General features: G+C 63.6%; 64 protein-coding genes. 17 read left to right on the top strand and 47 right to left on the bottom strand.

Features of this window, described 5'->3' with window-relative positions:
- The coding region (locus tag V2J18_RS00015) for a tape measure protein (RefSeq protein ID WP_336130471.1) at positions 1–492 on the bottom strand (492 nt) is incomplete at its 3' end.
- A 3-nt stretch (positions 493–495) separates the two neighbouring features.
- The gene (locus V2J18_RS00020) at positions 496–750 is read right to left on the bottom strand and encodes a hypothetical protein (protein WP_336130472.1); all 255 of its coding nucleotides are present in this window, start codon (positions 748–750) and stop codon (positions 496–498) included.
- Between V2J18_RS00020 and V2J18_RS00025 the strand changes: the two genes are divergently transcribed.
- Complete coding sequence (locus V2J18_RS00025) at positions 740–916, top strand: hypothetical protein (protein WP_336130473.1); 177 nt, start codon at positions 740–742, stop codon at positions 914–916. The genes V2J18_RS00020 and V2J18_RS00025 overlap by 11 nt on opposite strands.
- Positions 917–948: 32 nt before the next feature.
- Here V2J18_RS00025 and V2J18_RS00030 read toward each other — a convergent pair whose 3' ends face one another.
- The 19 genes from V2J18_RS00030 to V2J18_RS00120 all read right to left on the bottom strand — a co-directional run bounded on the left by V2J18_RS00030 (position 949) and on the right by V2J18_RS00120 (position 13,259).
- The gene (locus tag V2J18_RS00030; protein ID WP_336130474.1) at positions 949–1,425 is read right to left on the bottom strand and encodes a glycoside hydrolase family 24 protein; all 477 of its coding nucleotides are present in this window, start codon (positions 1,423–1,425) and stop codon (positions 949–951) included.
- Positions 1,406–1,627 (bottom strand): DUF7940 domain-containing protein, encoded by a 222-nt coding sequence (locus tag V2J18_RS00035; protein WP_336130475.1) that lies wholly within the window; start codon positions 1,625–1,627, stop codon positions 1,406–1,408. The genes V2J18_RS00030 and V2J18_RS00035 overlap by 20 nt, the downstream gene beginning before the upstream one ends.
- Positions 1,624–1,752, bottom strand: coding sequence for a hypothetical protein (locus V2J18_RS00040; RefSeq protein WP_336130476.1), 129 nt, complete (start codon positions 1,750–1,752; stop codon positions 1,624–1,626). The genes V2J18_RS00035 and V2J18_RS00040 overlap by 4 nt, the downstream gene beginning before the upstream one ends.
- Before the next feature lie 56 nt (positions 1,753–1,808).
- On the bottom strand, positions 1,809–2,240 hold the full coding sequence (locus tag V2J18_RS00045) for a DUF6631 family protein (RefSeq protein WP_336130477.1): 432 nt from the start codon (positions 2,238–2,240) through the stop codon (positions 1,809–1,811).
- A complete protein-coding gene (locus tag V2J18_RS00050) occupies positions 2,240–2,998 on the bottom strand; it encodes a phage tail tube protein (RefSeq protein ID WP_336130478.1) in 759 nt (252 codons plus the stop codon). Before V2J18_RS00050 ends, V2J18_RS00045 begins: the two co-directional genes overlap by 1 nt.
- A 54-nt stretch (positions 2,999–3,052) precedes the next feature.
- On the bottom strand, positions 3,053–3,610 hold the full coding sequence (locus tag V2J18_RS00055) for a hypothetical protein (RefSeq protein ID WP_336130479.1): 558 nt from the start codon (positions 3,608–3,610) through the stop codon (positions 3,053–3,055).
- A complete protein-coding gene (locus V2J18_RS00060) occupies positions 3,610–4,038 on the bottom strand; it encodes a hypothetical protein (protein WP_336130480.1) in 429 nt (142 codons plus the stop codon). Before V2J18_RS00060 ends, V2J18_RS00055 begins: the two co-directional genes overlap by 1 nt.
- A complete protein-coding gene (locus V2J18_RS00065) occupies positions 4,031–4,321 on the bottom strand; it encodes a head-tail joining protein (RefSeq protein ID WP_336130481.1) in 291 nt (96 codons plus the stop codon). The genes V2J18_RS00060 and V2J18_RS00065 overlap by 8 nt, the downstream gene beginning before the upstream one ends.
- 4 nt (positions 4,322–4,325) lie before the next feature.
- Entirely contained in the window at positions 4,326–5,333 is a 1,008-nt protein-coding gene (locus V2J18_RS00070) for a major capsid protein (RefSeq protein WP_336130482.1), read from the bottom strand.
- A gap of 3 nt (positions 5,334–5,336) precedes the next feature.
- On the bottom strand, positions 5,337–5,729 hold the full coding sequence (locus tag V2J18_RS00075) for a head decoration protein (protein WP_336130483.1): 393 nt from the start codon (positions 5,727–5,729) through the stop codon (positions 5,337–5,339).
- A 1-nt stretch (position 5,730) separates the two neighbouring features.
- Positions 5,731–6,909, bottom strand: coding sequence for a S49 family peptidase (locus V2J18_RS00080; RefSeq protein ID WP_336130484.1), 1,179 nt, complete (start codon positions 6,907–6,909; stop codon positions 5,731–5,733).
- A complete protein-coding gene (locus V2J18_RS00085) occupies positions 6,906–8,396 on the bottom strand; it encodes a phage portal protein (protein ID WP_336130485.1) in 1,491 nt (496 codons plus the stop codon). The genes V2J18_RS00080 and V2J18_RS00085 overlap by 4 nt, the downstream gene beginning before the upstream one ends.
- 2 nt (positions 8,397–8,398) lie before the next feature.
- The gene (locus tag V2J18_RS00090; RefSeq protein ID WP_336130486.1) at positions 8,399–8,617 is read right to left on the bottom strand and encodes a phage head-tail joining protein; all 219 of its coding nucleotides are present in this window, start codon (positions 8,615–8,617) and stop codon (positions 8,399–8,401) included.
- Complete coding sequence (locus V2J18_RS00095) at positions 8,614–10,551, bottom strand: phage terminase large subunit family protein (RefSeq protein ID WP_336130487.1); 1,938 nt, start codon at positions 10,549–10,551, stop codon at positions 8,614–8,616. The genes V2J18_RS00090 and V2J18_RS00095 overlap by 4 nt, the downstream gene beginning before the upstream one ends.
- Before the next feature lie 3 nt (positions 10,552–10,554).
- The gene (locus V2J18_RS00100) at positions 10,555–11,097 is read right to left on the bottom strand and encodes an elements of external origin (RefSeq protein WP_336130488.1); all 543 of its coding nucleotides are present in this window, start codon (positions 11,095–11,097) and stop codon (positions 10,555–10,557) included.
- Positions 11,098–11,216: 119 nt separating this feature from the next.
- Entirely contained in the window at positions 11,217–11,747 is a 531-nt protein-coding gene (locus V2J18_RS00105; RefSeq protein WP_336130489.1) for a hypothetical protein, read from the bottom strand.
- A 131-nt stretch (positions 11,748–11,878) separates the two neighbouring features.
- Positions 11,879–12,385, bottom strand: coding sequence for a hypothetical protein (locus tag V2J18_RS00110; protein WP_336130490.1), 507 nt, complete (start codon positions 12,383–12,385; stop codon positions 11,879–11,881).
- A gap of 184 nt (positions 12,386–12,569) precedes the next feature.
- Positions 12,570–12,860, bottom strand: a complete 291-nt coding sequence (locus V2J18_RS00115) for a hypothetical protein (RefSeq protein WP_336130492.1) — start codon at positions 12,858–12,860, stop codon at positions 12,570–12,572.
- 141 nt (positions 12,861–13,001) lie between these two features.
- Positions 13,002–13,259, bottom strand: coding sequence for a hypothetical protein (locus V2J18_RS00120; protein WP_336130493.1), 258 nt, complete (start codon positions 13,257–13,259; stop codon positions 13,002–13,004).
- A gap of 236 nt (positions 13,260–13,495) precedes the next feature.
- On the opposite strand from V2J18_RS00120, the gene V2J18_RS00125 reads away from it, so the two are divergent.
- From V2J18_RS00125 to V2J18_RS00140, 4 genes are all read left to right on the top strand, one after another.
- Entirely contained in the window at positions 13,496–13,882 is a 387-nt protein-coding gene (locus V2J18_RS00125) for a DUF6900 domain-containing protein (protein WP_336130495.1), read from the top strand.
- A gap of 174 nt (positions 13,883–14,056) precedes the next feature.
- Positions 14,057–14,293, top strand: coding sequence for a hypothetical protein (locus V2J18_RS00130; RefSeq protein ID WP_336130496.1), 237 nt, complete (start codon positions 14,057–14,059; stop codon positions 14,291–14,293).
- A gap of 177 nt (positions 14,294–14,470) precedes the next feature.
- Positions 14,471–15,076 carry a DUF3489 domain-containing protein gene (locus tag V2J18_RS00135; protein ID WP_336130497.1) on the top strand — a complete coding sequence of 202 codons (606 nt, stop codon included), beginning with the start codon at positions 14,471–14,473 and terminating at the stop codon, positions 15,074–15,076.
- A gap of 141 nt (positions 15,077–15,217) precedes the next feature.
- Positions 15,218–15,499, top strand: a complete 282-nt coding sequence (locus V2J18_RS00140; protein WP_336130498.1) for a hypothetical protein — start codon at positions 15,218–15,220, stop codon at positions 15,497–15,499.
- Positions 15,500–15,530: 31 nt separating this feature from the next.
- Here the strand turns inward: V2J18_RS00140 and V2J18_RS00145 are convergent, their stop codons facing one another.
- The 12 genes from V2J18_RS00145 to V2J18_RS00200 form a co-directional block, all read right to left on the bottom strand.
- Positions 15,531–16,568 carry a DNA cytosine methyltransferase gene (locus V2J18_RS00145; protein WP_425605916.1) on the bottom strand — a complete coding sequence of 346 codons (1,038 nt, stop codon included), beginning with the start codon at positions 16,566–16,568 and terminating at the stop codon, positions 15,531–15,533.
- A complete protein-coding gene (locus V2J18_RS00150) occupies positions 16,565–17,815 on the bottom strand; it encodes a site-specific DNA-methyltransferase (protein WP_336130500.1) in 1,251 nt (416 codons plus the stop codon). Before V2J18_RS00150 ends, V2J18_RS00145 begins: the two co-directional genes overlap by 4 nt.
- Positions 17,816–18,210: 395 nt before the next feature.
- Positions 18,211–18,660, bottom strand: coding sequence for a DUF6362 family protein (locus tag V2J18_RS00155; RefSeq protein WP_336130501.1), 450 nt, complete (start codon positions 18,658–18,660; stop codon positions 18,211–18,213).
- Positions 18,657–19,211, bottom strand: coding sequence for a crossover junction endodeoxyribonuclease RuvC (locus V2J18_RS00160; protein ID WP_336130502.1), 555 nt, complete (start codon positions 19,209–19,211; stop codon positions 18,657–18,659). The genes V2J18_RS00155 and V2J18_RS00160 overlap by 4 nt, the downstream gene beginning before the upstream one ends.
- Positions 19,212–19,335: 124 nt before the next feature.
- Entirely contained in the window at positions 19,336–21,624 is a 2,289-nt protein-coding gene (locus tag V2J18_RS00165; RefSeq protein WP_336130503.1) for a phage/plasmid primase, P4 family, read from the bottom strand.
- Between the two features lie 88 nt (positions 21,625–21,712).
- A complete protein-coding gene (locus V2J18_RS00170; protein WP_336130504.1) occupies positions 21,713–22,462 on the bottom strand; it encodes a PD-(D/E)XK nuclease family protein in 750 nt (249 codons plus the stop codon).
- Positions 22,463–22,468: 6 nt separating this feature from the next.
- Positions 22,469–22,789: a DUF6511 domain-containing protein gene (locus tag V2J18_RS00175; protein WP_336130505.1), complete on the bottom strand. Its 321-nt coding sequence runs from the start codon at positions 22,787–22,789 to the stop codon at positions 22,469–22,471.
- A 107-nt stretch (positions 22,790–22,896) separates the two neighbouring features.
- Positions 22,897–23,094: a hypothetical protein gene (locus V2J18_RS00180; RefSeq protein WP_336130506.1), complete on the bottom strand. Its 198-nt coding sequence runs from the start codon at positions 23,092–23,094 to the stop codon at positions 22,897–22,899.
- A 15-nt stretch (positions 23,095–23,109) separates the two neighbouring features.
- On the bottom strand, positions 23,110–23,721 hold the full coding sequence (locus V2J18_RS00185; protein WP_336130507.1) for a hypothetical protein: 612 nt from the start codon (positions 23,719–23,721) through the stop codon (positions 23,110–23,112).
- Between the two features lie 15 nt (positions 23,722–23,736).
- Positions 23,737–24,564: an ATP-binding protein gene (locus tag V2J18_RS00190; protein ID WP_336130508.1), complete on the bottom strand. Its 828-nt coding sequence runs from the start codon at positions 24,562–24,564 to the stop codon at positions 23,737–23,739.
- Positions 24,565–24,643: 79 nt separating this feature from the next.
- On the bottom strand, positions 24,644–25,114 hold the full coding sequence (locus V2J18_RS00195) for a hypothetical protein (RefSeq protein ID WP_336130509.1): 471 nt from the start codon (positions 25,112–25,114) through the stop codon (positions 24,644–24,646).
- Positions 25,111–25,317, bottom strand: coding sequence for a helix-turn-helix domain-containing protein (locus V2J18_RS00200; RefSeq protein ID WP_336130510.1), 207 nt, complete (start codon positions 25,315–25,317; stop codon positions 25,111–25,113). Before V2J18_RS00200 ends, V2J18_RS00195 begins: the two co-directional genes overlap by 4 nt.
- Positions 25,318–25,873: 556 nt before the next feature.
- Here V2J18_RS00200 and V2J18_RS00205 point away from each other — a divergent pair.
- Both V2J18_RS00205 and V2J18_RS00210 read left to right on the top strand, forming a co-directional pair.
- Positions 25,874–26,806 (top strand): hypothetical protein, encoded by a 933-nt coding sequence (locus V2J18_RS00205; RefSeq protein WP_336130511.1) that lies wholly within the window; start codon positions 25,874–25,876, stop codon positions 26,804–26,806.
- Between the two features lie 78 nt (positions 26,807–26,884).
- The gene (locus V2J18_RS00210; RefSeq protein WP_336130512.1) at positions 26,885–27,313 is read left to right on the top strand and encodes a helix-turn-helix domain-containing protein; all 429 of its coding nucleotides are present in this window, start codon (positions 26,885–26,887) and stop codon (positions 27,311–27,313) included.
- A 43-nt stretch (positions 27,314–27,356) separates the two neighbouring features.
- Here the strand turns inward: V2J18_RS00210 and V2J18_RS00215 are convergent, their stop codons facing one another.
- The gene (locus tag V2J18_RS00215) at positions 27,357–27,902 is read right to left on the bottom strand and encodes a YfbU family protein (protein ID WP_336130513.1); all 546 of its coding nucleotides are present in this window, start codon (positions 27,900–27,902) and stop codon (positions 27,357–27,359) included.
- A gap of 1,062 nt (positions 27,903–28,964) precedes the next feature.
- On the opposite strand from V2J18_RS00215, the gene V2J18_RS00220 reads away from it, so the two are divergent.
- From V2J18_RS00220 to V2J18_RS00230, 3 genes are read left to right on the top strand one after another with little or no spacing between them, the layout of a single operon-like run.
- The gene (locus V2J18_RS00220) at positions 28,965–29,396 is read left to right on the top strand and encodes a DUF2924 domain-containing protein (protein ID WP_336133024.1); all 432 of its coding nucleotides are present in this window, start codon (positions 28,965–28,967) and stop codon (positions 29,394–29,396) included.
- Positions 29,389–30,741: a recombinase family protein gene (locus V2J18_RS00225; RefSeq protein ID WP_336130514.1), complete on the top strand. Its 1,353-nt coding sequence runs from the start codon at positions 29,389–29,391 to the stop codon at positions 30,739–30,741. Before V2J18_RS00220 ends, V2J18_RS00225 begins: the two co-directional genes overlap by 8 nt.
- The gene (locus V2J18_RS00230) at positions 30,738–31,160 is read left to right on the top strand and encodes a LacI family transcriptional regulator (RefSeq protein ID WP_336130516.1); all 423 of its coding nucleotides are present in this window, start codon (positions 30,738–30,740) and stop codon (positions 31,158–31,160) included. Before V2J18_RS00225 ends, V2J18_RS00230 begins: the two co-directional genes overlap by 4 nt.
- Positions 31,161–31,268: 108 nt before the next feature.
- On the opposite strand, the gene V2J18_RS00235 is transcribed toward V2J18_RS00230, so the two are convergent.
- The 3 genes from V2J18_RS00235 to V2J18_RS00245 form a co-directional block, all read right to left on the bottom strand.
- Entirely contained in the window at positions 31,269–31,550 is a 282-nt protein-coding gene (locus V2J18_RS00235) for a hypothetical protein (protein WP_336130518.1), read from the bottom strand.
- Positions 31,551–31,688: 138 nt separating this feature from the next.
- Positions 31,689–31,976: a hypothetical protein gene (locus V2J18_RS00240; RefSeq protein WP_336130519.1), complete on the bottom strand. Its 288-nt coding sequence runs from the start codon at positions 31,974–31,976 to the stop codon at positions 31,689–31,691.
- A gap of 144 nt (positions 31,977–32,120) precedes the next feature.
- Positions 32,121–32,480, bottom strand: coding sequence for a hypothetical protein (locus V2J18_RS00245; protein ID WP_336130520.1), 360 nt, complete (start codon positions 32,478–32,480; stop codon positions 32,121–32,123).
- 525 nt (positions 32,481–33,005) lie between these two features.
- Here V2J18_RS00245 and V2J18_RS00250 point away from each other — a divergent pair.
- Positions 33,006–33,245: a hypothetical protein gene (locus V2J18_RS00250; RefSeq protein ID WP_336130521.1), complete on the top strand. Its 240-nt coding sequence runs from the start codon at positions 33,006–33,008 to the stop codon at positions 33,243–33,245.
- Here the strand turns inward: V2J18_RS00250 and V2J18_RS00255 are convergent, their stop codons facing one another.
- The 4 genes from V2J18_RS00255 to V2J18_RS00270 all read right to left on the bottom strand — a co-directional run bounded on the left by V2J18_RS00255 (position 33,246) and on the right by V2J18_RS00270 (position 37,952).
- On the bottom strand, positions 33,246–34,256 hold the full coding sequence (locus tag V2J18_RS00255; protein ID WP_336130522.1) for an SOS response-associated peptidase family protein: 1,011 nt from the start codon (positions 34,254–34,256) through the stop codon (positions 33,246–33,248). It abuts the gene before it with no gap.
- A gap of 229 nt (positions 34,257–34,485) precedes the next feature.
- Positions 34,486–35,202 carry a low temperature requirement protein A gene (locus V2J18_RS00260; protein ID WP_336130523.1) on the bottom strand — a complete coding sequence of 239 codons (717 nt, stop codon included), beginning with the start codon at positions 35,200–35,202 and terminating at the stop codon, positions 34,486–34,488.
- An 87-nt stretch (positions 35,203–35,289) separates the two neighbouring features.
- Positions 35,290–36,702, bottom strand: coding sequence for an aldehyde dehydrogenase family protein (locus V2J18_RS00265; protein WP_336130524.1), 1,413 nt, complete (start codon positions 36,700–36,702; stop codon positions 35,290–35,292).
- A gap of 218 nt (positions 36,703–36,920) precedes the next feature.
- Positions 36,921–37,952, bottom strand: coding sequence for an alcohol dehydrogenase catalytic domain-containing protein (locus V2J18_RS00270; RefSeq protein WP_336130525.1), 1,032 nt, complete (start codon positions 37,950–37,952; stop codon positions 36,921–36,923).
- A gap of 150 nt (positions 37,953–38,102) precedes the next feature.
- Here V2J18_RS00270 and V2J18_RS00275 point away from each other — a divergent pair, with 150 nt between their 5' ends.
- From V2J18_RS00275 to V2J18_RS00285, 3 genes are all read left to right on the top strand, one after another.
- On the top strand, positions 38,103–39,020 hold the full coding sequence (locus V2J18_RS00275; protein ID WP_336130526.1) for a LysR family transcriptional regulator: 918 nt from the start codon (positions 38,103–38,105) through the stop codon (positions 39,018–39,020).
- A 266-nt stretch (positions 39,021–39,286) separates the two neighbouring features.
- Positions 39,287–40,063, top strand: a complete 777-nt coding sequence (locus V2J18_RS00280) for an SDR family oxidoreductase (RefSeq protein ID WP_336130527.1) — start codon at positions 39,287–39,289, stop codon at positions 40,061–40,063.
- 60 nt (positions 40,064–40,123) lie between these two features.
- A complete protein-coding gene (locus V2J18_RS00285; protein ID WP_336130528.1) occupies positions 40,124–40,429 on the top strand; it encodes a DUF1330 domain-containing protein in 306 nt (101 codons plus the stop codon).
- Positions 40,430–40,919: 490 nt separating this feature from the next.
- On the opposite strand, the gene V2J18_RS00290 is transcribed toward V2J18_RS00285, so the two are convergent.
- From V2J18_RS00290 to V2J18_RS00305, 4 genes are all read right to left on the bottom strand, one after another.
- Positions 40,920–41,369, bottom strand: coding sequence for a hypothetical protein (locus V2J18_RS00290; protein ID WP_336130529.1), 450 nt, complete (start codon positions 41,367–41,369; stop codon positions 40,920–40,922).
- A gap of 230 nt (positions 41,370–41,599) precedes the next feature.
- The gene (locus V2J18_RS00295) at positions 41,600–42,439 is read right to left on the bottom strand and encodes an RES family NAD+ phosphorylase (protein ID WP_336130530.1); all 840 of its coding nucleotides are present in this window, start codon (positions 42,437–42,439) and stop codon (positions 41,600–41,602) included.
- Positions 42,440–42,573: 134 nt separating this feature from the next.
- Complete coding sequence (locus V2J18_RS00300; RefSeq protein WP_336130531.1) at positions 42,574–47,637, bottom strand: ATP-binding protein; 5,064 nt, start codon at positions 47,635–47,637, stop codon at positions 42,574–42,576.
- 543 nt (positions 47,638–48,180) lie between these two features.
- Positions 48,181–48,891: a hypothetical protein gene (locus tag V2J18_RS00305; protein WP_336130532.1), complete on the bottom strand. Its 711-nt coding sequence runs from the start codon at positions 48,889–48,891 to the stop codon at positions 48,181–48,183.
- A gap of 706 nt (positions 48,892–49,597) precedes the next feature.
- On the opposite strand from V2J18_RS00305, the gene V2J18_RS00310 reads away from it, so the two are divergent.
- The 3 genes from V2J18_RS00310 to V2J18_RS00320 all read left to right on the top strand — a co-directional run bounded on the left by V2J18_RS00310 (position 49,598) and on the right by V2J18_RS00320 (position 51,877).
- On the top strand, positions 49,598–50,272 hold the full coding sequence (locus V2J18_RS00310; protein ID WP_336130533.1) for a tetratricopeptide repeat protein: 675 nt from the start codon (positions 49,598–49,600) through the stop codon (positions 50,270–50,272).
- A gap of 553 nt (positions 50,273–50,825) precedes the next feature.
- The gene (locus V2J18_RS00315; RefSeq protein ID WP_336130534.1) at positions 50,826–51,113 is read left to right on the top strand and encodes a hypothetical protein; all 288 of its coding nucleotides are present in this window, start codon (positions 50,826–50,828) and stop codon (positions 51,111–51,113) included.
- A 32-nt stretch (positions 51,114–51,145) separates the two neighbouring features.
- The gene (locus tag V2J18_RS00320) at positions 51,146–51,877 is read left to right on the top strand and encodes a 6TM ABC transporter family protein (protein ID WP_336130535.1); all 732 of its coding nucleotides are present in this window, start codon (positions 51,146–51,148) and stop codon (positions 51,875–51,877) included.
- 223 nt (positions 51,878–52,100) lie between these two features.
- Here V2J18_RS00320 and V2J18_RS00325 read toward each other — a convergent pair whose 3' ends face one another.
- Positions 52,101–53,150 (bottom strand): ImmA/IrrE family metallo-endopeptidase, encoded by a 1,050-nt coding sequence (locus V2J18_RS00325; RefSeq protein ID WP_336130536.1) that lies wholly within the window; start codon positions 53,148–53,150, stop codon positions 52,101–52,103.
- The gene (locus tag V2J18_RS00330) at positions 53,147–53,806 is read right to left on the bottom strand and encodes a hypothetical protein (protein WP_336130537.1); all 660 of its coding nucleotides are present in this window, start codon (positions 53,804–53,806) and stop codon (positions 53,147–53,149) included. Before V2J18_RS00330 ends, V2J18_RS00325 begins: the two co-directional genes overlap by 4 nt.
- Between the last annotated feature and the right edge of the window lie 858 nt (positions 53,807–54,664).

The raw sequence follows: 54,664 nt of genomic DNA on the forward strand, positions 1-54,664 counted from the left end.
ACGGCCAGTGCCTTGTTGATCGTTTCGGTCAGTCCCAGGACCTTCCCGCTGCGAGCCGCCCTGATCCTTCAATGCGCTGGTCAGGCGCCCGAACAGCGTGGCAGTCGAATCCAGTTGGGTCGACGTACGCTGCGCGATCGCAAAGACCGCCGCTTCGGCTTGATTAAAGCCGGCCTGCGAGGTGGTCGCCAGCTTGATCTTGGCCGACAGATTGGCATAGCTGTCGGCCGCTCGGACCAGACGGCCGACCGCGTCGCCCACGCCCTGGAGCCCGACAAATGCGAAGAGCTGGGTCTTGGCTTGCGCCAGTTGCGTGCTGATCGACGCGACGCTGGCGCGGATGTGGTCGAACTGCCGATGGCTGCGGCTTGCGGCTCGCTCGGCTTCGGTGGCGAACCCGCGCACCTGTCGGCTGGACTGCTGAAGCGCAGCATTGAGCGTCGCCGCATTGCCCTTGAGCAACAGCGTGATTGTGGTATCGCGATTGGCCATGACTCAGGGGCGCGTCGGGTCCGCCGGTGGGTTCGGCTGCCAGCCGCACAGACGGCGGCCGGCTTCGTTATGCGCCAGGATCTGTCGAGCGGTCAGATCCGTCAGCTGATCCTGACGGGACACCCGAATCGGCCGCGTCCAGGCGCGGCCGGTCGTCACCTCCGTCACGCGACCAGTCGTCGTACAAGCGGTCAGCAGCGGAATCAGGCACAGCCACCGCCAGCGGCGCCGGGCTGCCGGACGGCAGTTGAAGAACATCGGTCTCTACCTCGGTGCGTACTTCGTAGTCGCGACGCTCGCGTTCTGCGGTCACCGCACGGCGTTCGGCGTCGGCCGCCCGCCGCTCGGTGTGTTCGCGCGCCCGACGCGTGCCCTGGATGCGCCCCCAGCCGAACGCTGCCAGGACGGCGACGAACGCGGCTAGCACCGCGGAGCCCCATGCTTGGAGTCGGGCGATCACGCGAGCTGGCCTCCGGCCTTCTGATAGACCGCCAGCAACGTCTCCAGCGGCAGTTCGCGCTGGCCGTAGCCGGCGTCCGGCAACGAGGCCCAGGTCTTGCGCGACTTGCGGATGGCCGAGCTGATCCAGCCCTTCTTGATGTCGGCCAGCGCGCCGGTCTCGCGCAGCAGTTCGATCGCGGCGCGGTCCTGCGACGCCGGACCGAAGTCCGGCAGCTTCAGCCGGAGACGCAGGCTATTCCAAGTCTTCCATAGGAACTGATAGCGCCCCGCGGCGGTGGAGTTGATCCGATACTTCGGCAGCCACACCATCTTTCGTGGATGGTCGCTATAGGACGTGAAGCGCCCGCCGCCGACCATGACGTCGTAGCCGTGGTGGTCGCTGAACCGCTCCACGCCTTCGGCATGGGCGATCATGTCCAGAAAGGCCAGGACGTTCTGGCCGCCGGCCTGCTCAGCGGAGAGTCGTGCCATCGGCCCCTCGCTGCTGAAACAGCCGGCCGATCAGGCCGAGCAGGAGGATGCCCGCGGTCACGGTGGCCGCGATCCGGTCGGGCACGTGCGTGCGCAAATCCTCGGGCAGATTCAGCCAGACACCCTGCAAAGCGATGGCGCAGGTCATCGCCTGCACGCTGACGAAACGCCAGGCTTGGCGCCAGTTGTCGATCAGTTTCATGGGAGTTCCCGAAGGGAGGTTACGAAAGCGGTGACGTCCTTGCCGCCAGCGAAGCCGGCGTTGACGTCTTCGATGCGGTCGGCGCGCAGCGCGCGTTCGCGCTGGAGCGTGACGCGGTAGAACATGGCGAGCTGGCGCGCGGTCGCGCGCTCGATCCACGGCCAGTCGTGGCCGTGGGCGATCAGGGTGGCGAGGACGCTGGGCCAGTCGCTGTCGGCGCCGCGCGGCGCAGCTCCAGCGCCGCCAGTACGCGCTGCAGAAAAAAATCGGCGTTGACCGCCCAGAACGTCAGCAACAGCAGGTCGCCGTGGGCGCCGGAGAGGGCTTGGACCCAGTCGGCCGGCTGGTCGCAGGCCTGAGCGAGCAGTGCGATGGTGGCCGCGGGGTGTTGGGCGCAGACCCGGTGCAGGCGACCCAGATCGATGCTGCTGTCGTCGGTTTGCTCGACGAGGTCGGCGACGAGCGCCGCGATGGCGTCGTGCAGCTTCAGGCTTTCGAAGAAGCCGATCTCGCGCACGGTGACGGTGCGATCGCCGAGCGGTAGCGTCCGATTCGGTTGCAACACGACCAGTTCATCGGCAGCGGGCTGGGGGCGTCGAACTTTTCGCGCCATTACACCCTCGCCAGTTCGATGCGGCCGAAGCCGCCCAGGTCCGGGTCCAGCGCGCGCGACTCATCGAACAGGGCCGCACCCGACAGCTGCAGGCTGCCCCACTCCTCTGAGATCAGCGCCAGCTGCTCGATGGGATTGAAGGTCAGGCGGTACAGCGTCACCTTGGCGCGCTGACCGGTGACGGTGTTGATTCCGTCCAGAATCAGCATCCGCTCCGGCGGCGGGGTGTTGAACAGGGCGATGTTGACCGTCTCGCCGTGCTTGTAACTGGCCTTGAACGGCTGGGTCAGGCCGTCGACCTTGCGCAAGCCGATCACACCGCCGGACGCCGACTCCGTCCACCAATTCGCCGCTGGCACCGTGACCGGCGGATTGGCGCTGTCAGTGATCGCGACGTCGCTCACCCAGCCTCGGTCCAGCGCGACCAGGTCGTTGGCTTTTAGGCCTGGCGGCAGCAGTTCGTTGTTGACCGATCCCGCCGGCAGGGTCGCCGGAATCGAGTACAGGCCCTCGGCCAGGTTTTCCGGGGTCGCCTCGTCCAGGGTCAGGTTGACGTTGGCGGTCTTCGACTGGACGAGGCGGCCGTACAGCAGGCGATTGCCGCTGAACGATTCGAACTTGTCCGAGTTTTGGACTTCCAGCGCGAGTTCCAGCTGGGGCGCGTTGCCGACCCAGCGCAGCGGACCGGGCTTGCCGGTGGACTGGCGCTGGGCGAGGTAGACCTTGCCCTGGAACGAAAAAAGGTTCGGCGCGGCCATCGGGTCGCGTGCTCCTATAGATTAGGTGTGGGGCCGCCGATGGGCGGCCGAGACTCAGCGGCGCAGCGAGCGCAGCAGTTGCCGATCCAGATCGGCGGTGATGACGTCGAGACCGGCTTGGGCCATGCGCGCAGGGCGGTCGCCCTTGCGCAGCATCTGGGCCAGCGACGGGCCGAACAGCGGTTCGATCGGGTAACGCGGCACCCGCCGCGACCCGCCGCTGCCGATCAGGGGCTCGCGCTCCCAGGCCTTGTCGATGCCCTGACCGCGCCGCGCACGGACGAAGCCGTGGGGTTCGTGGCCTGGCCGGTTGCGGAAGATTCGGTACCGAAGACCGGACGGTGTCCCGCGCCCGGCGAAGTTCAGCAGACCGATGCCGTGCACCCGGCCCACCAGCGCAATGCCGTCCCGGGTGATGCGCACGCTCAGCCCGTCGCGTATCCGGGTCGCCGACAGCGCGTATTCGGTCTGGATGTCGCGGCGCGCCAGGACCGGCCAGCGGCGCCGGAGCGTACCGAGCGCGCGGCGCTGGGCGACCAGCACCTTGCCCGGCAGATCGCTGAGGCGCTGGGCGGCCTCCAGGGCGCCATCGGCGTCGATGGAAATCCGCATCAGCGCCGGTACCGCACGGTCAGGGTGACCTGCACGGCCACCACCGCCAGCCCTTCGGGCCGGTCGAGGAACACGATGTCCTCGACCTGCAACGGCAGGGCCTGGGGCAGCGGAATCCAGGCGTCGAGCGCGTCCTCGACGTCGGCGGCGATGGCATGGGCCCGGGCATGGGCGTCGTTGAGATGGGCCGGCAAGGTCGCTTCGACGATGGCCTGGAGCAGCCGATGCTGGCCATGTGGTTTCTGGGTGTCGCGGTGCACGCCCAGCGCGGCCAGGGTGAGTCCCGGTACGTCGGGTTCGGCATGTTGGGCCGGCTCCAGAGCCACAGCGGTGCCGATGTCGGTCCGATAGCCGCCATCGGTGCGGATATCGGCCAGGCGCGCAGCGATCCGCTCCAGCAGCACCCAGGTCGGCGTCGGCTCAGCCATGCAGGACGGCCTCATTGACCCGACCGTCGTCCCGGACAAGGGCCTCGACGGATTGGGTCCGGCCGTCCAGGCTCACTTCGTCGCCGCGGCGAAACACCCACTCGGCATTGCGAGCCAGCACGTGGCGGGCCCGCCCGACAACCTGCTGGAACTCCCCCAATCGCTCGACGCCGTCGCGCACGACAAGGCGGATCGACACCGAGGGGTTAGGGCGGCGCTGAATCTGCGCGACGACGCCGAGCGCGTCGAACACGACGGCATCCGCCGTCGAGAAGGCATCCACGGCATTACGCCTTCAGCTTCGGCAGCAGCGCGGGTCGATGACACATGGGCAACGGATTGGACTGGGTGTGCAGGTCGGTGCCGCGGTCGAACTTGCGCGGCGCCTGCTTGCTGTAGAGCAGTTGGCCGAGGGTGTTGACCGTCTCGTTGAAATCGGCTGGGGCGACGTAGGTGGCGAAGGTGTCAAGGGTACCCAGCGGAAAAGCATGGCCCTCGCCTTCGGCGATGAAGCGGCGGGGCTCGCCGTCCGGACCGCTGGCTTCGCCGGTGTACTCCTCGAAGCGTACGCCTGCCAGTCGGAAATCGGCGCGCATGTCGTCTCGCATCGCAGCGCCTTCCTGCCAGCGTTCGTAGGCCTTTTCCACCTTGGGATGGCTGGTCAGCGCGTCGAAGAACTCGCTGGATACCAGAACGTGAATACCGCTCATCCGTTCACCCTGGAGCGACTGGCTCATGTAGCGCTTGAGCTCCAGACACTTCTTGCGAACATCGGTTTCCTTGTTGCTCAGTTGGAAATCGAACGTCTTCGGAGTGATCTTGAAGATCTCGAACAGGTTCGCCAGTTCACTTCCATCGGCGTCCAGGATCACGCCCTTGAGCGCGCCCATGCGCAGATGCTCCAAGGTAATGGCGTGCTTGTTGCGCATCGTCTGCAGGTGGTCGGCCATAACCCCTGCGACTGTTTCCAGATCGGTCTCGGTGCCGAATGCGCGAACGCCGACGACCTCTTCCGGCAGCACTACGTCGTCGTGGGGGATGTGCGGCACGTTGAACGCCCGCAGGGTTCGTTTGCCGCGCTTGCCCACCGAGCCAGGTGAACCCACCGGTTGCGTCTGCAGCAACGACAGCACACCGTTGCGCTCCTCGATCGTGACCTGGCGCGTGCGCACCGGCTTGATCGGAAACAGGTTCAACTCGTCCAGCCGGCCGTACTGGTTCGGCAGGAGATTGATTGCCGCGGTCAGGGCGCTGACCGAGAACGCGGGGTTGTGGAACGGGTTGTTCATCGACATGGATCAGGTTCCTTGACGCACGAGCACGCCGGCAACGCGCAGTTGCTGGAGGCAAGCCGAGCGCTGTTCGGGGGTAATGGCTTTCGGCCAGACCAGAGCGTGGTCGGCCACGGTCGCGTGACGCGCGACGATCAGGCCGTCCGGGCTCGGCGCGTCGGCGGTGAGGATCGGCACAATCACGACGCCGACCGCCTGCTCGCGGCCATCGGTGGCGGCCGGGTCGAGCGCCGCCACTTCGCCGGTCGCGGTGATGCGTCCGACCACATGACCCAGTTGCAACGCTTGCTGCGCCGCCACGGTCACGCGATCGCGCGAGTACAGGTTGTCGGCTTCGAACTTGAGCAGGTCGCCCAGGTTGTTGGGCTCTGACTGCGGCGGGTAGACGGTGATGCCCATCTCAGCGCTCCCTCTTACAGCGCGCGGCCCGTGCCTCGACGGCGTGGATCAGCGGGTTGTCGTCCAGCGACGTTGTGGCCGCCACGGACGCAGCAGTCGGGGACAGGTGGCTGGTGATCTCAGCCGTCTCGGCGCGCAGACCGAGCAGCTTCCGACGCACGTCAACGGTACTCAGGCCTTCGCCCAGGAACTCCGCGGTCAGGTCGGGGCGCCCGGCGAGCGCGCACAGCTCGGCGATCGCCAGGGCATCGCCGTGCGCTTGCGCGCGCGCGGCGTCAATGTCGACGGCAGGCGCCGTCGATTCGGGGGTGGACATCGTGGGGAACTCCAAGGAAGAGGGACGCGCGACCGCGTCCAGTTCGGTGTGCATCTGCAGCACGGCGTCGCCGAGCGTGCCGAGCCGGTCGGCCAGTCCCGCGTCGATCGCGTTCTGGCCGAAGAACAAGCCGGCCTCGGTCTGGCGGATGGCATCGGCGGGCAGGCCGCGGTGATGAGCGACCGTCTGCACGAACAGTTCGTACAGGCGGTTCACTTCGGCCTGGATCGAGGCTCGGGCTTCGGGCGTCAGCGGCTCATGGGGGTTGCCGTCGTTCTTGCGCGCACCGGCCAGGATCGGGGTGTAGCTCAGACCTTGATGGGCGTCGCGCTGGGATTGGTCGACATGGAGCGCGATCACGCCGATCGAGCCGATGCCGGCCGTGCGGGACACGAACACCTGCTCGGCCGCGCTCGCCAACGCATACGCCGCCGAAAACGCGGCATCGTTGGCGACTGCCCAGATCGGCTTTTGGTCGCGGCCGGCGCGAATGCGGTCGGCCAGGTCGAACACGCCCGCGGCTTCGCCGCCGGCGCTATCGACATCTAGCACAATGCCGCGCACAGACCGATCCGCCAGCGCGGCGTCCAGGCGTGCCGCGATGTTCTCGTAGCTGAGCAGGCCGGACATCGCGTCCAGTCCGCCGGTCCGTTGCACCAGCGTGCCGTGTATCGGCAGAACCGCGATGCCTTGCGCCTCGCCAACGCGCGACGGCGCGGGCTGGGGCGGCCCCAACTGCGGGGGCGGCCCCGTCTGCAGTTCGAACTTGGGCGCGAGTACGTTCAGGATTACGTCCAGCTTGGCGCGCTGGATCAGCAGCGGCGTGTTGAACACGCGCGCCGCCAGGTAGGGCAGTCCGGTCATGCGGGAAGGTCGGTCTCAGGCGGCGGCTCGGCCGGCACGGATTGGAAGGCGCCGTTGCGGGCGACGCGGCGCGGATCGGTGTCGAACACCAGGCCGAGGTCGTCGGCGCGCGCCGCGTCAGCCGCAATCTCTCGATCGATGGTCTCGGCGTCGTAGCCGGAACTGGCGATGGCTTCCGCGCGCGAGAGCAGGCCCGCCCGGATCGCCAGAATCATCGCGTTGAACTCCTTCTCCGGGTCCACCCAGTTCCAGCCCTGCGGCACCCATTTGCAGGCGCGGTACTGGCGCTTGCGGCGGCGATAGCCGGGCAGTTCGACGGCGCCGGCCAGGACGGCGGCGTCCACGAACGCGTTCCAGACGGGCCGGCACAGCTGGAACACCAGCACCGTGTGCTGGACCTGCTCGCAGCGGCGCCGGAACTCCAGCAGCCCGGCGCGGATGGACGAGTAGTTGACCCCGGTCAGGTCGCCGGTCAGCTGCTCATAGGTGATGCCCATCGCCGCGGCGACGGCGCGGAATTGCGAGCGCAGGAACGCCTCGTAACTCGCGCCCACGTCGGCCGGCTGGGCGAAGGCGACGTTCTCTCCCGGCTCCAGGATCTGCAAGCTGCCTGGTTCCAGCCCCAGCGGCGCGTTGCCGTGCTCGTCCGCCGGGGCATCACCCGGCAGCGGATCGTCGGGGCCGCCGCGGGTAATGAAGCCGGCGAACATCGCCGCGGTCTTCTTGCGAACCAGCTCGGCATCGTCGTACTGATCCAGCTCGTTCAGCTTGACCAGCGCGCGCGCCAGCCACGGCTCCCCGCGGATCTGTCCGGGACGCAGGGGGCGGAAGACGTGCAGGATTTCGGAGGCGCGGATCCTCACTGTGTCCATCCCGCCCTGGCGGGTCATCGGCGCCATAGCGCCGTCCTGCGGATGCGACAGGTAGAGGTGGTACGCCACCCGCCGGCCGAGCCGGTCGAACTCGATGCCGGCGCGAATGACGTTGCCGTTCGGCTCCTCCCGGTTCAGATGCAGCGGCAGGTGCTCGGGCTCCAGCACCTGCAGTTGCAGCGGCACCGCGAGCCCATCCTCTGGCCGGCGCGGGCGCAGGCGCACCAGGCACTCGCCCCCCTCCACCAGTGCGCGGCAGGCCAGCGCTTGCAACCCGTACAGATCGGTCAGGCCGGCCGCGTCGGCTTCGTCCACGAAGTCCCACCAAAGCGTGTGCAGCGCTTCGCGTTGGGCGGTGTCGGCGATCAGCGACTGCGGCTTGATCCCGGTGCCGACCGCGTTGGCGACGAACGCCTCCACCGCGGCGTTGGCCCAGGCATTGCGCCGCACCAGATCGCGCGAGCGCACCCGCAGCGCATCCCCGGTCGCGACCAGCACTGCGACGGCGCCGGGATTACCGGGCTGCCAGGCCGTCGAGCGCCGGCCGTGGCCGGCGACCTCGTGTATGGGCGTTCCGCCGAACATCGCGGCGCGCAGCCGTCCCCACCAGCCCATGATCAGAAGCCCTTGGCGGTGGTGGTCAGCAAGCGGCGTACCCGGCGAGGTCGGCCCTCGGTGCCGGCGAGCGCGGCCTCGATCTCGCGAATCGCGGCCAGTAGCTCGTTGACGGAGCGGTACTCGACCAGACGGTCGCCGAAACTGACGCGGCGCTCGCCGCGCGCGAGTGCGTTGCGCAAGGCCTGCAACTGTTCGTGGGTATACGGAAGATCGCTCATCGCATGAAACGGCTCGAAATTACCCGGCGCCGTGGGCGCGGGCCAGAAGCAGAAAGGCCGCCCGAGGGGGCGGCCGTGGGAATGGGTAGCGCAGTTGGAGCGGGCGATGCGGTCGGTGGGGCCAGGCCCAGCGTCCGCTCCATCTCCCGCCAGTGGCGTTCTTCGAAGCGGTCGACGCCGGTCTGCATCGCGCCGGCGCGCGCCATGACGTAGCAGTCGAGGGCTTCGTTGCGGTCGCGGCGCTTTTCCCACACCCGCTGCGGATAGCCGTGCCGGTCGCGCCGGGTGATCAGGTGCTCGGCAGTCAGCTGCTGGAGGAACTCGCCATCGACCTTGGGCAGATGGACATAGCCGGCCGGAAACACCGGCTGCCCGTCCGGGCCGATCTCGATCGACAGCCGCAGGGCGTTGTACAGCTCCAGCTTGGCGATCCCGCCCGCGACGGCAAACAGCTTCAGGCCGCGGCGCAGACGCTTGCCCGGTACGCTGACATCGACCGCGGTCGGGATGCCGATCAACGCGGCGCCGCTGCCGACGCCCTTCATTGGCAGCAGGCGCGGGTCGGCGACGTCCCGGGCGAAGGCGTACGCCTCTTGCGTCGCGTAGCCGGTGTCCAAGCCGAGCCGGGTCAGCGGCAGCAGGGCGCCGGAGGCATGGGTCCACTGCTCACGCAGCAGCCCGGCCAGCTCGGTCCAGACCGCGGCGCGCGCCGTGTCGCCCATCAACACCCGGTGCTCGACCAGCCAGGTCTCACGCTCGCGGCCGAATGCCCAGACCGAGACCTCGATCCGGTCCTTCTGCACGTCGGCGCCGCCGGCCAGCAACAGGCCACCGGCCGGCACCGTGCCGACCCGGTAGTCCTCGCGGCGCTCCAGCAGACGCTCCCAATCGGGGGCCTCGCCCTCCTCTTCCCAGGTCTCGCCGAGCTCGGTGTTCTTGAACGCCTTGAGCGCTGTCGCCGAGCCCTGCGCGGCCTCCCAGGCGGCGGCGATGTCCGCCCAGCTACGCCAGCCGACCGGCGAGTACAGCGACGACAAGTGGTAGCCCGCGGTCTTGCCACGGTTCTGCGGCGCAGTGGCGATCCATCGACCGGCGGCCAACATCGCGGTCTTGTGATGCTCGCCGATCGGCTGCTCGCAGGTTTCGCAGATGTACCGGGCCGACCGCGGGTCGCCCCAGGTCCAGCGCAATTGTTCGAACCGCAGCCACTGTTCGTGCGCACAGTGTGGACACGGGACAAAGTACCGGCGCTGGTCGGAGGCCAGGTACTCGCGCTCGATGGTCGAGGCGCCGGCAATCGTCGGTGTCGACACCAGCAGGATCTTGCGGCGGGTGAAGGTGCGGGTGCGGGCTTCGGCCAGCGCCACCGCGTCGCCTTCGCCCTCCACGTCGCGCGGGTAGCCGTCCACCTCGTCCAGAAACAGGTAGCGGACCGGCATCGAGCGCAGGCCGACCGCGCTGTTGGCGCCGGTCAGGACCAGAACCCCGCCGCGGAACTCCTTGGCGAGGATGGTGTTGCCCGAATCGCGTGCGCGCGAGGGCGCGATGCGCTCCCGCAGCGACGGCGATTCCTCGATCAGCGGATCGACGCGCTGCTTGGAGTTGCGCTTGGCCATCTCGACCGTGGGCGCCACGGCCATCATCGGCCCCGGCGCGCACGCGATCACATAGCCGATCCAGTTGTTCCCGCACTCCGTGCCGCCGACTTGCGCGCCCTTCATGAATACGACGCGCTCGATCGCCGAGGCCGGCGACAGGTCGTTCATGATGTCGCGCAGGTAAGGCGTGCGCGCGGTGCGCCATCGCCCGGGCTCCGACGACGAGGTGCTCGACAGCACCCGGTCCTGGTCCGCCCAGTCCGACACGTCCAAGAACGGATCGGGCGCTAGCCCGTCGCGCCAGGCGCGGGCGACCTCATCGAAGCCGTCGTACAACGATCACTCCAGGCGGGCGACGAAGTCGCCGAGTTCGGCCAAGTGCTGGCGCACCTCGCGCTCCAGCGACACGTGCATCGCATGAGGATCGATGCCGAGCTCGGCGGCCAGCATCGAACTGATGCGCGCCGGCCAGTTCAACCAGGCGTCGCGCTCGGCACGAGCCAGGGCGAAGACCTGGCCGATGGCCTGCTGCCGGTCGATCAGTTCGCCGCGCAGCTGCGCGATGCGCAGCTTGTGGTGCTGGGCCTTGAGGACTTCGTTGGCAGTCCGCGCCTGTGCGTAGCTGTTGCCGGTGGGAGCGCCAGACGGTGCAGCAATGGTCTCCTCGCCACGGGCCGCTGCGCGCGCCCGCGCCGGTCGGGGGGCCGCGCGTGATTCAGCCAGCTCGGCCTTGGTCGTGTTCGCGTCCCACTCGGCATCGGCGCAGGCGGCGTCGATGGTGCCGTCCGGCAACGCCGAGATGCGCCCGGTGGCGATGGCTTTGCGGACGGCGGTGTCCGAGACGCCGCGATGGCGCCCGTAGGCGCGAATGCTGATTCCCACAGGCGGTCAATCGCAGGTTCGGGCCTCCGCGACCGCCGGCCATCGGCGCAGATTGGGGTGAATGGAAGAGGGAACACCCCAGCCCCCATTGAGGGATTGGGGTGCGCGCTCTCAGGGTATTAGTTGCGCGGCGCGCACATCGCGGCCGTGATGGCTTGCTCCAGATGCCGAATGGCCGAGCGGAGGCTGGGCTGGTACTTGGCGTCCGCCACGTCCCACACCTGCATCAACCGAGCCTGTTGTACCGCTCGATTGAGTTGATGCACCGGCAATCCTACGAATTCTGGCTCCAGAGCTTCGATGTAGCGCACGATTTCATCGTGCAACCAGCGCAACGTCATCTCATCCGCGCAGATCTCACTGGGAACCCAGCGCTTCGCGGACCAACTGCCGGTCTGATCGATGGCGCGCTCGACCGGCGCCAGTTCCCTACGGCACTCGGCCACCAGCCGTCCAATGTTCGTCGGGTCGAGGCGGCGCGTACGAACTGTGTCCGTGCGTTCGGCGAGGATGCAGGCCAAGCCGTAGCAGGCGAACAAGGTCAAGCTCGATTCGGGTTGTGAGAATGTGTGTCCGGACCGCAGTATCCGTTCCAAATAGTCGCTGAGGCTTCGCAGCTCAGCGTCCGCAATGAAGATCTCCTGATTCATGGTTCGCTCCTCTCACACCGCGTCGTTGCGGCAGCGGCATGAACGCTTCAGTTGCGGCGGAAGCCAAGCAGAACTTGCGGAACACGATGACGACGGACAGGTGCCCGACAGCTTCGCCGGGCGCCCGTTACCTACTCTGGGAACTGACCCAGCGCCTCTTCCAGCCCACCGACCGCCAAGCTGATTGCGTGCTGGAAATCGGCGTCGCAGGATCGCAGCACGTGCAGCCGTTCGACCGAGACGAGCGCCTTCTCGACCCATTGGCGCGGCGTCAGCGGCGACCGGCATTCCAGGTAGTCCTCGATCTGCTGCGCCGTGGCCGCCAGGAGGGCGGCGACCGCTTCGTTTCGGCGCTTGGGGCGTTGCTTGAGGCGATTGGCGCCGCTGAGGACGCGCAAACTCCACCGCCCCATTTCCTCGTTCACCACGGCCACCCGCGCGTGCAGTTCGATGCCGTCGATACGCCGTGCCCGGTCGATCCGCGTCCAGGGCTCCAAGAACCGGGTCAAGGCGGCGCATCCATCCACCGAGCACGTGCCGTACTCCCAGACCGGCTCCAAATCCGTCGGCGCGGTCAGCAGCCATCGAATCTGGCTCCCCAACGCACGCAAAGTGAAGAGATCTTGCTCGATATCCATTGTTGCTGTTCCTAGGTCACCGCCCAGCGCGGCGATCGCATGAACGCTTCAATCCCCTGCGATTCCAAGCGTGAAAGCGAGGTAATAGGTCCCGGTAGACAGGCGACGGACAGCTTGCGGCGCGCGGCAGAAGAGGGAAAACCCCAGCGCCCGGTCGGGCGCTGGGGTTGACGCTCTCGTGCTGTCAGCCAGCGGCGTTGTTCAGTTCATCAAGTACCGGTGCAAGGTCCATGTCCGGCTCAAATTCCAATTCGCCACGCTCGGCCAATAGCTGGACGATGTTGACGCAGCTGGCTACCAATTGCTTCGCAGCGCTCAGTTCGTCATCGCTAAGCTTCTCGGGGTCACCATCCGTCAAATCTTCCAGCACGTGTTCGCAAACGCTCAAAGCAATGGCCGTGTTCTGGAATCGGCAGTAAGACATGTTCGACATGGCTTCGCTCTCAAGTTCGCCGCGACGTTGCGGCGTGGGCATGAACGCTTCCTTCGAGCGGAATCGCAAGTGAATATCGCGGTCCATGGTAGGGCAGACAGCACAGGGACAGCGTCGGCCTAGAATTGAAGAGGGAACGCCCCAGCGCCCGGCAGGCGCTGGGGACTTCGCTCTTCGTCTGGCTCAGGCGTCGGCCAGGCCGTTGAGGTATTCGACCGTCATGTTCACATCGATGTTGAGTTCAAACTCCCTATCGTTGGCTTCGAACAACGCCTGGATCAGGCGCAGGGACTCGGTGGCCAACGCTTTGGCCGCCTCCAGCTCCTCGGGGCCAAGGCGCGGGGCCATCTGCACCGCCATGTCCGCGAGGCGATTGGCGCATGCTTCTTGCAGCGCATGAGCGGTGCGAAACAGGTGGGTCTGTGCAATTTCAATCTTCATGCTGAGGTTCCTGGCACTCGCCGCTCCGTTGCGGCGTCGACATGAACGCTTCATTCGGCGGCAAAGCCAAGCGAATCCGTAGCGGCGTAGACAGGAAACGGACATCCTTCGAACGAACCTGTCAGACACCTGTACACGCTGGAGAACGCGCGCTCTCTATCCCGAGAATGCGCTTGCTATGTGGGGCGAATGAAGCGTTCATGCGTCCACCCAACGCATGGCCAAGGAGGCCGCACATGGACGACGCATTGCTCACCGAGATTGCGACGCAGAACTTCCGCCTATCCACGCTCGAAACTCGCCACAGCGACGAGCTGGATTTCCATAGCGTTGCCGTCTGGAGTATCCGGGCGGCGCTACGGTCTGCCTATCTGGCCGGCTACGCCGCCTCGATGCGTGCCGTGCGAGGCAAGGAGACCCCGCTGCCGACCGAGCACCACACCATGATTCACGGTGTCTGGTTGGGTCAGGGCGAGGCGGCCGATGTCTCCGATGACCGGCGGGCCGAAACGATCGAGACGCTGCACATCCACGAGGTGGAACTGCTCGCATCCCGCGACACGGAGCGCCTCGCCTGCGATGTGCTCATCCCTGCGGCGATTCGCCAGCGCCGCATCGGCTAGCCGCACGCTGCGCCAGCGCCCCCGGAAACGGGGCTTTTCTTTACGTGCGCGACGAAGCTGTCCGACACCTGTCCACGCTGGAGAACGCGCGTTCTTTATCGCGAAAACCGCTTGGCTTCTCCGCAGGGTGAAGCGTTCATGTCGCCACACCAACGACGGCCACGGAGGCCAGCGATGAAAGTTCAGACCGAACAGCTCAAGCATTTCCTGCGCGGCATGAAGCGGGCTGACCGCGCGAAGCTGGCGCAGCTGACCGCCTACGCGGACTGGCACGGCGCCGCCAGACGCGAACTCGAGCGCCGCGCCGAGCAGCTTTTGGAAACCTTGCCCGGGGACATCTTGTTGGGGCTGGTCTCCGGCGAGATCCAGATGCGCGAGACCATCGCCGATGTTCTTGCCGAGCAGCCCTGAACTCAGGTTCCTCAAGGCGGTGCACAGCTCGGTTCTAGTCGCCGCCGCCAGCGGAACCCTCGACCTCAACCAACTGGCTCGCGACGAACTGATTCGTCGCGGGCTGGACCCCAGCGGCGAATGGGTAGGTCCCCGCCGCGCCTACGAATTGCATCACCCCATCCAAGGAGCATCATCATGAGCACCATCGAACTGTCCGCCAACCAGCGCAGCGTCCTCGAACTGGCCCTCGACACCGAGGGCCGCATCGAGCGCTATCCTGCCAGCTTGCTGGGCGGCGCGCGGACCAGCGTCATGCGCGGCCTGCTGCGAAACGAACTGGTCGAAGCGCACGATGCCGGCTACCGCCTTACCGCTGCCGGCTACGCGGCCATCGGCGCCAATGAGCCGGCTGGCGAGGACATCGCCAGCGAGAATGCAGGCGCCGAGCCGGAGGCCGATGCGGGCGAAGGCACCGAGCCGAGTTCGGACCATGCACTGCCCGAGCCCGCACCCGCACCCGCACCGGCTAAGCCGAAGCGCGCCGCGCGCGGGGACACCAAACTGGCGACGGTCGTCGGCATGCTGATGCGCCCGGATGGCGCCACCATCGCCGAGATCATGGCCAAGACCGACTGGCAGCAGCACTCGGTGCGCGGCTTCCTCGCCGGCGCAGTCAAGAAGAAGGGCTACACCGTGACCAACACCAAGGAAGGCCAGGGCGAGCGGGTGTACCGCATCGCGACCGAGGCGCCGCAAGCGGACGCCGGCAACACCGGCCCGCAGGCCGACGAAGAAGAGTAAGCCCACCCAGCGAGCTGGACACCTGCCCGGCTCGCTGTCTCGTTCGTGTCTGCCTCGATTCCAGCAGCAGATCACACGAGAATCCGCTTGATGTTCCGTCGCGATGAAGCGTTCATGGCCTCCCAGCCACGGAGAACGACCATGCACGACGCAGTGCCAACCCAGTCAGGATACGATCTCGCCGCCCTGCCGGCCACGTTGCTTCAGATGGTCGAAGAGATCTTGTCCAACGATGAAAGCAGCAGCGACGCCGAACTGGCACAGTACCTGACCGAAGTCGGCCTGTCCGACACGCAAGCCCGAGACGCGCTGGCCTACCGGGATCTGTACCGCTTGAATCTCTGGGTAGCCGGCTGCACGCCGATTCGCGGCGGTGTCCAACTGCGCTACAACGGGACCATCGGCCAGTTCGAACTCGCCTGATGCTCGGGCCGCCGCCCCGCGCCGTGCAGCGTCAGGGGCGCAGTGCTCTCAGGATCTCGGCGGCGACTTGCGGGACGATCGCGTTGCCGGCGGCGCGCAGCCGAGGAATTCTTCCGGGTATCCCATGAGCCAGAAGACGAATTCCGGGTTCAGGTATCCGCCGGCCGGCGAGGGTGCGACCTGCCGCCCAAGCATCCCATTCTCCGGCGCGCTGCCAACGCTCGATGCATCCTTGTGGTCCCGCGTCGTCGGTGTTGCCCATACTGCCTGCGCCGGGAGCGGCTGCGTGCTGCCGCTGCCGAAGGCCTGGTTCGGCCCGCCCTTCTCCCCGTCGCGCGCGCGCGGGGTGCTCCACACCGCCTTCGCCACCCCCGGCAGGCCATTGCGTCGCTCGGCCGCAAAGTCGCCGCGCTTCTCGGCGTCGTTCGCCGTGGCCGTTGGCCAGACCATTCGCGCCACCTGAGCCAGTTCGATGGTCCGCTTCTTCCCGCCCGGCGTCTGGCCGGTCAGTGTTGTCCCCGCCGGCACCGTGCGCCCGCCGCTCGGCGTCAGCGCGGTGGGCCAGACGGCGCCCGACGATCCAAACCCGGTCGCGCCGATGGGGGGCGTTGACGGCGCAAGCTGGAACAACAATCGCCCGGCCGGCGTAGCCTTCGCCTTCCAGGTCAGCGAGAACTCCATCGAGCCCCAGCGGGATGAGGCCAGTAACGTTCTCGCCCAGGAATAGAGCGGGTCGCGCTTGTGCAATAAGGCGATGCAGTTCCGGCCAGAGGTGACGGTCATCCGCTTGCGCACGCTGGCGCCCAGCGACGCTGAACGGCTGGCAGGGGAAGCCGCCGGTCCACAGCGGCACGTCGTCGGGCCACCCGGCGAGGCGGGCGGCGTAAGCGAATCCGCCGATGCCGGCGAAGAAGTGGCATTGGGCGTAGCCGCGGACATCAGCGGCGGAAACAGATCGGATGTCCCGGTCATCGACGTCGCCGGGCGGGATCAGCTCGGCCCGGATCAGGTTGCGCAGCCAGTCGCATAGGTAAGGGTCGTTCTCGTTGTAGTAGGCAAGGCGGGTCATTCGGCGTCTACTGGCTCAAGTTCGCTAGCGGCATCTTCGAAGCGGGCCCCGTCCCCTTGCCGGATCGCCGCCTGGCCGGTGTGGTCCTGCCAGCGCCGGACGATCACGTCGGCGTACTTCGGGTCCAGTTCGATCAGCCGCGCGCGGCGCCCAGTCTTCTCGCAGGCGATCATCGTCGTGTCCGACCCGCCGAAGGGGTCAAGCACCAGGTCGCGGCTCTTGCTGCTGTTGCGGATTGCACGCTCGACCAGCGCAACCGGTTTCATGGTCGGGTGCAGGTCGTTCTTGCTGGTGCGGTCGATGAACCAGACGTCGCCCTGGTCGCGCGCGCCGCACCAATAGCGCTCCGTTCCATCGCGCCAACCGTAGAGAATGGGCTCGTACTGCCGTTGGTAGTCGGCATGGCCCATCGTGAACTTGTTCTTGGCCCAGATGATGAAGGTGGACCAGCGGCCGCCGGCTGCGCGGAACGCGGTCTGGAGCCGATCCAGTTCCGACGACGACATGGCGATGTAGATCGCGCCCTTGGTCAGCGCGACGATCTGGGTGCAGCAGGCTTCCAAGAACGCGCCGAAGTCCCCGCCGAGGTTGTCGTTGAGGATCGGGCGGTGCTTGCCGCGCAGCTTGTCCTTGGGGTTGTTGGCGTAGTCGACGTTGTAGGGCGGATCAGTGAACGTCATGTCCACCAGCTCGTCGCCAAGTAGCGCGCCGTAGTCCGCGGTATCCGTCGCGTCGCCGCACAGTACCTTGTGGCTACCGCAGATCCAGACATCGCCGCGCCGGGAAATCGGCCGTTCCTGCACCTCGGGGACCGCATCGTCCTCGGTCAGCCCGGTCTGGTCGTCGTCGGTGAGCAGGTCGTCCAGCTCGGCATCGGTGAAGCCGAGCAGATCCAGGTCGAACTCGACATCGCGCAGCTCGGCCAGCTCCAGCCGGAGCAGGCCATCGTCCCAGCCCGCGTTCTCGGCCAGGCGATTGTCGGCGATGACGTAAGCGCGCTTCTGCGCCGGGGTCAGATGCGCCAGCTCGATCACCGGCACCTGAGCGAGCTTCAACTGGCGCGCGGCGAGCAGCCGGCCGTGGCCGGCGATGATGCCGTTGTTGCCATCGACCAGGATCGGATTGGTCCATCCGAACTCGATGATGCTGGCGGCGATCTGCGCCACCTGCGCATCGGAGTGCGTCCGGGCGTTCCGTGCAAAAGGGATCAGCGCCTCGATCGGGCGCAGTTCGATCTGAGGGCTCAAGGGAAGTCCGAGTGCGAACCGGGTCGCAACGACTGCGAACCCGATAAAGAAGGTTGACGCTAGCGGGGTTTTGCGGCTATGCCCCCCGCTTCAGGGATCGCTCAGGAAGGACCCGCGATTTCTGCCCGAAGGGTGCAGCGTGTCGCCGCGTGTGGGGCGCGCGCCGTCGTGGCGTACGGCCGCGGCCTCGACTGACGCCGCCGCGTGGCGCGCGACACATCGCGTCGAGACTGAAGAAGAATTGGTCAGCCCGAAGCGCTCGATGCTGTGCTGAAGCGCTTCGGGCCGACCTGCGCTGGGTGGCTTGTCCCCCGACAGACCACGATCAGCATGGGGATCAGACTAGGGTAATTCGTGGACTTTTGGGACAGCGGATTGTGTTCCCAGAGCTGCGATTAGCCACGTTTACCTGCGTTAAGCGAAACCCTCTCGGCAGCCAGACCAATCTCCACGTCGGCAAATCGCGGCAACGTCCCGTTGAGATGCACCGCGACCAGGCTGAGCGCATGCTGCCAGCGACGCCATGCGGTCTTCCGGATCAGGCCGGTGCGGTTGCACACTTCACGCCAGGGAACGTACTGCGCTCGCAGCCAGATCAACCTGCGCTGCTCTTCGTCCAGCCAATGCAGCCAGCGTACGGTCTCGCCGAACCGGTCGATGGCTGCGGGTGACGCAGCGAAGCGCAGGATGATGCGCTCGTCGGCGTAGCCCTCCCACGACTGGCGGTGGATGTCGGGCCAGAACGACGCATACCCCTGCACCCGTGCGGGCGGCAAACGCCGCGCGGTAATCGCCGCTTCTTGGAAGCGGTCGGCTACTTGGTCGATCGTCCAGACCGTGCTCATGCTGCGGTCTCTCGTGACACCGCCCAGTACAGCAGGGCAAGCGCGTCTGCTTCGTTGTCATCCTTGGGGTGATGCCCGCGCTGCTGCGCCGCCGCGATCATCGCCGCCTTGTCCGAGTTGCCCTTGCCGGTGGCGAACTTCTTGATCGTTCCGACGGGCACGCCCTGGTAGGGAATCCCGTGCTGCTCGCACCATGCCGTGAGCTGGGCCAGGAAGCCGCCGTAGGCGTGCGCGGCGTCGACGCCGCGATGCCGGCGCACTTCCTCAAAGTAGACCGCCTCGAATGGGCCGGCAAAGGCACGGGCTTCATCCAGCCAGTGGGCAAAGCGCAGGTAGCGCATGCCGCCGCCTTCGAAGCGGCCCAGCTTGAAGTGCTCAGTGCCGCTGATGACCAGGCCGGTAAACCGCAGTGCCCAGCCCAAGCTGGTGCCGAGATCGAGCGCCAGAATCGTGGGCGCGTGGTCGTCGTGATCGGGGTACGTCGATGGGCGAAGTTGATCGGCTTTGACGACACCGGGCTCTGCACCCAGCGCGCGTGCTTCGTAAGTCATTGTTTTGCCTCTTCGTCATTGTCGTAGTGACCGAAGGAGACCGTAATTTCGTAAGTCTATACGCGTGTGTGCGCGCGCACACGTAAGGAACTTACGATTCTTCGGCCTCTTTCGGTCACTCGGCTCAGTTGTCGGCGTAGGGAAGGCGGGTGTTGTGCGCGCGCGGCTTGAGCGAAATTCCGACGAGGCCCTTCACACCACCGGTCAGGCGCATCCGCGTAAAGCCACGCGCCATCAGCTGCTGCACCAGCCAGCGGGACGTACCGATGTACTCGCCGCGCTGCTCGCCGCGCTCGCGCCAGCGGTGGAAGACGTCCTCGATCGACACTCGCGCGTCGCGGTGGACGTAGCAGTCTTCGGTGACGAACTCGCCCACGCGGTCTTCCTCTTCGAAGTATTCCTCGGTGGCGTCGATCACGCACTGCGGCGCGCGCAGGCCGGTCAGTTGCCATTCCAGGCAGCCCTGGACTGCCCAGGCCATGATCCCGTCGCGCTCGGCGAGGAGCTTTTCGGTCAGGCGGCGGTCGCGCCGCTCGGGCGGGATGGTGACCGTGAACGGCACCATGTGCAGGCGCCGCTTCATCGCTTCGTCCACGTTGCGCATCGCCGGCTTGTGGTTACCGGCGATCACCAGCTTGAACTGCGGGACGTATTCGAAGAAGTCTTGGCGCATGAAGCGCGCGCTGATCTTGTCGCCGCCGGTGATCGCCTTGAGCTTGGCCTCGTTCCACCGGCGGCCCTGCTCGGTCTCGCTGGCGGCGACGAAGCGCGCGCCGCGAAGACCGGCCAGATCCGTCGGATGCCGATCGCCACGGGTCTCCATGAAGGTCTCCATCGGCGCGTTGGTGGCGTAGTCGCCCAGGATCGTGGCCAGGGTGTTGACGAACACGGACTTGCCGTTGGCCCCGGTGCCGTAGAGGAAGAACAGCGCATGCTCGGTAGTGACCCCGGTCAGGCAGTAGCCGACCACCCGTTGCAGGTAGGCGGCCAAGTCTCCGTCGCCGCCGGTCACATCACCCAGGAAGTGCTGCCACGTCGGGCAGTCGCCCGCCGGGCTGGCCGTGGTCAGCTTGGTCATGTGCTCGCCGCGGGCGTGCCGGCGCAGGGTGCCGCGGCGCAGGTCCACGATGCCGTTGGGCGTGTTCAGCGCCCACAGGTCGCGATCCCAGCTTTCGGCAAACGAGGCGTGGCGCGGATCGCTGCGCGCAAGCCGCTCCACCCCGCCCACGGTCGACGCCGAGGCGAGCTTCGCACGCTGCGTTGGTCGCTCGGCGAAGACCTGCGCTGCCCGGCAGACACCGCGCACCAGGTGCTGCAAGACCAGGGTCCGATCCGGGTTCCAGCGCGTGCCGGTCCAGCTCAGCCATTGACCCCAGGCGGCGCAATAGCGCCAGTCCTCCGCGTAGTGGCGGGTGAACGCCAGGCCGAGGCCGTCGTCGCTGCTCCAGTCCAGGCCGGCGAAGTCGATCGGCGGCGGCGCGTCGTCGCTGCCGGGCGCAAGGTACGTACGCTCCCCTGCGCGCAGGAAGCCGTCAATGTCAAAGCCGTCTTCGGCGGCATCGGCCGCGTCCCAGGCCTCGGGCTTGTCCTCGGGCAGGTGCAACATCGCGCAGGACTCGGCGCCGGCCTTGAGGGCCGCTTGCGCCGCCTGCATCGCGTACTCCCAGCCGGGCTTGTCCTTGTCCGGCCACAGCAGGAGGTGCTTGCCGGCCAGCGGCGACCAGTCGGTCTTCTCGATCGGGGCATTGGCGCCGTTCATCGCGGTTGTGGCGCAGAAGCCGCGGGCGATCAGCGCATCGGCCGACTTCTCGCCTTCCACGAGGACTACCTCCAGCGCCGCGACCACACCCGGCTGGTTATAGAGCGGCCGCGGCGTCGGCGCCTGGTGCTTGCCGCGCTTGGCATCCCAGGGGCGGTACTGCTTGCCTTCGGGCGGGTCGTATCGGTAGATGCAGGCGATCAGCTCGCCCTGCGCGCTCAGGTAGTCCCAGCGCGCGGTGTGCGGACCGAGCTCGTCGATCGCCGGTTCGGACCGGCGCCGCTTGCCCGGTTGCGCTAGTGCCGGCACGTGGCCGACCAACTCGGCGGCCATCGCCAGGACGATGGCGAAGTCGTCGCGCGCGTCCAGGTTCGCGTGTGCGGCGATGAGGTCGAAGATGTCGCCGCCGTCGCCGGTGGCGTGATCGGTCCACAGACCCGCCTTGTCGCCGCCGAGCGCGATCTCTAGGCTGTCGCCTGCCGCGCCGTGGATGTCGCCCACGCTGAACGTGCCGCGGCGCGTGCGGCCCTGCGGATATAGCAATTTGAGTACGCCCTCCAAGCGCTGCAGAATCAGCGCCCGCACTTCTTCACGCTCGGGCCGATCGGATCGCCGCGTGGGCTCCGGCGGATCGACCTCGTTGAAGTTCATCATGCCGACCGCCTTGTTACGTCCCAACGGGGGTGGTTGGAAGCGGCCGGGACAGGTGTGTGAAGAGTCTCCGCAGTCATCGATTTCTCAGTCAGTGCAACTTGGGGGATAGCGGCAAGGACCAGCAGCGGTCCTGCCATGGACATTGGCGACAGGTTTGATGGGTGGGTGTAGTGGCGACGCGGGGAAGAAGCTCAGCGGCATCGCAGGCTCGCAGGATCTCGACGGCGCGATCGGACGCGCGCTGCGCCAGGCCACGGTCGAACACCACGCGCTCGGCGTAGATCGCCATGTCGTCGGCGCAGATCGCGGTGAACAGCGCAGGGTGCCCGTGCAAGCCGAGATACGCCTGGTACAGCGCGATCTGAGTGGCGTAGACCGGCCGGCTGGCGGCGAGCCGCTTCTTCTGTAGTTCGCGGAACGTCTTGGTGCCGACCGCCTTGTTCTCCCAGAGCATCGGGTAGTGGAAGCTGTCGGGTCCCCCGACGATCACGCCATCGGCGTGGCCGCGCATTCGGCCGTCGGCCGTGGCAAAGCCGAACTGTTCACCCCGGTCATCGCGGGTGCGCAGGTCGAAGCCGGCGAGGCGCAGCCAGTCGGCCATCCAATCCTCGACGCGGTGGCCGCGTGCGAACACCCGGAGCAGCCGGCCGGGAAAGTGGCGGCCGATGTCCTTGGGAGCGTCGAAGTACTGGAATTGCAGGCGGCGGCCGCAGTCCTCGCCGAGGCTGGAGGCACCCAGATAAGCACGAGGCGGCAGGGTCGCCGCCTCGCGCTCCATCGCGGCATCGACCAGTCGTCCTAGGTGCTCGGAGACATCGTGGGTGTTGAAGTCGAGCATGGCGGCCTAGAAGGGGATGGGGTCGTCGAAGGGCGCGTCGTCGGTGGGTGTCTTGGTCGGTTTCTTGCTCGGCTCGGACTGCAAATGCAGCAATTGCTGGTAGGCCATCGTTACGGCTTCGATCACCTCGGTGGCTTGCACCTGGGTGTACTTCGCCAGCGGCACATCGAAACCGACACGAGCAGCGGCGGAAGCCAGCGCGCGCAAACAGGCTCGCTGCGCGTCAGGGGTTAGCGGGTGAGTCACAGGCAAAAGCTCCTCTAGCGACGCCGGATCGCTCCGGCGTCGGGTGTCGTAGAGTTGATGGAAGGCGTTCTGGCAGCTCATCGAGCAGAACGCCCAGCGGTACGGTGTCCGCCGTGGATCACCGATCCGGCGGCGCAGGTCCAGATGACCGAACCCACGCGCCGGCCTGCCACAGGCCCAGCACGGCGTCATCGGCCATGGCGGGACATGTCGACCACGCGTTCGCGGTAGGCGATCAGCGCCTGAGCATGCGCCCGGTGCAGGTCAGCTTGGTGCTGGTAGTGCTGAACCAGGGCGTCCAGGTCGGCGCCGGAGAGCTTGCGCAGTTCGATGTAGATGCCGTGCTGGTTCGGATACCGGTCCTGCAGGGGTGAGGTTCGCGTCATCAGCCGTTGCCCGCGCTACTCTGCCCACACGGGGCGACTGGGAACGGACGAATTCGGGGCCGGCGACAGCGATCCGGTAGCGAGGTGAACCGGCGCCGCCGTCGGGCTGGTTCGCGAGGGCGACACCGCTCCCATGACCTCTTTGTATTGCGGGTGGTCGGGCATGATCGGAACCTTGACCACGGCCTTGTCTTCGTCGTCGTTGTCCTTCTCCCAGTCGACCTTACCGGCGAACACGATGCCGTCCAGGTCCGCGAAGCTCTCGATGCAGCGACCTGCCTGCGCCGCTGCGCTCTGATCGTCCGGATGGAGCCCGAACGCGGAGTTGAGTACGCCCTTGATGAAGCTGCGTCCCATCTGGCCCCAAGTCGGCCCCTTGGGGCTGTGCAGGCCGATCAACGACCACAGCTTGCGCCTGGCGTATTTTCCTTCGACCACGACGAACTCGGCATTGAGGTAGACGGCGCCGGTTTCGGGCTTGCGGGTGGCCCAGCCGTGCAGCCAGCCATTGGCCTCGTCGCTGTAGCCACCCGGTCGAATCGTCATGCGGACCTTGACCAGGGTGCCTTTTGGGATGAGAGAGAACGCCGGATTCTCGGCGCTGTTGAAGTCGTTCCAGCTGGACATCGCGTCTCCTGCGAATTAGTGAAGGGGAGGGGCGTCGGCCGCGGCAGCCTCGGGCGCGCCGAGCTTGCGCATCAGCCGGCCCAGGTCCGGCGGCTCGACCAGGTCGAGGCGGCCGGATCGGTCTTTGGCGGGGTAGCCCCAGGGATTGGCGGTGTGGCAGACGAACGCGCGGTACGGCTCACCCTCGGCTGGCTTGATCTCCGCCAGGGTGATCACCTCGTCCACGATGCCCGGCAGTTCCAGACCGGTCTTGGAGCCGTCGATCTGCAGTTCGTGGTAGCGGCGATTGAACTCGTCGGTCCGCTCATCGAGGATGCCGACGAACCAGACGTGCTTGTCCCGCGCATGCTGGAGATGGGTCAACCACGCCACCATTTCCTGACCGAGCAGGCCGTACGCCCCGCGCAGATCGGGCTTGTTGTTCCGGTCCGAGCACGCCTGCGGCTGGCCCTTGCACCATTGGAAGCACAGGCGACCTGCGACGGTGATCGAGTCGATGAACAGCGTGCGGTAGCGATCCAGCACGTGCGGATTGCCGTAGCGCAGACAGGCCTGTTCGTAATGCCACTGGCTGAAGTGCTGGCCGTCGCGCAGCGCCGGATTCGGACCGCCCAGGAACACGGCCAGGTCTCGGCAGTCGTCCCAGGTTCGCGGGCGCAGGCTGTCGCCCGGCCAGTGTTTGACCGCCAGGTCCCCAGCTTCGATGTCCACGAATAGGGTGGTGGCCGGGTCTAGCGACCACAGCTGGTAGGTCTTACCCAGGCCCCAGCGCCCGACCAACACGCCTTTGACGCCGCGCGTCTCGGCCAATCGCTCGGTGGCGGTGATAATCGGCAGGGCCATCAGTCCCCTCCCGGCAGGCATTCGCCCGAAACGGACTGGCTCGGTGCTTGGCTGATGCCACTCAAAATTGCGATGCGCATCACGATTTGCCTTCCGTCAGCGACAGGCGGAATGTGGGCTTGCCGCTTTTGAGCGTCCGTGCCGCATCGAACGAGGCCCGCATCGACGCTGGCCATGCGCTGTATTTGGCCTCGCTGATGCGGTAACTGATCTCCACGAACTCGCCAGGGTCTTCGCCGGCTGCACGAATGCGCTCCACGATCTGGCTCAACCGCGTTTGGTCCCACTCGACGCGCTTGGGCAACTCGACGCTGACGCGAACGACGCCATCGCGGAAGGTCACCGTTCCGGTGTCCTTCCCTTCGGCCAGTCGCTGTTGTTCCGCAATCCGGTGGTATCGAAGACCGAGCGCTCGATCGATGAGGTCGTAATGTGCTTTCGCACTGGCAACGGCGTCTGCGGCCTGCAGTTTCAGATCCAGCAGCATCTCCGGCGGGTACTCGGCCAGTTCCGATGCAGGGCGGCCGATGCAACGCTCCAACAGCGTCATGCCGCGGCTCCCGCGGCGCCGATGCCGCATGAGCGCAGCGACGCGCCCTCGTAGGCCTCAATGTCCTCAAGGCGATATCGGATGCGGCGTTCGACTTTGAAAAAGCGTGGGCCGACCTTTTCGCGGCGCCAGCGCTGCAGGGTATCGAGCGTGACTTCCCAGCGCGCGGCGAGCTGCTCAGGGGAAAGGTTGTTGCTGCTCACTCCATGACTCCTCGGTTCGATCAACGGCACGGTGTGCCGAGGACGCGAGGGTCTTCCGAAAGCTGCTATAGGTTGAAGCCGTGTTTGATATAAGTTGCTAGAGATCTGCTCGAATTTCGCGCCGCCAACCGGTGAAAGCGTAACGAAGCATGAATCGAACCGATACAGAACTGTCTCAGGACGTCCGAGTAGTGCGAGTCGTATTGCGGGCTGTTCATGTGCGCGATAGGCTGCGATCAAGGTCACATACCACCACTTGAAGTGGTCATCCCCCGGACTCCCCCATGAACAAAGGACTGTTGCACCTCACTCGCACTACTCGTTCCTGCCATCGCCAACGTTGCGCTGATCGATTCCGCGCCCCCATCCGCGTCGCCTCCGTAGGCCGATGCGAGCTACCGCACCTACCGAATCCGGCCCAGATCGGATCGCGGCGACATCGCTCGATTTCGCCGTAACCCGCTGCTGCACCACCTTCGACGAGCCGTACTGCATCGGGCCGGAACTGGCCTGATCGACGGGTTGCGTCCAGAAAAACATCAAGGAAGTATCTTGCGTGCTCAATCTCTATTTGCGCTGGTTCGAAAGCGAACCGGTCGACGCCCTGCTGCCCGCGAAGGGCGCAGACGTCATGGCCGATCTCGCTGCGCTGGGCGCATTCCACGCGCCCCGGCGAACACGCCGCGTCCAGTGCAAGGACTGCGGCCGGCAGCAGGCCCGACATGTCTACGAAGCCGGCGAGCACCGCTTGCTGCCGTGCATGGAGTGCGGTGGTCAAGTCGAATCGCAAGGGCCGCCTTTCGAGTCGGTGCAGCTGCATCGCGACTGGTTGCCCGAGACCCTGAGCCGCCAAATGGCCGGCGATCGAGCCAAGCCTACCGTGCTGTTGGCGCAACGCGTGTGGAACCTGGCGAGTATCGATACGCCGCGCGGCGTAGTCTCCGTCGTGCTCTTGCGCTGCGGATGGCAGGTCGACTATGCCGAGGTGGTCAATGCTCTGCGCAAGATCCTCGCGCCGCGATTGATCATCCTGACCACGTCGCGGATGCATCATGACGCGCTCGGCAAGCCAGGTTGGTCAGTCGTGCCGCTCATTGGCGTGGCCAAGCTGGAGACCAACGGCCTGTGGCTGGAACGCGAGGCGCTGATCGAACGTCAGATTCGTGCAGATCCGTCATCCCGAAACCCGCAGCCGAACTCGAACGCTGGTAGCGAGAAGCCACTTTGGTTCGAGATGGGACCAGACAATGCCTGGCTCAGGGTCCGGCACCGCCAGCTAAGCCTGCGCGGAAAGCAGCGCGCGTTTGTCGCCTCGATCGCCCGCGCGCACGAGCGAGGTCGAGCGCACCATCGTCTGTCCGATGCGGTCACCGATGCCAACTACGACCGCGACATCCGCAGCTTGCAGCAGATCTGCACCCGCCGTGAATTCCGCGACTTTATCGGCGTCGCCGACGGTTTCGTCTGGATTCGCGACGATGTGGACTGAGGCGGTCTGCACCCCCGTCACGGGACCGCTCATCTCGCCCAACTCAATGCCCCACTTCCCCCAACCCCAGGACTCAACATGATCGCCAAGGAAGCAAAGCTCAAGAACGACATGGTTCGAATCGCTCGGAAAGAAGCTCGGCTGCTAATCGCGCCGCTGCTTGAGCGGATCGCCGCACAGAAGAAGGAGTTGATCGCGCTCAAGCGCGGCCGGCCCCTTCCCTCCTCCCCGGCCAGGCAGGGGGCGCGCGGGCCGCGCCGCCCCTCGCAGGTCTCCCTTCAGGAAGCACGCGACTGGTTCTCGGCCCAAGCCCTGGTCGAACTGCGAGCTCGCCTGGACCTCAGCGCCGCACAGCTCGGTCGGCTGGCCGGCTCGTCGGTCGGCTCGATCTATCTCTGGGAATCGGGCAAGACGCCCAGCGACAACTTCGTAGTGAAGCTGGCGTCGCTGCGGAAGATCGGGAAGCGGCGCGCCCGGCAGTTACTGGAGGCGACAGCGGCGCAGTGAACGCTAAAGCTGGCCGGGTACCCCGGCCAGCCACGGGGCTCGGTCACACCGTAGTCTGCAACACCCGGATCAACTGCTCGGGGGCCAGAGAATCGGCGTCCGCCGATATTTGCTCTTGTCGGTAACGCGCGATCATTGCCTCGTAGAGCGGCAGCATTTGCTGGCCGGCGATATAGTCGGCTCGGTCGGCCAGTTCCATGTGCATCTGCATGTACTCGACCGTAAAGCGCGTCACGGCTAGATAGTCTCGTTCGTGCTGAGCGTCGTAGCCCGGAAACTGCACCGGCATCCGGCTCGGTCCTACCGCGGCCGCGACGCGCTCTTGTTCGACGGGGGGCAGTTCGGCGTAGCAACGTTCCAATGCAGTCCACATGGAAAGGTGTTCCCGAACCTCGTCAACCACGGGAGGCAGCGCTTCCGGGGAGAATAGCCCCGGATATCTGGCGGGTATTGCCCACTGCTGTCCCGCGTAGATCGCTCCCATGACGAAGTCCGGATCAACTTCATCGTGCTCCTCCATGATGCCAAGCCTACGCTGGACGCTCGCCAGCATGGCCACGATCAGCCTCTCCTCGTTCGACAACTTCATTGCAGCCCCTGTTGGTGATGTGACATCCATTACGGCCACAGAACTGCCGGCGATCCACTGCCAAAAGTTGGATTCCGGCTGCCATGGCCTACCCAAGTGTACGACGCAGAACCCATGCTCTCCCGACCAATGGGTCTCGGCGTTTGCGACGGGACAGGGGTAGTGTTCACCCAATGGACAGGACGACCGCGATTCTCGCCGAGCTACCCAGTGGCTTTCATTGGGAGGTGGCCGCGCTGGGGGCCAGCCGCCACTGCATCGCCGTGCCTGACGCCGCACCCCAGGTTTGGCTGGCGACCATCGGCCAGAACGGCGCGACCTGTACCGCAACCATCCGCCGGCACAAGGCGCGCACCATGCAGATCGACCGACCGTTCCGAACGTCCGTAGCGGCGGCGGGCTGGGTCGCTCGATGGTTGGATCGGCAAGGGCACTTGATACAAGCCGAGCTCAAGGATCGCGTCCCCGGTGCCTTGGCATACCCGCGATAAGCATGGATTAGCTTGGGCTAACTGAGTCCAGCTCCGTTTAGCGGAATCGTGTTTCACGGATTGGCGTCCGGCGGCACTAGCCTTCACGCACGTTCCCACTGGAAAAGATGCGTGCCCGCCCCAGACTCCTCCTCGTCTGCCCCCATCTCCCTGCTGCGTACTCGCGCCCTGGCCGAGCGCTGGCAGATCAATGAATGCACCATTCGCAAATGGCGCAGTCAGGGACGCGGCCCAGCGTTCGTTCTGCTCAGCGCTGGAACGGTACGGTATCGACCCGACGACATCGTTGCGTACGAGTTCGCCGCCGGACTGCACCACGAGGTCCGGGCTTGAACACGATGCCCATCAATGCCGCCGAACTGTCCCCAGATCAACGTCGGCAGGCCGTAGCGAAACTGCTCGCGCTTGCTCTCGTTCGTTTCCGCACTGGCTCAGCGCCTGTCGGTTGGACCCAGAAGGGGGTTGCACTATCCCGCGCGGGAAGCGTGCATACGCACCCCGACCAACCACGTCCAACCCGCCGATGAAACTAGAAGCTCCCCGTATCAGTTCGAACACCGTCGCACTCGTCATGGCATTACCGAAGATGACCATGGCCGAACTCAAAGTGCAGTGGCGCCAGCTGTTCGAACAGGAACCGATCGTCGACCAGCGCCGCTTCATAGAGCGCCGCATCGCTTACCGCCTGCAGGAACTGGAGTGGGCCAGGACTCATGCCGCCAAGCTGGAGGACAATCGCGTGCGCATCGATGCCTTCGTAGAGAAGGGAACGATTGGGCCGCGCATCCGGAACGGCAAACCGATGCCGGGCTCCGTTATGGTCCGGCACTTCGGCGGCGAGGACCACGTTGTGGCGGTCATGCCCGACGGTCGCTTCGACTATCGCGGCCAATGCTTCACCAGCTTGTCTGCGATAGCGAAGTACATCACTGGAACGCCCTGGTCTGGCCCGGTGTTCTTCGGGCTTCGCGCCGCGAAAGCAAAGGGGAAGGGCGATGAGTGAGCGAACGGACCAGAAGCGACTCCGGTGCGCCGTATACACGCGCAAGTCGACTCAGGAGGGACTGGAGCGGGAATACAACTCTATTGAAGCCCAGCGCGATGCGGGGCATGCGTACATCGCCAGTCGGCGATGCGAGGGCTGGATTCTGGCAAGCGATGACTACGACGATGCTGGCTTCTCGGCGGCGACAATGCTTAGACCAGCGCTACAGCGACTTCTGTCTGATATCCGTTCAGGAAAGATTGATGTCGTCCTCGTCTACAAGCTGGACCGCTTGTCCAGAAGCCTCCGTGACTTTGTCCACCTGTACTGGGAGGTGATGCAAGAGAACAACGTAGCATTCGTATCCATCACGCAGCATTTCAATACCGCAGATGCGATCGGAAAACTCATGATGAACATTATGATGTCGTTCGCTGAGTTCGACCGAGATCTCGATGTGGACCGCGCCCGCGACAAGATGATCGCGAGCAAGAAGAAGGGGCTGTGGATGCACGGCGTCCCGCCACTAGGCTATGACCTACGGAATCGTCGTCTTGTACCCGACCCAAAGGAGGCGCCGTTGGTTCGCTGGATTTTCGAACAAGTCGCGGAGGGTGTCCCCACCGCGCAGTTGGTGGCCAAGCTGCGTTCTCGGGGCGCGACCTCGAAGTTCTGGACCACAAGGAACGGGCGAGAGATCGTCGGGAAGCCCATCGACAAGTCGTTGCTGTACAAGATGCTGGCGAACCGCACCTATCTCGGAGAGCTTCGCCACGGGGCCGACTGGTTTTCGAGCGCGCACGAGCCGATCATCGACCCGGAACTGTGGGCGCGGGCGCAGGCGGCGACGGGAACCCGAGTGCGTGCCCTGGCGGCGCCGGACGCTTCTAAAATTCCCTTCCCTCTACGTGGGTTGGTGTTTGCCGCAGATGGGCGCGCCATGACGCCTTGGCACACGACCAAGCGCAACGGCCGTACATATCGCTACTACGTTCATACACGCGCGCTGCATGAGAGCGCCAAGCTGCTGAAGCTACCCCGCGTCCCGGCCGGTGAGCTTGAGGCGGCTATCATCGAGCAATTGCGTCTAGTTCTTCGAACCCCTGAGTTGATTTCCGCGATATTGCCGCAGGCGGCGGCGCTGGACCCCGATCTGGACGAACCGAAGATCATGGTGTCCATGCTGCGTCTCCATGAGATTTGGGAGTACCTTGCCGGCCACGAGCAGGCACAGATGCTTCAACTGCTGATTGAACGTATCGTCGTCCACGAGGACCGTGCCGAGCTGCGTCTTCGCCCCATGGGCCTTACCAGCTTCGTGCGGGAACTGGAGACGCATGAAGGGATCGGGGAATCCGCATGAGCAAGTTCAAAGTAGAGATCGCCCTGGGAAGCGATGGCTCTGTTTCCTTCGATGTCCCGCTCCGGATTTCCAAGCGCGGCTATCGCAAGCTCGTCCAGCTGACCGGCCCGAACGCCGCCGAGCGGCCCTGGGATGCCCAGTCCACCGCGTTACAGCGCGCGCTTGGTCGGGCGGAACGCTGGCGCCGAATGCTGGAGTCCGGCGAGTCGACGTCGATCTTGGATCTGGCGAAGCGGGAGTGTACCGACTTTAGCTACATCGCACGGCTGCTAAACTTGACGACACTGGCACCACCGCTGGTAGCGGCAATTCTGGATGACACGCTACCGAACGGGACCACGGTCAACGATCTCGCGATCAATCCTCCGCTGCTCTGGGCTGAGCAGGTCGCTCGACTGCAAGTTGAGCGAGGCGGCTAACCGACCATTGCCGCCAGCAGGTCTGCGATGATCGAGATCATCGCCCCCCAGAAAGCGAGAGCCCCACGATCGCTCGCAGGGCTTGGGGAACAGCTGGTGGGATGTCGACTACCGTTTGATACTTTGATCTCGCTCGATATCACTCAACTGCGACGCATGCAGGTACTGCCCCGGTACGGGTGGAATCGAAATCAGGTGCGGGGCACGGCGTTTACCGATCTCGTGACCGAAGGCCCCGACAAGCCCGATGACGGTCCCGTCTTCGCCTATTCCCCAAGCAGCCAGCCTGTAAACCGTCGGTGGATTCTTTGGATTTGCATCCGCGTGGACGAAGAACCAGTCTAACGCGGGAGAGATAGAAGCATACCGCTGAGTTGTCACTTCACTCATGAATACGTCCTTTCTGAAGGGAGCGTCAATCCTATCCTCTACACCCTGTCCGTCGCTTACGCATACGCCACAGTTTTCGCTAGGAATTTTGGGGCAATTCTTGGCTGTGACGATGCTGGACTTTATGTGCGTAACGCATCAAGCATCGCGGCGATCATACTCCGAAAAGTACCAAGCCAGTTCGTCGATTAAAGTCGAAAATCGTTGCCGCTGGTCAACGTCCATCGTGCGGGCAAGTACTGTGTGCAGTCCTTCTCGATGAGGATCTGCAAGTCCATCTGTCTTCATCATTTCGTTTAGTTCGCGCAACTGGCGTGCAGCGTCTTCATTGAAATCTTCCGGCACCTTATAGTCGTCAAGACCGAGCGTAACGTTGAACATGGCGTTCGCCATAGAAAACTCTTCGCCCTGGGGATGCGGAAGCATCAGACAGCTCCTGGCGACGCTAAACTTCTCGGATTGATACGACACCGTAGCCTCCTTTAAGCGGCGATCCTGCCGCGCATGAAGTCTAACCCGCGCAGAAGCTTCCGGTGGTACTGCCTAACCGATAGCGCGGCACCATAACCGTTAACGCTTAGCCGGCGGGACGAAGACTAGTCCACGCTGATAGGCGTCGAACACCGTAAACACACCGTTCTTCGCGGGAATGTAGACCGTCTTACAGTTATCAACGAGAAGCTTCCAGCAGTCGCAAGCTTCTCCGTTTTTCTTCATCGCTTTCGCCTTCCGGCCCGACAGGTCGACTGCCTGTACCTGCAGAAGCTTATCGCCGCTGTAGCTGATACCTGAGTAGGCATTGGGCGGCGCCGCCAAGTGTGGGATGAACTGTATCTCCACGCCCGACATGGCCTGTTCATAGGCCTCGCATTGGGTTTGCGCCCAGGCTGGCGCCGCAGTCAGCGCTAGGAGGAACAACCATTCCCGCATCGTCTTGTCCTTGTATGTGCTGAGCCGAGTTGGTCGGCATAAGGCGGCTACTTTGCCAACCGACGCGGTTGCGCGTCCAGCCGGTATCGTGCGATGCGGCCTCGTTACTTGGAGCGCAGTTGGGCAACGCCCTTAACGGTTTAAAGAATACGACAAGCGGTCTCAGCCAGTGAGACAAGAAGGCGCAGAATCCGCGCATGGCCGCGCATCGACTCCCGTCACAGTACTCATGGGGCCGGTGGCAACCAGGCCGGATTCGCCACTGGAGGCCGGGAGACCCCAGCCCGGACGACGAGATCTGGTTTCTGCGCCTCGACGTGTACGAGGTCGCCAAGATCCTTGCGCTCGGAAACGGCCAGTGGCTTGTGACGGTCTACGCCTGGTGCCGATTGGATCAGCGTAAGCACGCGGTCGCCGACTCGGAGACACAGGCTCGGCGCTGGTGTGAAAGGTGGGCCGCTAAGAACGATGACTTCTTGCGAGATAGATTTCCGCTTGCCTTCGTACGCTCCCTTGGGAAAACTCATGACCCCAGAAACCCTAACGCTCCTCAGCGGGAGCCTTAAAGCCCTTGAGCGGCATGCGGTCCAGATCGCTCTCCAGCACCACGACGATGCTGAGTTCTGGCCCGCCTTTGCCTGCTATGCGGACCCGATTGTCGAGCAGGCCGGCAGCGACGGCGATGCACACGAATTCGTGTGCACGCAGATCGATGAGATCCTGATTGCCCTCGGCAAAATGGACCCGGCGGAGCGCCAGACCTGATCAGGCTGCCGCGGCGAACTGATGTTCGTAGTAAGGGCGTTCGCGATCATCGAGGATGGCATGCAGGGCTGCCAGGTTCTCGGGGTCTGGCTGCAACCACGCGTCCACGTTTTCTGGCCTGATCGGAATTACGCAGCGATCGTGCCCAGCGGCGGCGACTTCGGGCGGCGGGTCGTCGGTGATGAACGCGAACGACTGTAGGTCTGGCTCGTCGGGCTCGCCAGCACCCGCGCCGGTCCAGTGCGACCACAAGCATGCAATGAGCATTGTCTTGCCAGTGTTCGGAACGAATTCGAGGATCACATCTTCCGGCTTCTCGCCTGGACGCAGCTCCCGTCCTTCCATGTCGTGTCTCGCGACGTGCTCGAAAAAGGTATCGGCAATTACGATGCCGTGGCTATACCCGAACTCTTTTCGCCAGTAACGCTCCAGATTGTCGCGGCGAGCGTTGTACGTACCAGACATCCGTTTCCTCTTGGTCACTCGGTCGATCACCCAGTCGCTGCTCGATGGCGCGCCAGCCTTTCGGCACTGGAAGCGCATCATCTTAACGACGCGTCGGCCGTTCTCCCACACCATGACGGGCGCAGTCGACTGCGGAAAGATGCGGGCAGTCTCCGCCGCGGCGCTCGGCTTCGTAAGAGACTTAAGCATCGCCGCCGTCGACTCAATCTTTGCCGTGGCTTTGCGCACTTCCTCTTGAGCGGTCTTGGTGACCTTCTTAGCCAGCTTCCGCTCGTTCTCCTCCAGGCGGGCGAGCTGCTTCGCCAGCTCAGCCTCATATTCCGGGATCTGCCTGGCTGTCCAATCCTCGATGGCCCTGGCGACCTGGGCCTTGTCCTCAGTCCCGGGGCCGCGGAACCAGGCGCGGAAGGCAGAGGGCATCTTCTTTACCCAATCGTCCCCCATCTGCTCCCAGTACTCGGCGACGTATTGATCGAGCGAGAGGATCGCCCCGAACTCCTTCACGTACTCTCGGTACTCGGCTCGGACCTTGGCGGAATAGCACATGGCTGGTCTCCGGCTGGATCTGGCCAGATCTTACGCCCGGCGGGTCAAAATGTGACCGGCGTCGGGCTACCATATGTCGGCCATGCCGATCTGCATCTCCCGTTACCCCTGCCGACTTAAGAGCACCAGTAAGCCGGCCTTCTATGCGGACGGCGAAGCCGTAGCCGTCCTGATTGAGGAGCGAGAAGCGGATGAATGGGGGGAACCTTCGCGCCTGGTCCACCGAAAACTACTCCGTGTGGAGGGGCCCTTTGGGGACACCTGGGCGGACATGCATCGATCGAAGCAATCCGAATGGCAACTTGTCCTTGGCCCTAGGATTGGCGGCCTGAGTTGGGACCGGACTGGGACCAGTCGTTAAGCAAAACTGACGCAGACTCCTTCGTCCAGGCTGACCCGCGAAGCGGCTTCGGCTTGGTATTCGACGACATGGCGTTTCAGGGGCGGGCCTTTGAAAGTGCACTCTGCCCCCTGTTTCTGTGGGGTTCTGACTGGCCGCCCGTAGCCACTGCAGCACCAGGGCGACGCGCATGACCACGTAGCCGAAGACCATCATGCCCGTGCTGGCGCGTCCATCATCGCTCTCCAGCGAAGCAAATAAGCGTGGACGCCCAATAGCGAAGATCAACACGCCGATCATCTGGGTCATGGTCATGATCCGGAACAGCCAGTCGTCGGTGTCGTACGCCGCCGAGAACCAGGAAAAGTTCACCCATACCCAGCAAATGCCGAAGCTGGTCAAGCCGAAGCCGATCAGCGCTGTGGAGTAGTGCCCCTCGGCCAACGCATGCGCGAACTGCGAAGCGGCAGAGCCGAAGCTAATGACGAAGGTAAGGTCGAACAGCAGTTCCAGCGGCGTCGCGACCCGGTGCGCTTCGTGGGGGTCGCGTCCGCCCATGCGCCGCACGTGGTGGTGGAGGCTTTTGGGGTCGGATGAGTTGTTCATCAACGAAGTCCACCCATATCCATTCGATTCGCGGGGTTCCGGCGTTGGCGGTCGCAGAACGCACCCGGCGGCGCGAAGACCAACCTATCAGCAACCGCCGACGACTGCCTTGGTTTCCAGATACTCCTCAAGGCCCGCCAGGCCCCAAATGCGTCCATTGCCGGACTGCTTGTAGCCGCCGAAGGGCGCATGAAAATCGGGTCCTTTGCCATTGAGCATCACCTGCCCGGCCCGCAACCGGCTCGCGACCGCCTGGACGACGGCTTGGTCGCCGCCGTCGACGTAGGCGGCCAAGCCATAAGGCGTGTCGTTGGCAATCGCGATGGCCTCCTCCACCGTGTCGTAAGCGATTAGCGACATGACCGGGCCGAAGATTTCCTGGCGCGCAATGGACATGTCATTGCGGACGTCGGTGAAGACGGTCGGACGCTCGAACCAGCCGTCATTCAGCCCTTCGGGGCGCCCCGGTCCGCCGGTCAGCAGTGTCGCGCCTTCGTCGATACCCGCCTGGATGTACTTCTGCACCGTATGCCATTGCGCTTCATTGGCGGCCGGTCCCATGAAGACATCGGTCAGGGGATCGCCGACGAGGATGGCTTCTGCGGCCGTGCGGATCAACGCTTCCAGCTCGGCCTTATGCACGCGCGGGATCAGCGTGCGCGTCGGCGCGGCGCAGGTCTGCCCGCTGTTACGCATGACTTTGGCGACCGCGCTTTGCGCCGCGGCCTGCAGATCGGCGTCGGGCAGGATGATGTGCGGCGACTTGCCACCCAGTTCCAGGCTGACGCGCTTGATTGTATCGGCCGCATTCTTCTGTACTTCGATGCCGACAGCGGTCGATCCGGTAAAGGCGATCATGTCGACATGGGGATGGCGACTGAGCGACGTACCGATCACCGATCCGCGACCGTTGACTAGATTGAACACGCCCTTGGGCACGCCGGCTTCGTGCAGGATCTCCGCCAGCACCTGATTGGTGTAGGGCGTTCCGGGCTTCAAGATCATGGTGCAGCCGGCTGCGAGCGCGGGCGCGATCTTTTCGGCCGATTGGAGCGCGGGATAATTCCACGGCGGGATCATTCCGACCACGCCGATGGGATCCTTGACGATCCGCGTGCCGCCCTGATCCTCTGCAAAGGGGTAAGTCTCGATCGCTTTGGCGAGAAGGCGGAATTGTCCGGCGCCCACTTGCACGATCGTGCGGGCGTAGGCGACGGGCGTGCCGATATCCGCCGTGACAGCCCGCGCCATGTCTTCCGCGCGTGCTTCATGGCCATCGGCGATGCGGTTCAGCAGGGCAGAGCGTTCTTCCAGGCTGGTTTGCGAATAGCTCGCAAAAGCCTGTCGCGCCGCCGCGACCGCGCGATCCACATCCTCTCCTGTGCTGAGCGCCAACCGCCCCGATACCGATCCCGTTGTCGGATTGACGATCTCCTGCGTGGCGTCACTTGATGGGGCGACCCAAGCGTGGTCGATGTAATTCTTGAGAATGTCGCGCATCGCCGTTCCTTCTTGAGCCGGACGAGTTTTCGGAAAATGATCGTCTATAGAAGCTTGAGCTTCTCCGCGTCCGGTCCTAGTCGGTCGCGAACGGCGCCTTTGCGCCACAGCAGCGAACACCTTCGCTCCTGCCGTATGGAATTGCGTCCTGAGATACCTCTTGCGCGAGAGCACTCCGGTGAAACCGGGATCACCGGAGTGGCTCTCGCGATGAATGCTTACGCGCCCTGCGACGGCAAGAACACGCCGCGGAAGCGCATCTTCCCGGAGGACAGCTTGTCGTACGCTTCCGTGGCCTGGTCGAGCCGGAAGGTTTCGACGATCGGCTTGACCTTCCCGCGTGCGGCGAGATCGAGGATCTCGGCCAGGTAATGCTGCCCGCCATGCGTGGAGCCGATCACGCGCTGCCGCATCATGTGGAACGGCTTGCCGTCGGACGGAATCGAGAACGGCTTGCTGAAGTCCAGCCCGCACAGTACGACGCGACCGTCAGGATTGACGCCCGCGAGCGCCTTTTTGGCGGTCTCGAAGTCGTTGGTGGTGATCAGCAGCACGTCGGCGCCACCAGCAGCTAGCAGCTCTTCGGCATTGGCGACGACGTGGTCGGCACCCAGGTCGGTCGCGAGCTTGCGCTTGTCCGGGGAATGCGTGATCGCGATGGTCTCGAAGCCACACGCCTTGGAGAACTGCAAAGCGACGTGGCCCAATCCGCCGATTCCCAGCACCGCGACGCGGTCGCCCGGCTTGGGTTCTGCATCGCGCAGACCGCTCCAGGTGGTATAGCCCGCGCACATCATCGGCGCGGCGTCCGTGTAGGCCAGGCCATCGGGCAACAGCACCGTGCCTTCGGCGGCGATCGCGATGTACTCGGCATGCCCGCCCTGCGTGGCGAACCCGGTCGTACGCGGCGAAACACAGTTCATCGCCGTCTGGCCGGTCAGGGGGCGGTTCTGGCGGCAGTACGGGCAGCGGCCGCAGGAGGACTGCACCCAGGTCGTGCCGACCCGATCGCCCACCTTGCGCGAGCGCACACCGGCGCCGACTTCAACGATCTCGCCGACCACCTCATGCCCCGGGGTCTGGGGATAGATGTCGCCACCGGCCCCCTGGGTCGCCCAGACGTCCGTGAAGCACATGCCGGACGCGTGGATTTTTACTAGGACGAGTCCGGGCTCGGCCTTGGGAATCGGAACCTCTTGGACCTCCCAGGGCCGATTAGCCCCGGTCATCACTACGGCCTTCATTTTCATCGACTTGTCCTCGTTCAGGCGGTCCGCGCGGTCAGGGCTGGCGGGGTTCTTGGAGTAACACCAGCACGCGGGGAAGCCGCGACGCTGCACCCTCAATTAGCCTAGGATGCGTGGACTATCTCAACAATCCGCTCAATATTTGATGTGACGATGAAAACGATTCATCAATCAAGAGGCAATGATCTGGCGGCCTACGCCGCGTTTTTGGCGGTCGCGACCCACCGAAGTTTTCGCAGCGCCGCCGTCGAGCTGGACATGACGCCCTCAGCGATCAGTCACTCGATCAAGGTGCTCGAGCAGCGGTTGAATATCCGCCTGTTCAACCGGACGACGCGCAGCGTCTCCCTGACCGAGGCGGGAGAGCGCCTGGCTTTGAAACTAAAGCCGGCAATGGCCGCGCTTGACGAGGCGCTTTGCGACGTAGAGCGCGATGATCACGTTCCCAGCGGCACGGTGCGGATCAATGCCAGTGAAGGCGCGATCCGTTTGGTCCTGCAGCCTGTGCTCGCCCGCTTTCTGAGCACGTATCCGCAGGTGCATCTGGACATCGTCAGTGATGGCCGTCTCACGGATATCACCGCGGAGGGCTTCGATGCCGGCATTCGCTTGGCGGAAGCCATTCCCAAAGACATGGTGGCTGTCGCCGTCTCGAAAGAGGTACGTTTTGCGGCCATTGCCTCGCCCGGGTACCTCGAGCGACGCGGCTATCCCCAGGTCCCGCAGGATCTCTATCGCCACGATTGCATCCGCTTCCGGTTTGAAAGTGGTGCCATCTATCGATGGGAGCTGGAGCGTCAGGGCGTGATCGAAAGGATCAACCCTTCCGGCCCACTCACCCTGACGGATCAACCACTGATGGTGGAAGCGGCCATCGATGGCATCGGCATCGCTTTCGTGCCCGACCATTTGGCGACAGGGGCACTCCAGGACGGCCGACTCCAACGCGTCCTGGAGGAATGGTGCCCGCCTTTTCCAGGCCTGTGCCTGTACTACTCAGGGCATCGTCACCTATCGTCCGGCCTGCGTGCGTTGATCAACATGATGACGGAAGCGCTGGTAGCCAAATAGACACGCTTGTAGAGGCGTCTCCCACGACCGCCAAAACATCATCCTAGGCGCGCCGACCGCTGCGTCTCGATTGATGAAAGATTCTTGTCTTGTCATCAAACATTGTTGGGATTGTTGCAGCAGTCGAGATTGTCTAGCGTTCATCGCTCGGCCGAGACGCCTGGGCGGAGATACACGTTCTGCCCCGGATCGTCTTGTGGCATTGGGATCGGACCTCCGCGCGACGTCCGAACACTCTTCGGACCTAGACAGAAGGCAGGATGAGCATGAGCAAGAAGATTCTTATCACCGGCGCGAGTTCCGGTTTCGGCCTGGGCGCGGCGATCGAACTGGCCCGCCGGGGGCACGCCGTGGTGGCCACCGCGGAGACCTGGCCGCAAGTGCGCAGCCTACGCGATGAGGCGGCGCATGCGGGCGTCACGTTGGAAGTCATCAAGCTCAACTTGCTCGACGATGCCGATCTCGCGCGTGCGGCGACTTACGACCCCGACGTGCTAGTGCTCAACTCCGGCATCATGGAAAGCGGATCGGTCGTCGACATTCCGATGGCGCGCGTGCGCGAATCCTTCGAGGTCAATGTGTTTCGCCACATCGAACTGGCGCAAGGCATCGTCCCCAAGATGGTAGCGCGCCAGTGCGGCAAGGTAGTGTGGGTGTCGTCGATGGGCGGCATCATGGTCATTCCGTTCATCGGCATCTACTGCGCCACCAAGCACGCGATCGAGGCCATTGCCGGCGCGATGAGGACGGAGCTGGCACCCTTTGGCGTCAAGGTCGCCACCATCAATCCGGGCCTGTTCGGCACGGGCTTCAACGACACCGGCGCAGAAAGTCACGTGCAGTGGTACGACGCCAAGACTGCGGTCGTGCCGATGCCCGATTTCAGCGCCCCCCTGTCCGCCCAAAGCGATCCGAAGGAAATGATCGACGCCATGGTCGACATCATTCCGGCCGAGGATCACCTCTACCGCACGATGCGTCCGTTCGAAACGATCGACGCGGCCAAGCAGTGGCAAGAGACCGAGTGGACTCAACAGGCCTGACAGCGCCGCCGGATTGGCATCGGTCGCAAGCTTTCTACCGCACAGCGCCTGGAGGCATCGATGGCCGCGTACGTCATTTTCTGTATCACCAACGTGCATGATGAGGAGCGCCTCGCGGAGTACCGTTGCCAAGTGGTGCCGTTGCTCGAAGCGACTCCCGGAGTGAAGTTCTTTGCCGGCCCGATGCCGCTCACCGTGGAGAAAGGGCCGCCGATCACCTATGGCGTGGTCGTGGAATGCGCCGACCTCGAAGCCGCAAAGCGCTGGTATTACTCCGAAGACTATCAGCGGGTTGCCGCGATCAGACACGAAGCCTCGGACGGCTTCGCCTTCATCGTCGCGTCTTGGACGGGTCCTGTTCACTAGTCCAGGCTGTCAGCGATGTAATCGTCGTTGACCGAACGCTGAGTCGCGCCGGGGTTTTGCGGAGCCTCGCGTTATGTTCGCCGACGCGCCCACCGCGTCTGTTGTCGGCGCCCGTGACCGCGCGTAGCGTTCTCCCGAACACCCCGTGTCTGCGCATGGCGCCGGCGCCCCCCTGTACGGCCGCGCCGACGGTATGTCCTCTAGCTTATTCGGTTCTCCGCCCAAGAGAGATATCGCGGTGCTATGGGGCTCAGCCAGTGGCGCCGAAACGCTGACACCATTTAGTGGTAGAGCAAAGTGATATGGCTATCCGCTTATGGTCGATGGCGGATGTAGAGTTCGTGACACTTCGATCATTCAGTTGGCCGTTGTCACTAACAACGTGTTGCGGCCGAGCCGCGAAGCGGCTTCGGCTCGGTTTTTTCAACAGCTATAGCGTTTCACGGGCGGGCCTTGAAGGTGCGTTATCACCCCTGCTCTCGATAGCGCGCTACGCGCTAGCCGGACTCGCCCCTTTTCGGCCCGTCCGGTGGTAGGCGTACTGAGCCTTGCACACGACGCAGCGCGTGGGTTCATCGGTTCGTTTAGGGTAGCTGAGGTGGAACAGGCGGTGGTCAATCTCATAGCAGCGCATGCAGTAGGCCGGTCCGGTCGGGCCGCCGTCTGCACCGATCTCGTAATACCCCTCATCGACCTTGGTCACCTTAGCCTTGTTCTGCAGCGCTTCCTCAAGGCGCTTTATCTCCTGGTCTCGCTTTTCAATCACCGACTGCGCGTCGAGCACCGCCACTTTCGCGTCCAGGAGTTGCTGCGCCGCCTCAGCCAGATGGAACTTGAGTTCGGCCTCGCCGAGTGCCTTGTCGGCCTTCAGCACCGCTCCGATTGCATCTGTGGTCGCCTTGATCGCCCCGAGGGCAGTTGTGATTTCTGCGATGGCCATAGGTGATCCTCCCTGAAAGGTGCAGCCTACATCAGCAACTAGCACCGCGCCGCAAAGAAACCAGAGCCTTGGCAAGCGCACTAGAGTCACTGACCTCCGGGACTAGGAAGGCCGGCCGCGCGCAAGCGCAGGTCAATAGGCCAAAAAGCAGTGGTCAAGCGGGGCTGACGCCGTTCCCTTCAAGCCGAACTGCGACGAACCTTCACGTTTGAATTTCGAGGTGCTATCAATTAGGCCCAATCAATAGACCCATCCGGCAGAATAGCTTTAGCGACATTAATGCATTCAACAAGGAGGCCCGGTGTAGGCCGAAGTACGCTGCTAACCACACGAACCACAAAGCAGCCAACGGGTCTGAATAAGCGATCGGCAGATACTGGCTTGACTGCCAAATTGACACCGCCTCCGCTTGCAGTGCCGTCGCCAGCCATGCTCGGATACTCAATTCCGTCAATCTCGGCGCTAGAGATAAGCTGATCACAGATAGCTGCAGAGACCTTAAATCTATGCGTGTCGGCGAGGTCGATGATTTGTGTGACTTCTTTTGCTAGGAAGCTGCGGATCAAAAGATTCTTGTTTACCTCACCGCCTAAGTACGCTTGACCTCCGACCGTGTTCTCTAAAATATTTGCTGTAGACGGAAGGTTGTACTGAGATGCCTTCTCAACAGTGCCAATTTCCATCACATGAGGTAAGTCCGCTCCTGACTTAAGACCAAGTTCAAGCACTGTAACCAGGTCCCCAGGGCTAGGCCTTACCTCCAGAACGGCCGTTTGATGGCTTGCAGAAATGTAAAACATTGGTTTATTAGGTTGGTTCATCCGCCCGAAGGTTCTTACATACTCAGGCTTCGGATACCACAGCTCGCTTACATTATGGAAGAGGTCGGCACCATGGTTCTTCCTGGCTCTCCACGCCGGACTGCAATGGACGAAACGGGTTAGGCAGGCATAGCCAGGAAAAATTGCGTCAACGTGTTGTTTGACAAAAGGGTAAGTGGCTTCGAGCAAATCTAACTCGCTTACTGCTCGAATGCGATCAGCGATTTGCGCCTCAGAAATTTGCTTCAAGATATCGTTGCACGGCGGTATTGCGCTCATAATTTCCGGGGCTCGTAATTGGGATCAATACGCCGAGTGGACGTCAGCTATGTGGTCAGTTGTAGGCATTCTGACTAGACGTCGAACGAGGTGTCGCTCGACCGCTATCGCAGTCGCTTAATGCGCTCCTGGAGAGCCAGTGCGTTTGGAATGTTCTTGACTGCAAGGGCAGCGGCTAATTCGACAAGTGCCTGCCGCGCCTGGGCATCCTGTGAAAGGACCTGCGCGTCAGAACTCAACGCCATCAACACCAGCTCCACCAACGCGTCGCCCGTACCCTCACGATGCCAGGCAGCGGAAGGCTTGCGCTCCCTCAGCATACCGGCGAGCCAGCGAAGACCGTCCAGCCGGAGTGGGGCTCCGAAATTTGTTGTCAAGAACTGACAGAAGCGTGTGATGCATTCTTCGTCGCGAGCCAAGTGCGTGGTAGCCCAGCGCTCGTATACATCCTTCATCCGTAGAGCCGCACCTGGGTTCAACCGAGACAGCGGGTCCTCATTGCCGAAACCGAGTAGGTCACAAATCAAACGCTCGCCGTGGAACCAAAGGCCGTATTGAGACCAGTTGGCCGCGAGGCCGTACTCCGCCATCGCCCGCCAGACGCGCTCGAACGCTACCGGATCGTCGCCTTTACCGAGACGCAGGAACAAGCCAAGAACGAAGCGCCGCAGCGCGTAATGCGCCGCCGGACCGTGGGAGAGCACAGGTTCCCAAACCGCACGCGCTTCCCCTGCGGGCGCCACGATCGACAGCGCTCCGAGCTTCAGGAGAATGTCGTAGCCGAGATTCTGGCTCGGCGAGTCATACTCACCATGCTTCTTCTCCGCTCCCGACTTGGCGCGCGTGGCGTCGTAGTCCCAGATGAGTAGTGCCAAGCGCGTGTCGAGGTCGGGGTCGCCACTGCCGTCGCCTTCGATGAGCCAGTCGAATAGGACTCCGAGGAAGTCACTGTCCAGCGAACACCCTCGTTCGCGCTTCGGCCTTCCACGCCAGGCCTGGTCGCCGGCGTTGTAGAGCCGTGTCCGGCGCTGAAAGTCCAAACGTTCTAGTCCTGCGACGACACGCTTGAAATTGAGGTCATTCGGGTTCGCGGTCAGACCACGGAGTGGAAAGCGCCGAAACCTCGCAAGCCACACCCTCCAAGCGCGCTCCGCACCGTCGCCATCGCCGTGCCGCGGGGCGAGCATGATGAGGCCCGACCAGAACAGCCCAGCGCGCAGCAGCCGCCACCATGCGGTGCCAAGCTGCTCTCGATTGGCATAGGCGACGCCGACCACAACGGCGGTCGCTCGCATGTCGCCGCTCGTCAGAAGACGTAAAACAGCGGCCTCCCATTCCCGGACGCCATCTCCTTGGCCGAGCCATAAGTGCATGACCGCGTAGGCGACGAACTTTAGCTCGTCGCGCAGGATGCCCATGCGCCGCCCGCGAAACTCCTCTCCAGTCGACGCGATCGCTGCTACACCAGCGCGCACTAATTCGAGCGCGTGCTCCTGCGCTTCGGGATTCTCAGCGAGCCAAGCGCCTCCCAACGTGATGAGCGTGCTAGCCGCAGCGAAACGGCATTTCGATTTTACTTCGTCATCTTCGTCTTTCGCCCCGATCAAACACTCTTGGAGCAGATTGAAGAGGTACGCAGCCTCCTCGTCGGTGAGCGGCTGGCCGCCCCTAAGACGCCGCTCGCACCACTCCGGCACGAGCAAGAATGTCGTGGTCGGCGCGCTGGCGGTTTGCCACGACTGCACCTCGATGCTCAGTTCGTCAGGACAGACGAAGACCCGTGTTTCCGCGCCTGTCGTTGGGTCGGCAACGGTCGGATAGTTGGCCTGGTCGAGCTCGGCAGTAAGTAGCTTGAACTCCAACGCCTCCTTCGGGTCTCCAGGCAGCGCCCAGGTCGGCAGCAGCGCTTGAAGACGCAGCGCAACATCGTTATCCGCCAGCAAGAGCCTGACAACGACATCGAGGAACTTCTCGCAGCGATGGGGCGCCAGCGTCCAATCACGGGCGAAGTCAAACATTGCTTGGCCGCCCTGGTGGAAGCTCCAACCGATGAAGGTATTTCCAACCTGCCCCACGCGGGCGCTGTCCCAAAAAAACAGGTCCGGAAACGTTAGCAGAGGGGCGAGTGGACCCGTCAGCAATGACGGCCGATATTTGGCGACATTGAGGAGCACGCTGATGAGTGCGGAGGAGTTCCCTTCCCGGAGTATTCTCTCGATATCAGTGGCTATGTCCTTACCCGCGTCGAGGCGCAGCGCAAACCAGCGCTCCAACGCATCGAGAGCGCAGTACAGGTTCCCGTTGTGCAAGTCACTGGACTGCGGCCAGCCGAAAACCTGCCACGAGCCGAGGAAAGCTTTCTCCGACCCATCCGCGAGCTGCAAAGTCACTCGACGAGGCGCGCCGGTGCGGCCGTTCATGACCGCGGCGACCCAGCGTTCCGTGCAGAAGTTCACCAGCGCGATGAGCGAAGTGAGCGCCGTTTCCGGTGCCAGCTGGAAGAACGCAAAGAATGGGCTCTTCCAGAAGGCCGTCGGGTACGCGTCGTCGGGAAATTCGAGGCCAAGGTCTATTTCAGATCGGCTGGACCGATACTCCCGTTCCGGCTCGTCTTCGATGATCAGCGCGAGCAGAACTTCGGCCGCCAGCTCAGGCTGCGCACGCATCAAAAAATAGATACCGTTCCTTTTGATGCACGCGGTCCGGAAATCTATGTCGACCTTTTTGCTGGCGCCAAGCGGCCAAGGCGGCAAGCGCTCGCGCATCGATCCGAGAGAGTACGGTATCTGGTTCCGTGCTTCGTGCCGAGACTTGTATAAGGCATCAGTCTTCAGACGCTGGGCGTGCACCTTCGCCTTCTGTAGTTGAACCGCGGCGATGCGGCCTCTGACAGTAGCGTCAGTTTCTCGGCGTCCCGCGAGTTCGAGCGCCCAGTTCCCTACCTCGACCGGTAGATCGGCCGCGCCAGCCAATGGCGCGGTGTACAGTGACGACTCAGACATGAGATACATCACGCCTTGGCCTTTTTCGATCTGAACGGTCCGCGCCATGGCGAGCGCCACGCCCGCCATCTCAAGGCGGAAAGGCATCACAGTGCCGTTGCTCAGCAGACGTGGCGTCTTCGTCAGCCAAGTCTCTATGACTTTCGCGAGAGCGGGCGAAACCAGACTAACTAGTCGCTCCCGCTGCGCGACGAGGAAGCGGAGAACGGGCCACCACCGGCCAAAGACTATTGAACGGTGCTGCGCCTCCATGTACAAGCTGATCGCCGCGTTCAAGCTCATTTCGCCTCTGGTCGCCACCGTCGCGATGTGGTGGAAGCGCAGAAGCAGTCGCGTGAAGTGCTTAGCATTGTTGTCGAGCAGGAGGTCGACGCGTTCGGTCAGGAAACGTTCGGCGTCGGGATCAAGGCAAAGTGCGTCGAGAAGGATGTCGCCCGCTAGCTCGCTTCTCGCGACCTCCGCGCGTCCAAAAGCGACGTCCCAGGCCGTGCCAGTCTCCGTAGGCTGCCGCAGCAGGAACTGACCCAACATCCGGAGCGCATTCGTCCAGAGCGGATTAACCGCTAGCGTGGCCCATCGCGGCGTATCAGTCCAAATCTGCTTCAAAAACTGAAAGCGCGCCCAATCCGCTGCGAGATCGTGCTCGAACTCAATGCGGTTGGTTCCCTCATTTAGGCGAAGCGGAAGCTCGTCTGGCCGACTCCTAAACGTCGCAGTGTCCACCGGCTCCAATTCGGTCAGCGCGAAACTGCGCTCGAACGATGCCTCTCGCTGGGCGAGGCGCATCATCAGCGCCTGCACGTCCTCGCGGCCACTCGTCCAGTGCTTCCAGAGGCGGTCGGCGATAGCGGTATGAGACGCCAGTCCACCGGCGTTCGCCCCCAGCGCTGCGCCCGCCTCGATGACCCACGCCAGTGTCCGCAGGTTCGTCAAGGCCCCGATGGTGTCGTCATGCGCGACCAACCAGCTCAAAGTAGGTGACGACTGAAGCGCCAACTTCACAGCTTCACTCTTGAGCGCCTCAACCTCGACTAAATGCCCTTTCCGTCCGCCGAGTATCGCCTCTTCGCTTTCAATCCAACTTTGCGTCTGCGTGACGATGACGACCCGCCACGCATCTTCGACCTCTTTGCCAGCATTCGACAGGATGGCTTGAAGCAGTTGGCGGATGACGACGAACTCGCTGGCATCGATGCGTTCCGCAGAGTCGATGACAAGCACGTTCTGCGGCTTCACCGTGGCGTTCAGCACATGCGAAAGTTCGTGCGTCAGGGGAAGGGTGCTACGGCGAGCTGCGCTGAGCGCCGTTTGCAGGTTTTCCGGACCGAACCACACCTGGTTCCAAGATGGATACGAGCCGTCCAGCACCAACTTAACCAGCGCCGACTTACCCGAGCCCGACTCCCCGAAGACCACCGTGACTGGGTTATTGGCGACCGCTGCCTGAAGCGACGCCCTCTCCACGGTACGAGGCACGGCATAGCCTGATGGCAGCTCGGTCTCAATCCGCGCCTTGTGGTCCGCGGTAATGTTGAGGAGAGTTCCCCAATCACGCTCAAAGTCTGGGTGATGGCGTAGGCCAAACTGACTCCTGAGCAAGGACAACAGGTTCGGGATAGTGATGGTCCCGCTGCGAAGGCGCACATCTTTCGCGACGTTGAGGAGCCCTGTCCAGAGAGCCTGCGCTTCGTCGTCATGACCAGACGCGAGTAAGCGGCGACATTGCGCAATAGCCTGATTTTCGTCGTCCGAGTGCGCGAACTGCAAGTCGGTCGGCAGCACGTGCAGGCGACGAATGAGTTCGACGGTCTCCTCGGCGGACGCGCTCCCTGGTACCTGGACGCTGTCGAACACGCCCGACTGACTCTTGTTACTTCGAATGCGGCTCATCGCGAGCGCGGCATCCGCGCCGCTGCACGCGTTCTTCACTTCACGCCAAGCCGAGTTGAACACCTGATGTGTACCGAGCGTGGCCAAAGCCAGTCCGTCGGTCGCACGATCGAACGGCCCATGCGGCTCACGCCACTGTTTCCAGGCGCGGCTTACGAAGTCAGCGGGGAGACCGGCCGCAGTCACCTGCAAATTGCCTTTCGCAGAGATCGCCAACCGTCGCGGCGCGCCGGTAGCCTGGGCGGTCAGCAGCAGGTCATCGATGTGCCAGCCCAAGGTCGAGACTTGGGCTTGGACCTGTGTGACAACGCCCCGAATGCCCGGTGCATGCTCACCCGATAGGGCCTTCACCAACTGCCAGGCGCTTATCAGATCCTCGAATTCGAACCCAGCGCCGCTTGTCGACCGCAACGTGGCGGGCGCGCGTTTCGCGCCCCCGCGAGACGCTTTTGGCTTCGATGTGCTCTTAGACCGGGCCATTAGCTTCTTAGTGCCTGTAGTTCTGGACTACTGCCATACATGGCGGTGAAAAGCAGAGCACGAAGGCTGCTCAAAACCTTGTGGTTGGGCCTGAAACGCATCGTAAATTCCTAACGATAGTTCAGCACAGCGGAGATGTGAACAAACATATTCACGCGCTTGATAGGGTATCGGGCATCGAGTTATCTTTTGCCTTGGGGCGGCCTCCTGTTTGCCACGCTAAGCGCTGCAAGCTCTACAGCGCCGAATAGACGGGCTTGCGCTCGTCATTACTGCGCCCTAAGCCGGGCCGCGCCCCCCGCCGTTCGATGGTGAACGGCGGGGGCCTCAACATCCCTATTACGACTCGCTATTTCGTTGAATAGTCAGACTCAGCTGATCCAAGCGCTTGAGATAATGAGTGGCCAGTTCCCGAGATCCCCAAGGAGCACAAACGTCCGCGTAAAGAAATGCATCCTTTGCGCCAGGCCAAGCGAACTGTTGCCACTGATCGTCGCGCAACTTCAACGCATGCTGAGGAAATTGTTCGTAATCAACCCAATCACCGCTCGTCATGCCGACCGGCTTATACATACGGTTGACCAAAAGGCGATTACCACGCTCACTCTCAATCGCGCCATAAGGCAGCCAGCAGCGCATTTCCCATTTCGCGACGCTCCCTTCAGCGACCAGAAAACGGACGCGCCTCAGCAGAGCCGTCATGTACGCGATCGAAAACTCGACGGCGTTAATCGGACTGATGAATTTCTGACTGAGGTCTTCGGTCTGACCGAGCGCCGCTTCACTGGAAGACTGTTGGTCCCACCGGCTCCTCGGAGCACGGACGACACGCAAAGACTGCGACACCTCGTCGTCAGTACGGCGGAAGATAAAGGCCTGCGGAAGACTGGGGTCAGACACCCCATTCTTCCGAAGCAGCGACCAGTTCTTAAATCCATTCTCCTGAGCCAGCTTGTCGAGTGCATGGCCATGAGAAACGCCCTCAGCACGAGAAATCTTCTTCGCCGCGCGACGCAGGACTTCTACTTGATGAATGGTGAATTTTTGCACGGGGATAGAACCTTTCTTCAAGGCCGCGGTCTTGCTGTATGCGTCCACACATAGAGCGTCGCGGCGGAAAAAAGGTGCCCGCGTAACAGACACGTTGCCGATACGGCTTCGCCAGTGTGGACGGGCTAGCCGACGTGATCGGCATTGCCCCAAACATACCGGAGCGGAAATCGACACGCAAGACCGATGCCGGCGGATGCATTTCGACCGGTCTGGGGGGCTCCAGCTACCGTGACTGGCCGACCGGGGCAGTCTCGCCGCCCGGATATGCGCCGCCGCAGATGCGGCGATTGGGCGTTTGTCCCACGGGTGGGAGGTTCCTGGGCGTAGCTAAGTGTAGCCACGCGTGAATAGACTGGTTTGAAAACCGTAGCCGTGGGCGCGCCATCCCCTTCGCATCGCTTCCTGTTCCGCCGGGTGTTCGGGCGGAGCGTCCTCGTCGCTGGCGGTTTTGCCCGAGACGAAGGCAACGGCGCCGTAGCCGACAGCGCCGGAACCGCGGCACCAATGCGGATAAGAGAAAGCCGCCCCCAGCGCCCAGAAGCGCCGCTGTCCATGTTTTTCGATGGCAAACCGAGCGCGTCATGAAAATGCCTTTTCCGCTGATCTGCTGGAAAAGGTGCTCTGACCCCGTTTTTGGCCACCCGGGCAGCCGAACTCGCCCGGCGCACGGGCGGCGAACCCAATCCCGGCCTAGCCAGTGCGCTTGTGGGCTACCGCCATCGCACGCTCGCAGCTGGGCGATACGGCCGGCGCGCTCGACGACATCCGGCGGGTGATATCGATCAGAACGGCAATGAACGGCCCGACGCACGAAGCAACGCTGCGCGCGTCGGCGGAACAGGCGCTGATCTTCTTGAACGCAGCCGATCGCGACCTCGCCCACCGCCGGGATTATCTGGAGCGAAGCCGCGTTCTGTACCGTCAGACGCTCGACGAGGCCGATCGGCAAAACCTGCCGATGCCGCTTGCGCGCATCGCCTACGGCAACGTGCTGCGCAAGATGGACCTACTCGACCAGGCACTGCCGCAGTTGCTGCGAGCCAACGACGAAGTCACAGCGCGCCTGGGGCCACGACACAAGCGTGCGGTCTGGGCCCGATCGTCGTTGGCATCGCTGTACATGCAGCGACGCGAGTACGACGCGGCCGAGCGGCAGTTCGTGCGAGTCCTGACGGACGCGCGCGGCGAGGACGTCGGTCACTACCGGTTTCCGGTCAACGCCTTCGGCGCCCTGGACTCGTTAGGCGACATCCAACGCGAGCGCGGCCGATCCGAGCAAGCCCGCGCGTACTGGCGCCAGGCGGCCGAGATGGGACGGCAGACCCCGGCGATTGGTGCCGCGGAGCTAGCCCGGCTCGAAGAAAAAATGGCGCGGTAGCGGCACTGGAGCCGCAAACCGCCCGTGTCGGCCGAGGCCGCTATGGAAGAAACGCCAGCCCGCCCGAGGACGCTCTCGTGTTGCCGCACCAGAGGCTGAGGCGTCAGGGCTGCTTTCGCTATTGGCACCCTTCCAGTTGCAGTTTCAATTTGCGAGCTGACAACCAAACAGCCCGTTGGTCTGCGCTTGTTGCAGGCTGAGCGTTGCCCCGAATTCCTTCACATATTCGCGGTATTTGACACAGTCCTTGGCGGAATAGCACAGGGCGGGAGACCCCTATCCCCCCTCAATCGCCCCGAAGGGGGATCGGCAACGCTCACCGCCAAGAGCGACGGGGCCCGCCGCTTCGCCCAGATTGACACCGCCCTCGCCTTGTTGCGGCCCCTGCGCGCGGCAGCGGTCGAGGTACGCCTGGCCGACGCCGCGCCCCTACCGCCCGGGTGCCCCGCCGGCCTCGCCGCGCTGGAACGCCTGCACGCCGAGGCTGCCCCGCCGACACCCGCCGTGCTGCGCCCCCCTAGCGCCACGTCGCCCCCAGCCCTGAACCGCCGCGATGTCCCTGTCGATCCGCCGTGCCAAGGCCCGCGCCGCCGCCCTGCTCGATGCCCTTCAGGTCGGCGAGACTGGGCCGCCCACGACGTCGAGGGCGCATTCAATTACGAGCGCCGTTGGGCCGCGCTGGACGCGTGCGCTGCGGGAAGATGACACGCTGGACACCTTTTCGAGGTTCTCGCAACTCCACCGCTTGATGGCGATGTGCCTCAGGTTCGCCGATGACCACAACATGGTCATTGCCAGACCGAGCCGTGTGGCGGGCACTGATTTGGTGATGGTTCAATAGGCGCACTAAAACGCCGAGCACAGGAGTACGGGATGACCCGAACTAGGCGCACACTGCTGACACGGTACGGAAAGATCAGTGCTTGGCTGGTCACAGCAGTATTTGTAGTCGCCTGGATACTCAATCCGCAAGGCCCCTGGGAATCCTGGTTAGCTTTCATCGCGTTAGTAACTACAGCGCTGGCGGAAGTGTACTCATGGCTCAAGCCTGCACTATCAGAGAGGTTCGCTACGAGTGGTGAAAGAGCGCGCCACCGTGAGAACCTTCGACAGGTACTCCAGGAAGAGATCTATCGCAGACGCGCAGAAGATCTACGTAGCGATGTGATCATCCGCGACGTAGACAGATTGGATGACTATCCGGACCTTCCGCCCTACGAGAAAGGAATTTCTGCCTGGTTTCGCTTAGGGCTAATCGAAACCTACAGCAAAGGCGTCCGTGTCGGGCTACGTTATGGAGGATTGAAGGCTTGCGATAATGGCTATCGCTTCGTCGACTTTGTCAACAAGGAAAGCAGTGATCGTACGGTCCTCCTTCTGGGCGAGATACCATACGACTCCATCGCAACGGTCAATTTGGAAGGGGATGAGATATACCCCTATGCCCACATCTACTGCCATTTCGATTTCGACGGCCAGCCTTATGAAAGGCTTTGGTTCGGCGAACGAATCGAGGTCGGAACGAGCTTCTACTACGAATTTGTCGCGTCATACGAGGAGGTAACGCGCAATAATCCGACAGATGGCCCGTTACACTTCGTTTAATGCAAGCTTCGCACGTAGCTCCACCTATCCTGCGACCCTGGCCGCCCTCGACCTCCTCCCGCCGATGACGTCCTCTCCCATCACACCGCGCGAGACCTTCTTCGACAGCGCCGAGGAGTGAGTCGCTTCGGTCGCGTGAGCCCGCACGTACCAGTTCGCTCTTCGTCCGCCAGTCGGAACTAGTACTGGGTGAATGCCCCACTGCCATCGATAACATTCGCGATCATGCCAGCGCCAAGCGGGCTGACTCGTCGCGCTGGATATCGTCAATGGAAAAAAGAAGATCGCGCAGTTCCCCCTCCGGGATACCAAGGTCAGCAGCAATTCGAGACGGAGTAAGCTTCTCGCTCCACATAATCTTCAGTACTCGATCCCATACCGCGGAGCGCTCTCTATCGATGGGGTTGGGCTCAGATTTGCCGTGGCGGGAATTCAACTCGATGCAGATGTCTCGATACTTCCAGTCAGACAGTAGGCCGAGCTTGTGAAGGCGGTAGGCTAGGGCAGCAGCCGAAACTCGCCAGCGCACCTTTCTCCGAATGATGTCAGCCAGCCCCATGCCTGCGACACAATGGGCGAGCACATCGCCTTTCGGCATGAGGAATGCCGAAGCGAAACTGTTCGCTTGATCCTCTGCTGTACGGCCCTCTTCTTGCCCATCCTGATGGAGGACCAAATGACCAAGCTCATGAGCCGCATCGAAGCGGCTGCGCTCAGCTGTCTTCAAGCCGTTCAAGAAAACGTGAGGTCGACCTTTCCGCCATAGGGAGTATGCATCCACCTTGGCGGTGTTCTCTGCAAGAGAAAAAACACGCACCCCCTTGCTTTCCAGCAAGTGCACGATATTGGAGATAGGCCGCTCTCCCAAACTCCATCTCTCACGCAGAACTCGCGCTGCTTCTTCTGGAGGGTATTCGCCTAGTTCCGGCACTGCATTCGGTGGAAATGAAAAGCGAGCATCGAACCAATCTGAGATCAAATACGCTACTGCGCCTGCTGCCAGAGCCGCATCGCGAGATGCGGCACTCATCGACGTCTGACTGCGAAAGCTGGCGCGTTCCGGAACCTCGACATCTTCACCGAAGAAGAATCGCTCGGGAAATCCGAGAGCCCGGCTGATCGCCCGAATATTCTCAGGCGACGGCTCCTCAGTGCTTCCTTTGTCCCACCTGGTGATGGTGTGCTGCGTTACCCCGATCGCCTCTGCGAATGCTTTCTTAGTCAGCATCCGCCGTTTTCTTGCTATTGCGAGGCGAGCGGGATTGAAGTTCATGTCTGTGGAAGTCGCTCTACTAGGATGTCAAATTCTTCTGCTGCGTCGGGCGCCAAGCTATCGTCCCCAAGGGGAGTGAACATGTTCGGAGACAGGAATATCCTCTCCTTGAACTGGGTGAAGAACCCACCCGCTATTCCGACCGGGCACGACAACTCGGCGCGAATGGTGTCGCCTTCGCAAAAAACAAACAAGTACCAAGAGACCGTTTCCAGCAAGCGATCAGGAAGAGCAGCTTCGCCCTGGTCGAGCAGCATGTCCGGAAAAGCCAGACTGAGCTGATCGACGTTCGTCTGAACTGCTCTTTCGGCCGCGGCCCCCCTCTTATTCCTGTTCTGCGGGTCTTGCTCTTTGACACCGGCAGCTTCGTTGGAGTTCACCACCGTGAATTTCACGCCGCTCCCGACGTCTATGGTCCAGGGAACTTGATCGATCTCGGTGCGACGCCAGCCCTTGGTCGCTCCAATTTCACGAATGCGCCGCACCCCCTCCTTCCAAGCCATCCAGCCAGGAGCAGATACGGGATCGTTGGCCGTGCAGCCGTTGCGCCCGGCAACCATCGCGTAGACGACCTCCACCAGTTCGATCTGTTCCCAACCGAGCTCGCTCAGTCGGCTTTGCACTTCCACAGGGGAGTTGATGATTTGGGTCTGCACAGACGCCTCATGTTCATTTTTTCCACCTCGATTGTGATGGAAAAAATGAACATGTCAATCCCTCACGTTCTTCATCCTGGGCGCCCGGCATCCTCGCAGCCGGGTTGCAGCTCTCGTAAGTTGATGCACGATCGATGAAGGCCTTCTCCTGAGGCGTGAGGCAAACCAACCCAGGCCAACAAACGCCTACTGATATCTTTCATCGCCGTGCCGGTGGCCACGGCACCCAAGGGTGATGACGGCCTCGCGAGGCCGTCATCCCGCGAAGCACGGCGGTGCCCGCCGCTCCGTACGCCTCGAGACCGCTCTCACCTTGCTGTGCACCTCGAGCATGGCCGCGATCGACGTGCGCTTGGCCGACGCCGTAATGTCCCCGTGGCCTTGCCGCCGGGGCCGACCCGTCGGCTTGGCCGCGCTGGACCGGCTGCATGCCGAGGCCGCCATCGGCCGCGCCACTCACACATAAGCCAACTGCTTGTCCCTTTCGTCTGCCGCGCCGACGCGCGCCACCGTTGCCAGCCCAGAAGCCAGACTTCGGCGCGAAGTCCTAGCCTGAACGGCTACCCCAACCTACGGTTAGGTTGCCCTAGCTGGCATCCGGTGAACCTACTAGTTCGAATCCGGGAGCCGTGGGCGCGCCAATTTCCGGCGGGGAACTCTCTCCGCACTCCGCACGCCCCTCCGAAAGCCCCAATACTGGCGGGCTTCAGCGAGGGGCGTTTGGTTTCAGCTCTTCGGCGATAACCCGGAATTCGCCCTTTTTCCTCTCTCTCCGCCCCGTCTTTCTCCGGTCGGTTGGTCCTGAGACCAAACGCTCGTGTGCGCAAAGCGCCGAAAACAAGGTGGATTCGGAGGCCG

Origin of the sequence: Lysobacter firmicutimachus, assembly GCF_037027445.1 — a bacterium.
Lineage (GTDB): Bacteria > Pseudomonadota > Gammaproteobacteria > Xanthomonadales > Xanthomonadaceae > Lysobacter > Lysobacter firmicutimachus.

Coding starts and splice junctions, on each gene's coding strand:
- V2J18_RS00020 (WP_336130472.1), bottom strand. CDS start 750: ATGTTCTTCAACTGCCGTCCGGCAGCCCGGCGCCGCTGGCGGTGGCTG.
- V2J18_RS00030 (WP_336130474.1), bottom strand. CDS start 1,425: ATGGCACGACTCTCCGCTGAGCAGGCCGGCGGCCAGAACGTCCTGGCC.
- V2J18_RS00035 (WP_336130475.1), bottom strand. CDS start 1,627: ATGAAACTGATCGACAACTGGCGCCAAGCCTGGCGTTTCGTCAGCGTG.
- V2J18_RS00040 (WP_336130476.1), bottom strand. CDS start 1,752: ATGTTCTACCGCGTCACGCTCCAGCGCGAACGCGCGCTGCGCGCCGAC.
- V2J18_RS00045 (WP_336130477.1), bottom strand. CDS start 2,240: ATGGCGCGAAAAGTTCGACGCCCCCAGCCCGCTGCCGATGAACTGGTC.
- V2J18_RS00050 (WP_336130478.1), bottom strand. CDS start 2,998: ATGGCCGCGCCGAACCTTTTTTCGTTCCAGGGCAAGGTCTACCTCGCC.
- V2J18_RS00055 (WP_336130479.1), bottom strand. CDS start 3,610: ATGCGGATTTCCATCGACGCCGATGGCGCCCTGGAGGCCGCCCAGCGC.
- V2J18_RS00060 (WP_336130480.1), bottom strand. CDS start 4,038: ATGGCTGAGCCGACGCCGACCTGGGTGCTGCTGGAGCGGATCGCTGCG.
- V2J18_RS00070 (WP_336130482.1), bottom strand. CDS start 5,333: ATGTCGATGAACAACCCGTTCCACAACCCCGCGTTCTCGGTCAGCGCC.
- V2J18_RS00075 (WP_336130483.1), bottom strand. CDS start 5,729: ATGGGCATCACCGTCTACCCGCCGCAGTCAGAGCCCAACAACCTGGGC.
- V2J18_RS00080 (WP_336130484.1), bottom strand. CDS start 6,909: ATGACCGGACTGCCCTACCTGGCGGCGCGCGTGTTCAACACGCCGCTG.
- V2J18_RS00085 (WP_336130485.1), bottom strand. CDS start 8,396: ATGGGCTGGTGGGGACGGCTGCGCGCCGCGATGTTCGGCGGAACGCCC.
- V2J18_RS00090 (WP_336130486.1), bottom strand. CDS start 8,617: ATGAGCGATCTTCCGTATACCCACGAACAGTTGCAGGCCTTGCGCAAC.
- V2J18_RS00105 (WP_336130489.1), bottom strand. CDS start 11,747: ATGAATCAGGAGATCTTCATTGCGGACGCTGAGCTGCGAAGCCTCAGC.
- V2J18_RS00110 (WP_336130490.1), bottom strand. CDS start 12,385: ATGGATATCGAGCAAGATCTCTTCACTTTGCGTGCGTTGGGGAGCCAG.
- V2J18_RS00115 (WP_336130492.1), bottom strand. CDS start 12,860: ATGCCCACGCCGCAACGTCGCGGCGAACTTGAGAGCGAAGCCATGTCG.
- V2J18_RS00120 (WP_336130493.1), bottom strand. CDS start 13,259: ATGAAGATTGAAATTGCACAGACCCACCTGTTTCGCACCGCTCATGCG.
- V2J18_RS00125 (WP_336130495.1), top strand. CDS start 13,496: ATGGACGACGCATTGCTCACCGAGATTGCGACGCAGAACTTCCGCCTA.
- V2J18_RS00130 (WP_336130496.1), top strand. CDS start 14,057: ATGAAAGTTCAGACCGAACAGCTCAAGCATTTCCTGCGCGGCATGAAG.
- V2J18_RS00135 (WP_336130497.1), top strand. CDS start 14,471: ATGAGCACCATCGAACTGTCCGCCAACCAGCGCAGCGTCCTCGAACTG.
- V2J18_RS00140 (WP_336130498.1), top strand. CDS start 15,218: ATGCACGACGCAGTGCCAACCCAGTCAGGATACGATCTCGCCGCCCTG.
- V2J18_RS00145 (WP_425605916.1), bottom strand. CDS start 16,568: ATGACCCGCCTTGCCTACTACAACGAGAACGACCCTTACCTATGCGAC.
- V2J18_RS00155 (WP_336130501.1), bottom strand. CDS start 18,660: ATGAGCACGGTCTGGACGATCGACCAAGTAGCCGACCGCTTCCAAGAA.
- V2J18_RS00160 (WP_336130502.1), bottom strand. CDS start 19,211: ATGACTTACGAAGCACGCGCGCTGGGTGCAGAGCCCGGTGTCGTCAAA.
- V2J18_RS00165 (WP_336130503.1), bottom strand. CDS start 21,624: ATGATGAACTTCAACGAGGTCGATCCGCCGGAGCCCACGCGGCGATCC.
- V2J18_RS00170 (WP_336130504.1), bottom strand. CDS start 22,462: ATGCTCGACTTCAACACCCACGATGTCTCCGAGCACCTAGGACGACTG.
- V2J18_RS00175 (WP_336130505.1), bottom strand. CDS start 22,789: ATGAGCTGCCAGAACGCCTTCCATCAACTCTACGACACCCGACGCCGG.
- V2J18_RS00180 (WP_336130506.1), bottom strand. CDS start 23,094: ATGACGCGAACCTCACCCCTGCAGGACCGGTATCCGAACCAGCACGGC.
- V2J18_RS00185 (WP_336130507.1), bottom strand. CDS start 23,721: ATGTCCAGCTGGAACGACTTCAACAGCGCCGAGAATCCGGCGTTCTCT.
- V2J18_RS00190 (WP_336130508.1), bottom strand. CDS start 24,564: ATGGCCCTGCCGATTATCACCGCCACCGAGCGATTGGCCGAGACGCGC.
- V2J18_RS00195 (WP_336130509.1), bottom strand. CDS start 25,114: ATGACGCTGTTGGAGCGTTGCATCGGCCGCCCTGCATCGGAACTGGCC.
- V2J18_RS00210 (WP_336130512.1), top strand. CDS start 26,885: ATGATCGCCAAGGAAGCAAAGCTCAAGAACGACATGGTTCGAATCGCT.
- V2J18_RS00215 (WP_336130513.1), bottom strand. CDS start 27,902: ATGAAGTTGTCGAACGAGGAGAGGCTGATCGTGGCCATGCTGGCGAGC.
- V2J18_RS00220 (WP_336133024.1), top strand. CDS start 28,965: ATGGCATTACCGAAGATGACCATGGCCGAACTCAAAGTGCAGTGGCGC.
- V2J18_RS00225 (WP_336130514.1), top strand. CDS start 29,389: ATGAGTGAGCGAACGGACCAGAAGCGACTCCGGTGCGCCGTATACACG.
- V2J18_RS00230 (WP_336130516.1), top strand. CDS start 30,738: ATGAGCAAGTTCAAAGTAGAGATCGCCCTGGGAAGCGATGGCTCTGTT.
- V2J18_RS00235 (WP_336130518.1), bottom strand. CDS start 31,550: ATGAGTGAAGTGACAACTCAGCGGTATGCTTCTATCTCTCCCGCGTTA.
- V2J18_RS00240 (WP_336130519.1), bottom strand. CDS start 31,976: ATGCTTCCGCATCCCCAGGGCGAAGAGTTTTCTATGGCGAACGCCATG.
- V2J18_RS00245 (WP_336130520.1), bottom strand. CDS start 32,480: ATGCGGGAATGGTTGTTCCTCCTAGCGCTGACTGCGGCGCCAGCCTGG.
- V2J18_RS00250 (WP_336130521.1), top strand. CDS start 33,006: ATGACCCCAGAAACCCTAACGCTCCTCAGCGGGAGCCTTAAAGCCCTT.
- V2J18_RS00255 (WP_336130522.1), bottom strand. CDS start 34,256: ATGTGCTATTCCGCCAAGGTCCGAGCCGAGTACCGAGAGTACGTGAAG.
- V2J18_RS00260 (WP_336130523.1), bottom strand. CDS start 35,202: ATGAACAACTCATCCGACCCCAAAAGCCTCCACCACCACGTGCGGCGC.
- V2J18_RS00265 (WP_336130524.1), bottom strand. CDS start 36,702: ATGCGCGACATTCTCAAGAATTACATCGACCACGCTTGGGTCGCCCCA.
- V2J18_RS00270 (WP_336130525.1), bottom strand. CDS start 37,952: ATGAAAATGAAGGCCGTAGTGATGACCGGGGCTAATCGGCCCTGGGAG.
- V2J18_RS00275 (WP_336130526.1), top strand. CDS start 38,103: ATGAAAACGATTCATCAATCAAGAGGCAATGATCTGGCGGCCTACGCC.
- V2J18_RS00280 (WP_336130527.1), top strand. CDS start 39,287: ATGAGCAAGAAGATTCTTATCACCGGCGCGAGTTCCGGTTTCGGCCTG.
- V2J18_RS00285 (WP_336130528.1), top strand. CDS start 40,124: ATGGCCGCGTACGTCATTTTCTGTATCACCAACGTGCATGATGAGGAG.
- V2J18_RS00290 (WP_336130529.1), bottom strand. CDS start 41,369: ATGGCCATCGCAGAAATCACAACTGCCCTCGGGGCGATCAAGGCGACC.
- V2J18_RS00315 (WP_336130534.1), top strand. CDS start 50,826: ATGTCCCTGTCGATCCGCCGTGCCAAGGCCCGCGCCGCCGCCCTGCTC.
- V2J18_RS00320 (WP_336130535.1), top strand. CDS start 51,146: ATGACCCGAACTAGGCGCACACTGCTGACACGGTACGGAAAGATCAGT.
- V2J18_RS00325 (WP_336130536.1), bottom strand. CDS start 53,150: ATGAACTTCAATCCCGCTCGCCTCGCAATAGCAAGAAAACGGCGGATG.